At 40.6% G+C, this 43,598-nt stretch carries 37 protein-coding genes and 1 rRNA gene (1 of these 38 only partly in view); 13 read left to right on the top strand and 25 right to left on the bottom strand.

The features are described from left to right. The 3 genes from IR083_RS10855 to IR083_RS10865 all read right to left on the bottom strand — a co-directional run. Positions 1 to 63 carry the beginning of a hypothetical protein gene (locus IR083_RS10855; RefSeq protein WP_242052404.1) on the bottom strand. 1,800 nt of this gene lie to the left of the window's left edge, so only the first 63 of its 1,863 coding nucleotides appear in the window; it begins with the start codon at positions 61 to 63; its stop codon lies off the left edge, out of view. A gap of 666 nt (positions 64 to 729) precedes the next feature. Continuing rightward, the gene (locus IR083_RS10860; protein WP_194224345.1) at positions 730 to 1,827 is read right to left on the bottom strand and encodes a glycosyltransferase family 1 protein; all 1,098 of its coding nucleotides are present in this window, start codon (positions 1,825 to 1,827) and stop codon (positions 730 to 732) included. Between the two features lie 88 nt (positions 1,828 to 1,915). After that, positions 1,916 to 2,527: a hypothetical protein gene (locus IR083_RS10865; protein ID WP_194224346.1), complete on the bottom strand. Its 612-nt coding sequence runs from the start codon at positions 2,525 to 2,527 to the stop codon at positions 1,916 to 1,918. 405 nt (positions 2,528 to 2,932) lie between these two features. Between IR083_RS10865 and IR083_RS10870 the strand changes: the two genes are divergently transcribed. Then, on the top strand, positions 2,933 to 5,146 hold the full coding sequence (locus IR083_RS10870) for a RelA/SpoT family protein (RefSeq protein ID WP_006801175.1): 2,214 nt from the start codon (positions 2,933 to 2,935) through the stop codon (positions 5,144 to 5,146). Between the two features lie 353 nt (positions 5,147 to 5,499). Here the strand turns inward: IR083_RS10870 and IR083_RS10875 are convergent, their stop codons facing one another. From IR083_RS10875 to trpB, 13 genes are all read right to left on the bottom strand, one after another. Beyond that, positions 5,500 to 7,107 (bottom strand): sulfatase-like hydrolase/transferase, encoded by a 1,608-nt coding sequence (locus IR083_RS10875; protein WP_194224347.1) that lies wholly within the window; start codon positions 7,105 to 7,107, stop codon positions 5,500 to 5,502. 55 nt (positions 7,108 to 7,162) lie between these two features. Continuing rightward, positions 7,163 to 7,714 carry a hypothetical protein gene (locus IR083_RS10880; RefSeq protein WP_194224348.1) on the bottom strand — a complete coding sequence of 184 codons (552 nt, stop codon included), beginning with the start codon at positions 7,712 to 7,714 and terminating at the stop codon, positions 7,163 to 7,165. Positions 7,715 to 7,783: 69 nt separating this feature from the next. Beyond that, positions 7,784 to 8,557, bottom strand: a complete 774-nt coding sequence (gene trpA, locus IR083_RS10885) for a tryptophan synthase subunit alpha (RefSeq protein ID WP_194224349.1) — start codon at positions 8,555 to 8,557, stop codon at positions 7,784 to 7,786. Beyond that, on the bottom strand, positions 8,554 to 9,171 hold the full coding sequence (locus IR083_RS10890) for a phosphoribosylanthranilate isomerase (protein ID WP_194224350.1): 618 nt from the start codon (positions 9,169 to 9,171) through the stop codon (positions 8,554 to 8,556). Before IR083_RS10890 ends, trpA begins: the two co-directional genes overlap by 4 nt. Next, on the bottom strand, positions 9,168 to 9,947 hold the full coding sequence (trpC, locus tag IR083_RS10895) for an indole-3-glycerol phosphate synthase TrpC (RefSeq protein WP_006801170.1): 780 nt from the start codon (positions 9,945 to 9,947) through the stop codon (positions 9,168 to 9,170). The genes IR083_RS10890 and trpC overlap by 4 nt, the downstream gene beginning before the upstream one ends. Next, complete coding sequence (locus IR083_RS10900; RefSeq protein ID WP_006801169.1) at positions 9,944 to 11,146, bottom strand: MFS transporter; 1,203 nt, start codon at positions 11,144 to 11,146, stop codon at positions 9,944 to 9,946. The genes trpC and IR083_RS10900 overlap by 4 nt, the downstream gene beginning before the upstream one ends. Further along, a complete protein-coding gene (locus tag IR083_RS10905) occupies positions 11,146 to 11,718 on the bottom strand; it encodes an NAD(P)H-dependent oxidoreductase (RefSeq protein WP_194224351.1) in 573 nt (190 codons plus the stop codon). The genes IR083_RS10900 and IR083_RS10905 overlap by 1 nt, the downstream gene beginning before the upstream one ends. A gap of 1 nt (position 11,719) precedes the next feature. Beyond that, on the bottom strand, positions 11,720 to 12,046 hold the full coding sequence (locus IR083_RS10910; protein WP_194224352.1) for a chorismate mutase: 327 nt from the start codon (positions 12,044 to 12,046) through the stop codon (positions 11,720 to 11,722). Between the two features lie 10 nt (positions 12,047 to 12,056). Continuing rightward, complete coding sequence (gene trpD, locus IR083_RS10915) at positions 12,057 to 13,055, bottom strand: anthranilate phosphoribosyltransferase (RefSeq protein WP_194224353.1); 999 nt, start codon at positions 13,053 to 13,055, stop codon at positions 12,057 to 12,059. 79 nt (positions 13,056 to 13,134) lie between these two features. Continuing rightward, the gene (locus IR083_RS10920) at positions 13,135 to 14,496 is read right to left on the bottom strand and encodes a TrpB-like pyridoxal phosphate-dependent enzyme (RefSeq protein WP_194224374.1); all 1,362 of its coding nucleotides are present in this window, start codon (positions 14,494 to 14,496) and stop codon (positions 13,135 to 13,137) included. A 98-nt stretch (positions 14,497 to 14,594) separates the two neighbouring features. Further along, the gene (locus IR083_RS10925) at positions 14,595 to 15,161 is read right to left on the bottom strand and encodes an anthranilate synthase component II (RefSeq protein ID WP_194224354.1); all 567 of its coding nucleotides are present in this window, start codon (positions 15,159 to 15,161) and stop codon (positions 14,595 to 14,597) included. Between the two features lie 104 nt (positions 15,162 to 15,265). Continuing rightward, the gene (locus tag IR083_RS10930; protein WP_410492865.1) at positions 15,266 to 16,675 is read right to left on the bottom strand and encodes an anthranilate synthase component I family protein; all 1,410 of its coding nucleotides are present in this window, start codon (positions 16,673 to 16,675) and stop codon (positions 15,266 to 15,268) included. Further along, positions 16,675 to 17,859, bottom strand: a complete 1,185-nt coding sequence (gene trpB / locus IR083_RS10935) for a tryptophan synthase subunit beta (RefSeq protein ID WP_194224356.1) — start codon at positions 17,857 to 17,859, stop codon at positions 16,675 to 16,677. The genes IR083_RS10930 and trpB overlap by 1 nt, the downstream gene beginning before the upstream one ends. 271 nt (positions 17,860 to 18,130) lie before the next feature. Here trpB and IR083_RS10940 point away from each other — a divergent pair, with 271 nt between their 5' ends. Beyond that, positions 18,131 to 19,123, top strand: a complete 993-nt coding sequence (locus tag IR083_RS10940) for a metallophosphoesterase family protein (protein ID WP_194224357.1) — start codon at positions 18,131 to 18,133, stop codon at positions 19,121 to 19,123. Positions 19,124 to 19,132: 9 nt separating this feature from the next. Here IR083_RS10940 and IR083_RS10945 read toward each other — a convergent pair whose 3' ends face one another. Both IR083_RS10945 and IR083_RS10950 read right to left on the bottom strand, forming a co-directional pair. After that, a complete protein-coding gene (locus tag IR083_RS10945) occupies positions 19,133 to 19,744 on the bottom strand; it encodes a polysaccharide deacetylase family protein (RefSeq protein WP_194224375.1) in 612 nt (203 codons plus the stop codon). 60 nt (positions 19,745 to 19,804) lie between these two features. Beyond that, complete coding sequence (locus IR083_RS10950; protein WP_194224358.1) at positions 19,805 to 23,269, bottom strand: protein O-mannosyl-transferase family; 3,465 nt, start codon at positions 23,267 to 23,269, stop codon at positions 19,805 to 19,807. A gap of 213 nt (positions 23,270 to 23,482) precedes the next feature. Here IR083_RS10950 and IR083_RS10955 point away from each other — a divergent pair, with 213 nt between their 5' ends. Next, a complete protein-coding gene (locus IR083_RS10955) occupies positions 23,483 to 24,160 on the top strand; it encodes a DUF6146 family protein (protein WP_194224359.1) in 678 nt (225 codons plus the stop codon). 78 nt (positions 24,161 to 24,238) lie between these two features. On the opposite strand, the gene IR083_RS10960 is transcribed toward IR083_RS10955, so the two are convergent. From IR083_RS10960 to recF, 3 genes are all read right to left on the bottom strand, one after another. Then, positions 24,239 to 24,694, bottom strand: coding sequence for an acyl-CoA thioesterase (locus IR083_RS10960; RefSeq protein ID WP_006801156.1), 456 nt, complete (start codon positions 24,692 to 24,694; stop codon positions 24,239 to 24,241). 201 nt (positions 24,695 to 24,895) lie between these two features. Next, complete coding sequence (locus IR083_RS10965) at positions 24,896 to 25,189, bottom strand: DUF721 domain-containing protein (RefSeq protein WP_006801155.1); 294 nt, start codon at positions 25,187 to 25,189, stop codon at positions 24,896 to 24,898. Further along, on the bottom strand, positions 25,186 to 26,292 hold the full coding sequence (gene recF / locus IR083_RS10970; RefSeq protein WP_194224360.1) for a DNA replication/repair protein RecF: 1,107 nt from the start codon (positions 26,290 to 26,292) through the stop codon (positions 25,186 to 25,188). The genes IR083_RS10965 and recF overlap by 4 nt, the downstream gene beginning before the upstream one ends. A 672-nt stretch (positions 26,293 to 26,964) precedes the next feature. Between recF and IR083_RS10975 the strand changes: the two genes are divergently transcribed. Next, positions 26,965 to 27,870, top strand: a complete 906-nt coding sequence (locus IR083_RS10975) for an ABC transporter ATP-binding protein (RefSeq protein WP_006801153.1) — start codon at positions 26,965 to 26,967, stop codon at positions 27,868 to 27,870. Between the two features lie 91 nt (positions 27,871 to 27,961). Next, on the top strand, positions 27,962 to 29,290 hold the full coding sequence (locus tag IR083_RS10980; RefSeq protein WP_194224361.1) for an ABC transporter permease: 1,329 nt from the start codon (positions 27,962 to 27,964) through the stop codon (positions 29,288 to 29,290). Positions 29,291 to 29,319: 29 nt separating this feature from the next. Here the strand turns inward: IR083_RS10980 and IR083_RS10985 are convergent, their stop codons facing one another. Together IR083_RS10985 and dnaG are read right to left on the bottom strand one after the other, a co-directional pair. Next, positions 29,320 to 29,994 carry a porin family protein gene (locus IR083_RS10985; protein ID WP_194224362.1) on the bottom strand — a complete coding sequence of 225 codons (675 nt, stop codon included), beginning with the start codon at positions 29,992 to 29,994 and terminating at the stop codon, positions 29,320 to 29,322. Between the two features lie 58 nt (positions 29,995 to 30,052). Further along, the gene (gene dnaG, locus IR083_RS10990; RefSeq protein WP_194224363.1) at positions 30,053 to 32,050 is read right to left on the bottom strand and encodes a DNA primase; all 1,998 of its coding nucleotides are present in this window, start codon (positions 32,048 to 32,050) and stop codon (positions 30,053 to 30,055) included. 169 nt (positions 32,051 to 32,219) lie between these two features. Between dnaG and IR083_RS10995 the strand changes: the two genes are divergently transcribed. From IR083_RS10995 to IR083_RS11005, 3 genes are all read left to right on the top strand, one after another. Further along, positions 32,220 to 33,830, top strand: coding sequence for a CTP synthase (locus IR083_RS10995; RefSeq protein WP_006801149.1), 1,611 nt, complete (start codon positions 32,220 to 32,222; stop codon positions 33,828 to 33,830). A gap of 122 nt (positions 33,831 to 33,952) precedes the next feature. After that, the gene (yidC, locus tag IR083_RS11000; protein ID WP_194224364.1) at positions 33,953 to 35,893 is read left to right on the top strand and encodes a membrane protein insertase YidC; all 1,941 of its coding nucleotides are present in this window, start codon (positions 33,953 to 33,955) and stop codon (positions 35,891 to 35,893) included. Positions 35,894 to 35,981: 88 nt separating this feature from the next. Continuing rightward, on the top strand, positions 35,982 to 36,860 hold the full coding sequence (locus IR083_RS11005; RefSeq protein ID WP_006801147.1) for a beta-1,6-N-acetylglucosaminyltransferase: 879 nt from the start codon (positions 35,982 to 35,984) through the stop codon (positions 36,858 to 36,860). Here IR083_RS11005 and IR083_RS11010 read toward each other — a convergent pair. After that, on the bottom strand, positions 36,840 to 37,247 hold the full coding sequence (locus IR083_RS11010) for a 2-amino-4-hydroxy-6-hydroxymethyldihydropteridine diphosphokinase (RefSeq protein ID WP_194224365.1): 408 nt from the start codon (positions 37,245 to 37,247) through the stop codon (positions 36,840 to 36,842). The two genes, IR083_RS11005 and IR083_RS11010, sit on opposite strands and share 21 nt — an antisense overlap. Before the next feature lie 391 nt (positions 37,248 to 37,638). On the opposite strand from IR083_RS11010, the gene IR083_RS11015 reads away from it, so the two are divergent. From IR083_RS11015 to IR083_RS11035, 5 genes are all read left to right on the top strand, one after another. Then, positions 37,639 to 38,958, top strand: coding sequence for a gluconate:H+ symporter (locus IR083_RS11015; protein ID WP_194224366.1), 1,320 nt, complete (start codon positions 37,639 to 37,641; stop codon positions 38,956 to 38,958). A 193-nt stretch (positions 38,959 to 39,151) separates the two neighbouring features. After that, positions 39,152 to 39,622: a RidA family protein gene (locus IR083_RS11020; protein ID WP_194224367.1), complete on the top strand. Its 471-nt coding sequence runs from the start codon at positions 39,152 to 39,154 to the stop codon at positions 39,620 to 39,622. Positions 39,623 to 39,926: 304 nt separating this feature from the next. Then, complete coding sequence (locus IR083_RS11025; RefSeq protein ID WP_194224368.1) at positions 39,927 to 41,030, top strand: D-TA family PLP-dependent enzyme; 1,104 nt, start codon at positions 39,927 to 39,929, stop codon at positions 41,028 to 41,030. Between the two features lie 98 nt (positions 41,031 to 41,128). Beyond that, a complete protein-coding gene (locus IR083_RS11030) occupies positions 41,129 to 42,211 on the top strand; it encodes a dipeptidase (protein WP_194224369.1) in 1,083 nt (360 codons plus the stop codon). Between the two features lie 131 nt (positions 42,212 to 42,342). Further along, positions 42,343 to 43,119 carry a Cof-type HAD-IIB family hydrolase gene (locus tag IR083_RS11035; RefSeq protein ID WP_006801141.1) on the top strand — a complete coding sequence of 259 codons (777 nt, stop codon included), beginning with the start codon at positions 42,343 to 42,345 and terminating at the stop codon, positions 43,117 to 43,119. A 292-nt stretch (positions 43,120 to 43,411) separates the two neighbouring features. Here the strand turns inward: IR083_RS11035 and rrf are convergent. Beyond that, positions 43,412 to 43,520 (bottom strand): 5S ribosomal RNA (gene rrf / locus IR083_RS11040). Positions 43,521 to 43,598: the final 78 nt, after the last annotated feature.

Raw genomic sequence — 43,598 nt, forward strand, 5'->3', positions numbered from 1 at the left:
ATTTGTATTTCCTGACAGAATTAGCAGGAGGAACAGAGATAAAATCGATAGTTTTGTTTTCATAACTTTCTTTAGTTTAGTTAAGTATGCATGTCATTAATATCTTATTACCGGTGAGTTGTATTATGCAGGAAAAATTCAATGCTCCAAAGTATTTATTTACCACTTTCACAAGCAATAGACAAAAAAATGAAGATAAATTTATCGAAGACAATAAACGACAAAGCGCAGGCTTCTTTGAAGACATTGAATTTTTATATATGCTTTTTTTGTTTTTTGTGGCCGGAATGGTTAATATGTGCGCATATACACACATTACGCGTGCGTATATTGTACGTGTAATGCTAAAGTATGGATATAAAAATATCAGACGAACCTGAAAGGACTCGCAAAGTTGAATGTAGGAAAAAAGATTTGAATTAACACTTAGTCTCTCTCTCTCTCTCTCTCTCTCTCTCTCTCTCTCTCTAACAAAATAGAGTTAATAGCCAAATTTTCAGAAAGAAAAGATGGCGTATAGTGTATTGTATCTTGTGAAAAATATGACATTTTTTGTCTTTATATCTAGAGAATATTTCGTAAAAGTACATTCAAAAAGAATATTAAACAAATTTTTGAACGAAAATGTTAAAAAAAACACCATTTAAGCCATAAGATTATATGGAAAGGAGACGCTACTCTATTTCTTTTAAATACAGCCTTCACAATATTATTATCCGAAAGATAAATTTATAATCTCCAGAAATCCAGATATTTCTTCGCCACTGTCACGTAATCGTGGTTCGTTTCAACAAATTGACGGCTCTTTCCCGATATCTCCGGAATATCTTTTTTGTTCAATACCAGCCATTCCAACTTATCAAACACATCGTCTTCGTGCGGATGTACGTTTACAATCGGCTGATTGGACGTGTCACCGTATAAGTCATAGATATATGGCTCTCCTCCGCCTACAACTACTTTTCCCTGAGCCATTGCCAATAATGCGTTCATCGCCGGAGTGTGCGAATATAGCTGGTCCAGCACCACATGTGCCTGTGACATCAGTTGCTGATATACATCATAGCTGACAGATTCTACCCGCGTAACGATTACTTTATCCGGATATTTGTCTTTGATTCTGTCCAATGCTTTCTCCATCACATCGGTACCTTTAAACTTCTCTCGGACCTTATTGATTCCGATAAAGAAGTTCACTTTTTCAGGTTCATCGGGTATCGGCTGAAATTCTATTTCCGCCGTGTTCATCGGTAGAGGAATATATCTCAGCTTATCGGAGAAGAAAGGTTCATACGCTTTATAATATTCATACAGGCAGGCTACAATCCCGTCCGCGTCTTTTGCCAATGCCCGGTTAAATGTTTCGAGCGGCGTGCCTATCCATTTATCGATGAACCGTTGATTGAAATCGACATTGATCGCTTTGCCATCTACAAAAAATTCAGAATAGTCGAATATCTTGTTTCCCAAGCATGCGCTTACCCAATACGAATCATCACCGAAAGCACCCATAAAGACTTTCTCATTGTTCTTTTTCAGCTTCTTATACAGGTAATTGTTGACCCGCACATTCTGGGTAGTAAAGCATGGATTTATAAGCTGCACAATGTCATAGCCTTTAAACTTCCTGAATTTACCAAGGACAGATATCATACTGGAAAGAGTATCTATCACTCCCGAACTCTTCCGGCTCAAGTCCACATCACGCGGATAATTTTTAAAGCCATCGCCATCCGAAGCTGTCAGCACCTCATGTCCTAATGAACGTAACCCTTCTGCCAAAGTCAAATGAGCACGACTGTATTCGCCTATCAAAAGAATCTTCATATAGTTTGTATTATATTTAGATGCAAAGATAGGGATTTTAGTTATGAGTTATAAATTATAGGTTATGAGTTTTCTGAAGATTTGGCAACTAGCCGGTGATTATCAGATCTTTCTTTTTGATGATAAACGTGTATTTATCATCTATATACAATACCGGGATCAGTGCATCTTCGCGCCACGTAGAACTCCGCCTGTTCAGATCCCTGTTGGTATATGCCCTTATATAAAGATCGGAACCGGTTTCATCGTTATCGATCAGTATTGTTTTTTTCCTGAAGGGAGCATTATGATTGTTCAAAATATCATCCGTAGATATATCTTTTATTTCATCTGTAATATAGTATTTGTTATGCCTGTGACTGTCTTTTACAAATGCGGCATAGGTGTATCCGTCTTTTTCCCCGATAGGTTTGGCCAGACAGATAAGGAAGGAATCGGGCCTGTTAATCGCCGTTTTCTGAATATGCTTCTTCATGGCTTTCAGCAATATAGTACCTACTACGAAGAGTAATAAATATGGGATAATGTACCACGATACCAGCTTGTCGAGGTTAAATAAGTACAATATGCCAACCAACCCGACAAAGAGTAGGCATACAGGTGGTACCATCAGTATATTTTTCCACCATAGGGTACTATTCAGATAATTCTTCTTGAAACTATAATCTTTTTCGAGTTTTGCGTAATCATTCGGTTTCATATTGTAATTGCTTTGTTTTCAGATAATAATTAATTCTATGCAAAAATAGCCTTAAGTATAGTTCCATTTTGATTTTACATCCTTTTTTTTACCGGATTGTTACATTAAATTAATTTCCTTTCACACCTCTTAAGGTCTCAGACCTTTTTATTGCTTTGGTAAGTATAACAACCAAAGAATGTTATAAACTAAAAGTATATCATTAAATACTTTCTTTTACTTATTTATTGCATGACAAAGTTAAATGCTTTGCCTGATTTTCTGTTGCTTAATGCTAACCAAATTGAGAAAAATAAAAACATACGGCAAAAAAAGACGTTATACTATCAGAAAAGAATTAATTTTACACCCGATTATCAAGAATAATGTATTATCCCTTTAAACACATATAAGCAGTACGGAGCAATGGATAATAACAATAACCCTACATATAATGCAGATGGACTGACCTATTCCAAGTTTAAGCGACTGGTGAAGGGCCTGACGGCAAACCTTACGGCCGAAGAACTGAAAAAACTTCGCTCGGTGGTGAAGAGAGCCATGTCGGAAAATGTCTATCAAAAGGATGAAAAGATAGGCAGTATAACAGATCTGACAGTAAGTACAAGTATTATACTGATGGAAGAACTGGGGCTAAAGAGCGCGTCTATAATCGCATTGATTCTTTATCGTCCTGTTGTTCATAAAATAATTACAGATGCTGAAGTAAAAAAACTTTTTGGTCAGGATATTGCCGATATCGTTACCGGGCTGATAAAGGTAAATGCACTGGAAATGAACGAGTCGGCAATAGCATCGGACAATTATATAAAATTGCTGATCTCATTAGCTGAAGATATGCGGGTAATCCTTATCAAGATTGCCAGCCGCCTCCATAAAATAAGATGTGCCGAGAAGTACAGTGAACAGTACCGGCTGAAATTAGCGGTTGAGGTGTCGTATCTGTATACCCCTCTGGCTCATAAACTCGGTCTGTACAATATAAAAACCGAACTCGAAGACCTCTACCTGAAATACACCGACCGTGAGGCTTATGATTATATCCTCGGTAAATTGAGTGAGAGTAAGGACGCACGTGATAAATACATCGCGGAATTCATTGAACCCATAGACGCCAAACTGAAAGAAACAGGGCTGAAATATGATATAAAAGGACGTGTGAAATCCATTTCCTCCATTAATAATAAGCTGAAAAAACAGAAAATAGACTTCGAATCTATTTACGACCTTTTTGCCATCCGTATCATCCTTAATTCGGAGATGGAAAAGGAAAAAGCCGAATGCTGGCAAGTATATTCCATTGTGACGGATATGTACACCCCTAATCCAAAACGACTCAAAGACTGGCTGTCCATACCGAAAAGCAATGGTTACGAATCGTTGCACACCACAGTTATGGGACCCGAATCACGCTGGGTAGAAGTGCAGATCAGGACAAAGAGGATGGATGAAATAGCCGAACGCGGACTTGCTGCCCACTGGAAATATAAGGGAGTGAAAAGCCAGTCGAAGATGGATGACTGGCTGACCAGCCTCAGGGAAATGCTGGAGAATAAGAATCTGGATTCGGGAGAGAAACTTGAGAATTTCAAATTAGATCTCTACGATGAGGAGATTTATGTATTCACGCCCAAAGGCGATTTGCACAAATTACCGTATGGGGCTACTATCCTCGATTTTGCCTTTGCCATCCACTCCCGCATAGGTTCTACCTGTGTATCGGGAAAAGTGAATGGAAAGAATGTATCTATCCGCCATAAGCTCAAGAACGGCGACCAGATAGAAATAGTTACTTCTCCTAACCAGTCGCCGAAACAGGACTGGCTGAACTTTGTCACTACCTCCAAAGCGAAAAATAAAATTCGCCAGAGCCTGAAAGAAGAGGCCAACAAACAGGTGGAGATAGCGAAGGAGATGCTCAAGCGCCGTGTAAAGAATCGTAAAATAGAAATCAACGAGTCTATAATGATGCGGATGATAAAGAAGCTCGGCTTTAAGACCATCACCGATTTTTATATAAAGATAGCGGAAGAAAGCCTCGATATAAATTCGGTGATAGACCAGTACGTAGAACTGGAGAAAAAAGAGACCGAACAACATGACAGGCATGAAGCCGTCAGCGCGGAAAATTACGTTCCCCAGAATCTGGAAATAGTAAAGGAGACGTTAAGCAAAGAGGAACTTATACTCGACAAAAACCTTACAGGTGTGGACTATAAGCTGGCCAAATGTTGTAATCCTATTTACGGGGATGACATATTCGGCTTTGTATCTTCGCAGGGAATTAAGATACACCGCAAGAACTGCCCGAATGCTCACGATATGTTTTCACGCTTCGCATACAGGGTTATCCCTGCCCGATGGTCGGGTAAATCAGGTTCTACCTATACGGTTATCTTACGTGTGATAGGAAATGACGACATTGGTATTATCAATAACCTGACATCTATAATTTCCAAGGAATCGGGTATCAATATGCGTTCTATCAGCATCGATTCCAACGATGGGCTATTTCACGGAAGTATATCGGTTATGTTGAATAATACGGATATGCTGAATGGATTGATTAAGAAACTGAGGACAGTAAAAGGAATAAAAGAAGTGAGCCGGTTGAGTTGATTTTTTGGAAAGAGAATGATATACATATTGTGGGGACGAATTTCAATTCGTCCCTACTTTTTTGAAAGAACTTTATCTATATTATTTAGCTGATAGTTCTTTGATGTATTGATTGGCTCCGCCCCCGACTTTAGCCTTGAATAGTGGGAATAAATAATGATAGAAAAAGTGTTACTTTTGTTACCTTTTGGGAAAAGCTGTAGGGGCGAATTGAATTGTAAATTGACGGAGTCAAAATCGACGAAGCCAAATATCTTTCGCCCATTGTCGATTCGGGCGAATATTTATTCGCCCCTACAAAAGACTGAAAAGATTGTTACTTTTGTTACCTTTTAACAGTTGCAGGCTGTTTACTATCTCGGTAGCAGGTCTTTATACAGGTAAGCATTTTTATCCACATGGAAGATATATTTTCCGTCTTCCACCGCTTTTTTCGCATTCTCGTCAGATACATCATAGCCCATTATTTCGGAGATGATGAATATGCTGTTCGAACTGTTTATCAGTGAAGTGTCAGGGTCTACATACCGCCTCACAATGGAATCGACAGGAACAGGGCTATTGTTGATAGTCACCAGTGGTGTATCGAACAGGTTGTGGTCCATCACCAACACTCCATGTCCTCCGCCTTCTACCAGTTCGGCATGATCGGAAAAGTAATAAAGGACAGACGAGCTGTCTTGCTTCATTATCTGATAGATAGAGCGCATCAGCCTGTCGGTATGGTGGATTGAGCGGTCATATTCTCTGGTCTTGGTTTTGCTGCCAGGCAATGCTCTTTCATCCACATCATCGTAACGCTCGCCATAGGGTACATGGCTGCCGTTGAGATGGATAACGAAGAACTGTTTTTTATCCGGCTTGTATGTTTCTTTCAGGTGGTCAAGCAATGTAAAATCTTCCCTTACGATAGCTTTCTCGTACATCGACTGAGATGCGTTTGCCGACACGAAGCCGATGTAACTGTCACTTTCGCCCAGCTTATCCTGGTTGGAGAGCCATATAGTCTCGTATCCCGCTTTATTGGCCATGTCGATAATATTGAAATTCTCGAAAAATGGCTTTATATCGTTTGGTGTGGAAAACGAAAGGATGATACGCAGGGCATCACGGGTAATGGATGCGGGAGAATATGCATTGTAGTAATCCAGAACTTTTGGTTGAGCTAAAGCCAGGCTATCGAAAAAAGGGCTGGTCTTTTCTTTGTAACCATAAAGCGAATAGTGTGACCGGGAGGCGCTTTCTCCTATGATGAAGAATATCTTTTCGGGACTTTCTTTGCTTTCGTCGAAAGTGATTCCGGCAGGCATCCGTTTCTCCAGTTTCAGGAACTGTTTCATCTGGTATCTCTCGTGCTGATATGCGATAAATGTGGAAATGTCGATGTAAACAAGCGGAAAGTTGGCTGCGATAACGGCATTGGTCCCGATTACAGGAAATGTTTCTATAAAATTCTCCCATTTCAGGGATTTTACTTTCCAGTAACCGATAGCGGGCATTATTATAACCCAGTAACCGAGTAACAGGATGACGGATATTTTTCGCGAAAATTTGCTTTCTTTCAATTCCCTCTGCGACATCAGTATAAGGAAAGTACTTGCAGCCAGACATCCCAAGGCGACGAATATGGCTTCAGACATTACACCGACCGCTTCCGAAACATTTGTCTCCAGTACGGATGCCATTGTGCCTATCGACATCTGATTGGAATATACAAAGGCAAAATAGGCATCGAACGAAACGATAATGGACAGTATGAGTGACAGCCACAGGGTATATCTGGTCTTAGCCAGAATATTGAGAACAAGGATGAACGATAATGCATTGATTAAAGCAGGCTTGCTGACTATGTACAGCGCCAGAACCGATATTGTACAGAAGTAAGCAAGACAGAGGATGGTAAACTTATATTTATAAAGAAAGTTGCCTGCCTGTTTTATATAATCAATGGATTTCGACATTCTTATCTTGAAAGAGTTGTGTTATTGCTTATTACTCAAGATACAAAGATAGTATTTAGTCAACGAGTTCAGATATATTGTCATTATTAAAATTTGCTTCATCACTGCCTTTTCCCTTTTTGAAAGGGTATAAGATAGCAGCAGCTATTCCATAAAAAATAAGCCAAAAGCTAGAGAATGACCTCAGACTTTCGGCATTATAAGAATGATATTCATTTTCAGTCAATACTTTCTCTATACTTCCATGATTATGCAATACATATTGTCCATCTATGATGTCGGGTACACCAATATATGCATTCTGGTGCAACCAAAAGCTCAAAAAACCATAAAAGAAACACAAAACGGCAAGTGTTGTAAGCCAAATGGGAGCTCGCCCAAAGATGACTTTTAGAAAATCCAAGGAAAAAAATGTTATTTCATCTTTAACTTTATTTTCTTTTATGGAATAGATTATAGCCGGGAACCATACGATAAATATAAAAATACTAAACAACCATATTTGGGGGAATCTGTCTTCGATGTCAATTCCTGCATATGATACTAAATGTATAATAAGGCTTATCAGCCACCCAATAACGGACATAAAAAAGAAAACTTTTCTCATCAGTATTATTTATTAAAGGTTGTTAGGGTGTGGGTGTAAATATATAATTTCTACGTAAAATAACGGGGGTTATTTACTTAATACTTCTTTGAGATTTTTTACAGCCTCTTTTATATTAATGCTTTCTTTCAGCAAAGTAATGAACTTACTGCCGATGATCGCCCCGCTGGCATTTGCCTGTGCTGCATCCAATGTCGCTTTGTTAGAAATGCCGAATCCGATAAGGCGCGGATTGCGCAGGTTCATGGAATTGATACGGCGGAAATAATCCTGTTTCTTTTCGTCAAAACTTTTTTGAGCGCCTGTAGTTGCAGCGGATGATACCATGTAGATAAAACTGTCGGTATGTTCATCTATCAGGCGGATGCGCTCTTCCGAAGTTTCAGGCGTGATAAGCATCACTATTTTGATATCGTATTTATCGGCAATGGGTTTGAATTCATTGATGTAATCATTGAAAGGGAGGTCGGGAATAATAGCCCCGTCTATACCGGTTTCTTTACATTGTTTGCAGAAGTTTTCAAATCCGTATTGCATAATGGGATTCAGGTAGCCCATCATAATAAGGGGGATATTCACCTCTTTGCGGATATCTATCAACTGGCTGAACAGGATTTTGAGCGTCATGCCATTCTTTAATGCTATTGTTCCGCTATCCTGAATCGTAGGGCCGTCGGCCATAGGGTCGGAGAACGGGATGCCGATTTCGATAAGGTCTATGCCGTTGGCTTCCAGTTCGCGGATAACATCGCAGGTGTCGTTCAGATTGGGAAATCCTGCTGTAAAGTATATGGATAATATGTCTTTCTGTTTCTTTTCGAATAATTGTTTGATCCTGTTCATAGTACTAATGCTTTTATAAATTGCTGTAATCGTGTTATATCTTTCAGTCCCGGCTCTGTCTCGAATTTGCTGTTGAGGTCGATTCCGTAGAACTTCGGGTGTTGTATTTTTTTTATGCTTTCAGTGTCTCCGGCGGAAATCCCTCCACTGAGGAAGAAATTGCGTTTGCCTGTATATGCATCCAGTATCTGCCAGTCGAATTTTAGTCCCGAGCCTCCATGTTGAGGAGTCTTTGTATCGAAGAGGAAATAACTGCACGCATCTTCATATACCTTTGTCTGGCCAAAGTCGGAGATGTCCGAAACATTGAAAGCCTTAATGACGGGTATCGTTTTATCCAGTTCTTTACAGAAAGCGGCAGATTCGGAGCCATGTAGCTGTACGAGGCCGAGATTGTACTTATTCACCTTCTCCATGATAAAATCAATGTCTGCATTGACGAATACACCTACACGCTGGATATGAGACGGCAATATATTTACATCGGCAAATGTCAGCCCATCGGCAAACCGTGGCGATTTATCATAGAATATCATTCCCATATAACAGACCGGAAGTTTGGACAAATCCCTTATATTACCGGGAAACTTCATCCCACAGACTTTTATCTTCATGCCAGTTGCTTTATAAAGTCTTCGAGAGCCTCGCCCGGATTACCGGTTTTCATAAAGTTCTCACCCATGAGGAATCCTTTATATCCGGCCTGCCGGAGATCAATTACTGTCTGAGGTTGTGAAATACCGCTTTCCGATATTTTGACAAACTCGCCGGGGATTTTATCTGCCAGGTTGAATGATATCTGCACATCAGTGGCGAAGGTGCCGAGGTTACGGTTGTTGACACCTACTACATCTACTTTGTCATTGATATGGCCTAACTCCTGTTCGCTGTGTATTTCAAGTAATACATCGAGACCTAACTCCTTTGCTTTTACCGCCAGTTGTTTCGTTTCCTGTACAGTCAATGCCGAAGCAATGAGAAGTATCGCGCTGGCTTCTGCCAGTCTTGCCTGATAAAGCTGATATTCATCGATCATAAAGTCTTTTCTCAGCAGAGGGGTTTGGGTTAATTCTCTTGCTTGTACCAGATCGGTGAGATTGCCTCCGAAGAAGTCCATGTCGGTGAGGACTGATATAGCACTCGCTCCGTTTTTTGAGTAAAGTGGAATAACATCGGAGATTTCAGCATCCTTAAATATCCAGTCGCGGGATGGGGAGCGGCGTTTAAATTCGGCGATGATCCCGGTCGGTGATTCTGCCAATGCACCCTTAAACGAGTTGATGCGGATATCTGCAATCTTTTTCTCCATTTCACCGATAGAAACCAGCATTTTTTGCCTGGCAACCTCTATCTTTTTGTTGGCGATTATTTTATCTAATATGTTGCTCATTTTATGTCTGTTTTACGTGGTTCAACCTTATCATATTTGAGTATCTTAATAGTCGAAGCTAATACAACTATACATATTCCGAACAGTCCTATCAATGCATAGGAATAGCGGAGGTTTGTAGCACTGGCAATATAACCGATAAGTGGCGGCCCCATGAGGAATCCGAGAAAGCTGACACTGGATACGATTGTCAGGGCAATACTTGTCGGTATCTTAGTCTTTTGTCCGGCAATGCTGTATATGGTAGGAACGATTCCGGCCGTTCCGAAACCTATAATCATAAATGCAATAATGGTAGTTATAAAATGAGGAAAAGCAACTGCAGTAAACAGACCGACAGATATAAGGATTCCTCCTGTTTGTATAACCCTTTTTCTTCCCCACTTCTGAGTTGCTTTATCTATCAGGAAACGACCCGATGCCATGGTTATCATATACGCGGCCAATCCTATTGGCGCCAGATGATTTGGAGTGCCTACCACATCGATAAGATAAAGTCCGCTCCAGTCCGACATGGCTCCTTCTGCTGCCATTCCGCAAAATGCGACTATTCCTAACAGGAAAAGGAATGTTTCGGGTTTGTCTTTTTTCTTATTGGCTGCCTGCGCTGGGTCTTTCTCTTTCTTCAGGTCTGCCTGCAAAAACGGTCTGTTAATGATTAGCGTAATAAAGACAAGTAGTCCGATTATCGCAAAATGGTAGATAGGTAATAGTTTGAGTGAGGCCATCAGTAACCCGACACTGGCACCAGTGAGTCCGGCGAAACTCCATCCTCCGTGAAAGGATGCCATAATAGGTTTGTTGTAAGTCGTTTCCAGAGTTACCGCCTGCGTATTGACTGATATATTGCAGAAGTTTCCGAAGAAACCGAAAACAATAAGGCTGATAATCAGTGCATATTCACTGGCCGAGAATCCGATAAATAGCAGGGCTACTACATATCCTATAAGAGCTATAGGCAATATCTTCTTACTTCCGACTTTCGAAATAAGCAGGCCGGAAATTGTCATTCCGCATATTTGCCCTATTGGTATCATCAGCAAGATTGTACCCCATGCTGCATCTCCCAGTCCTAATGTTGTTTTAATGTCGGGGATGCGGCTCGCCCAACTCGAGAAGCATAGTCCTGTGCAAAAATACAGGCAGAAGATTGCTATCCGTATGCGTCCTTTTGATATTGTTTGTTTGTTATCTTCCATTATTTACGAGCGATAAGCTCTATTTTGTTCAACCATTTTTCCCGCTGTTCGGGAGTCGATGTTTTTATTGTTGCCAGATAAGTAGTCCGGATATTCTTTATTCCGCAGAATGCTCCGATATCTTTCCTAATCATCTTTCCTCCAATGTCTTTTACAATCCATTTATAATAGAAGACAGGAGCGTCCATTGTACTGATTATTTCGGAAGTTTTTCCTGTAAACAGCTTTTGGGGAAACGGCGACTTTTCCTGATACTCGAATGTAAATCCCGGGAGGAAAATACGTTCTATAAACCCTTTCAGTAGAGCAGGAGGTGACGCCCACCATGTAGGGTAAATCCATACAATATGTTCTGCCCATTTTAGCTTTTCCCATGCTTCCAGCAAATCAGGCTCTAACTCTGTCCGCTTACGGTAACCATACATCAGTATAGGGTTAAAGATCATATCCGTAAGGATAATTTCTTTTACTTCATTACCTTTCTCTAAAGCGCCCTTTTTGTAGCTTTGGTGCAATCCGAAACAGAAACTTTCCTTGTCGGGATGGCCGTTAATTATCAGTACTTTTTTCATCTTAATAATATGACTGCTTTATTTCTTTATATAAAGAATCAAACTCGGCTAATTCCTCATTGATAAACGCATTTATCATAGCCCTGTACACTTTCTCTGCCACCACAGGGTTTAGTCCGGATTCTTCGGCCAGAGTTCTCACTTTGGATATTATGGAGCTTACCCTGTCTGGAGCAACAACATCCTGCGCCGATTGTTTGAACCGGGCGGCTTGTGATACAAATTTACTACGTTTTGCAATCAATCGGACCAGTTCCGCATCTATTTTATCAATGTTCATCCTTACTTCGTCGAGAGAGCAATGCCGGACTTCATTCTGTGATTTCATACCAAAACAGTTATGTATTTAACGTCAGGAACTTCAAGAATGTTTCCTTTGTTTTTCCACTCTCTAACGATTCACGTGCTTCAGCTATCGCACCTTCGAAAGAAAGTTGCGGATTTATAGTTTGTATTGCTGTTGCCGCATTCGCTATCACGGCATTTGTCTGAGCTTTGGTTGCCGCGTTGCTGATAACATTGTCGAAGATCTTTGAAGCATCTTCGGGAGTATTACCTCCATCCAGTTCCAGTTCCAGACAACGGTCAAATCCGACCTGTTCGGGAGTATAGATTTTCTCTTCAAATTTATTGATTATCTTGAAATCCCCCGTTAGTGAGATCTCATCATATCCGTCTAAACCATGTACGATAGAATAATCGACATCGGTCTGTTGGTACATGTAGGAATACAACCGCGCCATTTTCAGGTTGAAAACGCCCAATACCGTTCTTTTGGGCTTTATAGGATTTACAACAGGTCCCAGCATATTGAAGAATGTCCGTACTCCCAGTGCTTTGCGAACGGGCGCAACCACTTTCAGGGCATTGTTGAACAATGGGGCATGCATATAAGCGATATTGGTTTTATCGAGCGACTCTTCCAGCTTGCTGACATCGGCGGTGAATTTCACTCCGTGTTGTTCCATCACATTGGATGCGCCACTGACAGAGGTAGCCCCGTAGTTACCGTGCTTGGCCACCTTGTATCCTGCCCCGGCCGTAACGAAACAGGCAAGCGTGGATATATTAAAGGTATTTTTGTTGTCGCCGCCCGTACCTACAATGTCTATCGGGTTGTATGCGGCCAGTGCGTCTACATTTGCCCGCAAATCCAGCAGTGCATCTGCAAATCCGAGGAATTCGTCTACACTGATACTCCGCATAAGAAATACGCTGATAAACGCGGCAATCTGGGATTCATTATAGTTGCCTGCTGCCATATTGGTCAGTATTTCCTTTGCCTCGGTGCGGTTGAGGTACTGATGTTCGAAAAGCCTGTTGAGTATCTGTTTCATTTTGCTAGCTTTTAGCTATTAGCCAATAGCTGTTAGCTTATAATAAGAAACTAACGGCTAATGGTTAATAGCTTTATTTTCATACTAATTTTTCCAATGTATCCGTTGTTTTGGCAATTTCCTCGTCGCTCAACTCATGGTTAGATAATTCGCCATCGAAATAACGGTCATAAGAAGCCATATCGATAAGCCCATGCCCCGACAGGTTGAACAGGATTGTTCTTTGTCTGCCCTCTTCTTTTGCTTGCAATGCTTCCTGAATGGCCGCATAAATGGCATGAGAGGACTCAGGAGCCGGAATTATACCTTCCGATTTAGCAAATAATACGGCGGCCTCGAATGTATCCAGTTGCTTCACATCCACAGCCTCTATGTATCCGTCTTTTTTCAACTGGCTGACGATAGTTCCCGCCCCATGATAACGAAGTCCTCCGGCATGGATATTTGCAGGAGCAAAATTGTGGCCTAAAGTGTACATCGGCAGAAGAGGGGTATATCCTACTTCATCCCCAAAGTCGTACTCAAATTTACCACGGGTTAATTTCGGACATGACGCCGGTTCCGCCGCCACAAGACGGATATCTTTTCCTTCGGTGAGTTTATGACGCAAGAATGGAAACGTAATTCCGGAGAAGTTAGAACCGCCTCCAAAGCAGCCGATTACCACATCCGGATATTCTCCTGCCATTTCCATTTGCTTTTCCGCCTCCAGACCGATAATAGTCTGGTGAAGCGATACATGATTCAACACACTGCCTAAGGTATATCTGCAGTTTGGAGTATTTAAAGCCAGTTCTACCGCTTCGGAAATTGCAGTACCAAGACTACCCTGATAATTCGGATTTTCTGTAATAATCTTACGACCTGCTTTGGTACTCATACTTGGCGATGCTATAACCTCCGCGCCATATGTCTGCATGATCGAGCGACGGTAAGGTTTTTGGTGATAGCTTATCTTTACCATATAAACAGCCAGATCCAGACCAAAGTGATTTGCCGCATATGATAAGGCCGCGCCCCATTGCCCTGCGCCGGTTTCAGTTGTAATATTTGTTATCCCCTGCTCTTTACAGTAATATGCCTGTGCTATTGCCGAATTCAGTTTGTGCGAACCTACTGGGCTGACACTTTCATTCTTAAAATAGATATGAGCGGGAGTATCCAACGCCTTTTCCAAGCCATAGGCACGTACCAATGGTGTAGGGCGGTAATTTTTATATAATTCCCTTATTGGTTCGGGGATCTCTATCCAGCGGTCAGTATCGTTTAATTCCTGCCTGGCAAGTTCTGTCGCGAATATTGGTTCTAAGTCACTTACTTCTAACGGTTTTTTTGTTCCCGGGTGAAGTGGCGGCAGCGGCTTGTTTTTCATATCCGCTACAATATTATACCAGCTCCTTGGAATGTCATTTTCGCTTAAAAGGATTTTCTTGTTCATGATATGTTTCAGTTAGCAGTCGACAGTCAACAATTAGCAGTATCGGTTAAATAATTAACTCGTTTACTCGTATCTTGTTTACTTGTCAACTTAATTTATAATTAGTTGTTTAAAAAATTCCTTACTATTATTTCTCCTGCGGGCGTCAGTACCGATTCAGGATGGAATTGGACTCCATGTATATCATATTCTTTATGTCGGAGCGCCATTATCTGTCCGTTATTATCTACGGCCGTAACTTCTATACAGCCGGGTAAGCCTTCCTTGTCGACAATCCATGAATGGTAGCGGCCTACTTCCAATTCTCTGTCCAGTCCTTCGAATAAATAGTCGGGTTTTATCACCTCTATTTTCGTAGCAACCCCATGATAAACATCTTCCAGATTGGACAGCTTCGCACCAAAGGCTTCTCCTATTGCCTGATGTCCCAGGCAAACACCAAGTATAGGTTTCTTTCCCGCATATTCTTTTATCAGAGGCAGAAGCAATCCGGCTTCGGATGGGATGCCGGGCCCGGGAGAAAGAATTATCTTGTCATACTTTACAATATCTTCCAAAGCAATTCTATCGTTTCTATATACATCCACATCAGTAAAACCTAATTCTTTAACCAAATGAACGAGGTTGTATGTGAATGAGTCGTAGTTGTCGAAAATCAATATTTTCATATTTTAAAGCTTTTAGCTATTAGCCGTTAGCTGATAGCTTTTTTACTATAATCATTGTTTATTCCTTGTAGCTAATAGCTAACGGCTATCAGCTAATGGCTACATTAATTCCTTAATTCTACTGCTGCTTTCACAGCTTTGGCCAGTGCTCCCAGTTTATTTTTCACTTCCATGACCTCTGTTTCAGGATTTGATTTGGAAACGATTCCTCCTCCTGCCTGATAATAAAGCGTACTGTTACGGCTAAGGAAAGTACGGATAGTAATGGCCTGATTGAGGTCGCCATTGAATCCGATATACCCGATACAGCCGCCATAGACTCCACGCATTTGCTTCTCTATGTCGCGTATCAGTTGCATGGCTCTTACCTTAGGTGCACCGGAAAGAGTTCCTGCGGGGAAAGTGTCTGCAAAAACAGAAATGTTATTCCTGTCATTGTCTACTATACCGCTCACACGTGAAACCAAATGGATAACGTGTGAATAGAATTGTACATTCTTATAGAAATCCACTTTCACATCGTGGCAATTGCGGCTGAGGTCGTTGCGGGCAAGGTCGACAAGCATGACATGTTCGGCATTTTCCTTTTCGTCTTTCAGCAGGTTTTCTGATAATATACGGTCCTTTTCATCGTCACCAGTGCGGAAATAAGTCCCTGCGATGGGGTCTATATATGCTTTCCCTTTTGTTATTTTACAATGTGTCTCGGGTGAAGAACCGAAGATACGGAAAGAACCGAAATCGAAGTAAAATAAGTATGGGGAAGGATTAATGGAACGCAAGGAACGGTATACTTTAAAGTCATCTCCTGCAAATTTCTGCGTGAAGCAACGTGAAAGGACAATCTGGAACACATCCCCCCGTTTGCAATGGGCTATTCCTTTCCGTATCATTTCCTGATGTTGCTCATCACTGATCATGGATTGCTCGGTACCGATGGCCTCAAAGTTATATGAGGCTATATTATTATTCATTACAATGGCTTCTAACTCAAGCGTCTTTTCTTCTGTTCCTTCAACAACATTCTCAACGATGGTCAATTCATTTTTCAGATGATTGATGACGAGGATAAAGCGATACAGAATATAGTAAAACTCAGGAATATCGGCATTGTCTAATTTATTATTAATAGGGTCAACGGCCTCAAAATACCGGATTGCGTCGTATGATGTATAACCGAAGAATCCGTTTATATTTGTCTTGTTTTCACCCTGCACATCGAACTGGCCTATAAAATCGTGGAATTTATCCGTTAGTTTTTGTCCTTCTGATAAAGTTTCCTCTTTTGTCGTATTATCAGGGTATGTATAAGTTATTTCATTATTGTCTACCTTGAAGCGGGCGATAGGACTAATCCCAATGAATGAAAAACTGTTTTCTCCACCATGATAATCGGAACTTTCGAGTAAAGCCGATTCGGGATATATATCTCTAACCTTTAGATATATGCCGACAGGTGTCTGCATGTCTGCAAGGAGGTTTTTAGTTTTGACGTTTATCTTGTAGTGCATGATTAAAGACTTTTATAATTTATATACGTTTCCATATCCTTATCGCCACGTCCTGAGAGACAAAGCACAACAACATCTTCCGCTTTGAATTTCATTTTATCCAAAGCACCCAATGCGTGAGCGGATTCTATAGCCGGAATGATTCCTTCCAGCCTTGTCAGTTCGAATGCAGCCTGCATCGCTTCATCGTCCGTTACGGCTAATACTTCCGAACGTCCTGTCTGTGCCAAATGTGCATGTATAGGACCGATACCCGGATAATCAAGTCCGGCGGAAATGGAATAAGGCTCTTCGATCTGCCCGTCTTCCGATTGCATTATCAGCGTTTTGCAACCATGTATGATACCTAGCTTTCCTAAATGGATAGTAGCAGCCGATTCACCCGAATCTATGCCTTTACCTGCAGCCTCGGCAAGTACGATTCTCACATCCGGTTCATCTATGAAATGGTAGATTGTCCCTGCGGCATTGCTACCGCCACCCACACATGCCATTACATAGTCAGGTGTCTCGCGGCCTTCCTTTTCAAGTAATTGTTTGCGAATTTCCTCACTGATAACAGATTGCAGTCGTGCAACCATATCAGGGTAAGGATGAGGGCCGATAGTAGAACCTATCACATAGTATGTATCGGAAGGATTGGAGCACCAGTCGCGGATGGCTTCATTTGTAGCATCTTTCAGAGTCATGTTGCCACTGGTTACAGGAACTACTTTTGCTCCCAGCATCTCCATTTTTTGTACATTCAATTTTTGGCGTTCCACATCTGTAGCCCCCATATACACAATGCATTCCAGATTCATCAGCGCACATACTGTTGCAGTGGCTACACCATGTTGTCCGGCACCCGTTTCCGCAATGATACGGGTTTTGCCCATACGTTTCGCAATCAGGATTTGTCCTATCGCATTGTTTATTTTATGGGAACCTGTGTGATTAAGGTCTTCCCGTTTCAGGTATATTTTACAGCCATGTTTTTCGGAGAGTCTTTTCGCTAGGAAAAGGGGAGAAGGACGACCGGCGTAGTCTTTGAGCAAATCTTCATATTCTTTCCGAAAAGATGGATCATCTATAATATCTAAATATGAATTCTTTAATGTTTCCACATTGTCGTAAAGTATTTCAGGGATATAAGCTCCTCCGAAATCTCCATAAAAACCATTTGAGTCAACTGTAAATTTTTTCATTGTATATTTTGTTTTATTTTTCTTGTCATAAAAAAAGCCTATCGTGAGTTACGACAGGCTTTGTATCTTTATAAATTTTCATTTTAATACATACCGGATTAGCTCACGACTTTTTGAGTTGAGAGTGCCACCACCAATATGCATTTGTTGATTGAAAATTCATTCTACTTTCTTTTTGTTTTTGCAAAGATATAAAAAAAATGAAACGAACAAATAATCATTTATATTTTTTATCTTAGATGATTATTTAAAACTTCAAAAAACGGAAACCATGCGCTATTTAATTATTGCCCAATTATTTCTTTTTTCATTATTTATCCAATCCCAGAGTATACCGTTAAAATTTAATCAAAACGGAAATTTTAAGATAATACAGTTTACCGACATTCATTATCAAAAAAACAATCCGGCTTCTGCTGTTGCCATTGAGCTGATAAATGAAGTATTGGATACAGAGAAGCCTGACCTGGTTGTTTTCACAGGAGATATTATTTATGCAAAACCTGTAACAGAGGGACTTGATGATATTTTCAACCCTGTTATTGAAAGAAAGATACCGTGGGCATATATTTTCGGAAATCACGATGATGAACATGGAATGTCCCGGGCAGAACTAATGGATTATACTGTGAATAAACCTTTCTGTCTGGCCCAAGCCGGAGATAAATCGTTGAAGGGTGTAGGCAATTATGTACTGGAAGTAAAGTCCTCGTATGAAAACAAGAATAGTGCAATCCTCTATTTCTTCGATTCAGGTGCGTATACTCCGATAAAAGGCTTAGGTACTTACGATTGGTTTGCCTTTAACCAGATAGAATGGTATAGTAATCAAAGTGCCGCATATACAAAAGAGAACGGAGGAGCTCCTTATCCTGCACTGGCCTTTTTCCATATTCCACTAGCTGAATATCCTCAGATGAAGGCTGAAAAATATGATCAGTTAATAGGGAGTAAAGAAGAAAAAGAATGCAATGGCAAGTTAAATACGGGTATGTTTGCAGCCATGCGTCAGGCAGGGGATGTAATGGGAACATTTGTAGGTCACGACCATGATAATGATTACATCGGTAATTACCATGATATATATCTTGCATATGGCCGTTTCTCAGGAGGAAATACGGAGTACAATAATCTTGGAAAGAACGGATGCCGGGTGATAGAATTAAAGGAAGGTAAACGGGAGTTTTCTACTTATATCCGTCTGTTGGGTGGAGAAAAGTTATATCCTGTAGAATATCCGGCAACCTTTACCACAACGAAATAACAACCAGATTTATAGCAACTTGAAGGTATAGCCTTGCTCTTTCAGCCATTCTATGCTACGGGGCAGGGCATATTTCATATTCTTCTCGGCTTTTAATGAATCGTGGAATACTATTATAGAGCCGTCGCGGGTGTACCTTTTCACATTCTCCAATACCTTCTCAGGAGTCATCAACTTACTGTAATCCCGTGTTACGACATCCCACATAACGATTTTGTAGTATCTTCGTAAAGTGAAGAACTGCGGTATCCTCATATGTCCGTGAGGCGGGCGGAACAGGTCTGATTCAATATATTCCGATGCCAGCTTCGTATTTTTCAGATATCTCTTCGAGAACGTTCTGATCCCCTGGATATGGTTGAATGTATGGTTGCCTACCCGGTGGCCACGGCCTAGTACCATCTTATAAATATCCGGATACTTCCTTACATTATCGCCAACACAGAAAAAAGTAGCCTTGATGTTGTATTTATCCAACAAGTCGAGTACCCACGGTGTGATTTCGGGTATTGGCCCGTCGTCAAACGTGAGATATATTGTCTTTTCACCTTCAACAGGTTTTCTCCAAAATGCTCCGGGAAAGAGCATACGGTATATAAATGGCGGTTGTTCTATAAACATGACGAACATATAGATAAAGGATTTTCGGGGTATTCCCGAAAATCCTTTATCTACCTTATTTTATTTGCTATAATATTTTTGTAAAAGCTCAGGTTTATATTTCTGCATCATTCCTCCGATACGTTCGATCTTAGCCTCCGCATCTTTGCGAAGGGCTGTATCGCTTTCGGTCATATACAAACCTCTCATCAAGATACGCATCAGATAGTCGAGCGGATGGCTTCTGTCACTAAAGCTAACCCGATTGCTCATGAACAGTTCAGCGTTGGCCATTACTTTTTCCAGATATGCTTCATATTTAGCCTTATCGTAACGTTGATATGTATCCAATATCTGGATTTCAGTGTTCACCAAGTCTCTGATCTCGGAGGTACAATTAATCATAAGGCTCTGCTTCATACTAGCGTACCATTGCAGGCTACCATCGACCCGGTACAGAATTTCATCAATTACTTTCTGTGCTTTTTCCGGTTGCCCGAGTTCATAATATGCATCGGCGAATGAAACAGATTCTCCTCCACGAGGAACTGTATTAGCCGGAATTGCTTCCATACATCTATCCAAAGCCTGTAAAGCTTTGTCTTTCTTTCCTTCCATCAACAGGGCTGTAACCAAACGGTCAAACATCAGACGGAATGTACGGCACATGCGCAGGTTGTTTTCATCCAGATATACTTTCGGATTTTCGATGCCTCCCCATTTGTATTTGTTTACCATATTGTCAAACATCACTTCGGTATTTACCCCCGTGCTGTCTACAACTCCCGGTGTGATGCGGTAATTGATACCTTCGAGCATCGACTGGGTGGTAAGCCTTAATGGAGGTTCGCCAATGGTTACGGCATAATAGATAGGACGCTTCCAGTCATCCTTATTAATATTATACAACATGTCTATGATCATCATTTCCTGACGATATATGCCACCTTTATTATCGCCAAGATTGAATATAAATTCAGGTTTTGGTCTTGTTCCCAATGCATTCCAGTCTACTTTCGATTCATCGATTGGCATTCTGAAAGTGCTTGAAGGAACTATTATCCCATTCTCAACATACGGATTGCGCGGAGCGTAGTTATCCATCGTTTTCAGAATGTTCAGAACTTCGCTCACTTCCATTGTGTCTTTGAATGCCTGAGTATCATAATAGTCTGCGTAATTGACTCTTCCCGCCCATGCTGATGACTCTTTCGTATTTTGTAAGTCACGGGCCAACAGACGTTCTATATCACGTTTAGTGAATACATAAGCCGATTGTCCTTTATCCCCATGATAGCGGTCTTCTTCCCATTCTATCGGTAGTGGAGATGAATCATAAGCCTGACGGCGCATTTGATCCACATACCAGTCGGTTTGCAGGTAACTTAAGTTACATACACGCACATCGGTGCGGAATCCTTCTACTTCCTGAGCATACCACAGCGGGAATGTATCGTTATCTCCCATCGAAAACAGAATACTGTTCGGTTCGCAACCACGCAGGTAATTCATCCCGAAGTCACGCATTGTGTATCTGTCCGAACGGTCATGATCGTCCCAGTTCTGTCCCGCCATTTGTATAGGAACCAATACGGTAACTACAGTTGCTATGGCGGCGGCAGGAGTTTCCGGTAATACTTTCTTCAACAGACGCCAGAGAAATGCGACCCCGAATCCTATCCAGATACAGAACGCATAGAACGAGCCTGCATATGCATAGTCACGCTCCCGCGGTTCGATCGGTTGCTGGTTGAGGTATATGATAATGGCGATACCGGTCATAAAGAACAGCATGAATGTAACCAGGAATTGCTGCTCTCCCTTTTTCCCTCTTGTCAATTGGAATGCTATACCCAGAATCCCGAGTATAAGAGGCAGCATATAGTATTTGTTATGTCCTTTGTTTTCTGCTATATCAGGAGGCAGATTGCCTTGAGGACCACGTCCGAGCAATTCATCCACAAAGCTGATTCCTGTTATCCAGTTTCCGTTACTAGGACCTCCGTGTCCTTGAATGTCATTCTGACGTCCGGAGAAGTTCCACATGAAATAGCGGAAGTACATAAAATCCAGCTGGTAATCGAAGAAGAATTTCAGGTTCTCGAACATTGTCGGAGGTACGGAAGTATCTTTTATGTCCGCCCATATCTGATAGCCGAGCAGATGCCTGTCTTCGGTAGAATACATGCGGGGCAGCAACATTGTATTGGTATAACCATAAGTAGGGATAGTACCTGTTACCACATACTCGTCCTTTTGGTCTGGTGATTTTTTCACAACCTTATCAAAACTTTGTTTTTCACTCACAGGTGGTTCGAGGCGGCCATTGGCGTCTCTTTTTTCGGAAGAAGCATATGTCTTGCCATAAAACAATGGTCTGTCTCCATATTGTTCACGGTTGAGGTAACTGGCCAATGTGAATACATTTTCCGGAGAGTTCTGATCCATCGGAGTATTGGCAATGGAGCGTATAGGAATAAGTGCAAACGACGAATATCCTATCAGGATTACCATCAGGCAAAGTATCGTCGTATTCAGAAATCTGAAATTGACTTTCTTGTAAAGAACAAAGAATGCTATAAGTCCGCCAAACAATACTATCCATAGCAGAATATTATCCCCGATAAAAGTAACGCCACTCAGAGCCATACAGATTATAAATGCCACTTTGGCTCTCCCCAGGCTGCCTTTGGCCGAAAGGGTCTCATAAAGTCCCCATATAATAGATATTACTATCAATAGTATATATGTAAGAGCTCCTGTGTTGTAAGAGAATCCGAATCCGTTTACGAATAGTTTTTCAAACCAACCACCTACTTTGGTAAAGCCCGGAATGATACCATACATCAGTATTACAACCAGAAACAGGGAGCCCGCCAAAGCTATTAATGTACCTTTAAGACTTACATTTTTCGATTTCTTAAAGTAATATACCAGTACAATGGCAGGGATACACAGCAGGTTGAGCAAATGGACACCGATAGACAATCCCATGGCATAAGCTATAATTACCAGCCATTTGTCAGACCCTTCCTTGTCCGCTCTGTTTTCCCACTTCAGTATCAGCCAGAAAACCAGCGCGGTAAACATAGATGAATAGGCGTAAACTTCTCCTTCCACAGCCGAAAACCAGAATGTATCGGTAAACGTATATGTCAGAGCCCCGATAAGACCGCAACCGATGATAGCGATAAGCTGTCCTAAAGACATTTCCTGTTCGTTGTCCGTGTATATTAGTTTTTTAGCAAGGTGGGTTATTGTCCAGAAAAGGAACAGGATAGTAGCAGCACTTAGCAATGCCGACATACTGTTTACCATCATTGCCACCTGTGATGTATCAGAAGCGAACAATGTAAAAAACTTACCTGTAAGCATAAAGAAAGGTGCCCCAGGAGGATGTCCTACCTCTAATTTAAAGGCTGACGTGATAAACTCGCCACAGTCCCAAAAACTGGCTGTAGGTTCGATGGTCATTAAATAAACAATAGCGGCTACAGCAAAACTGAACCAACCAAAGACGTTGTTTATCAGGTTATATCTCTTCATAGTTGAAACTGGTATATGATAATAATCGTTTATTAAACGGTTGTTTTTTATACATTTGGGTGCAAAGATAGTTAAAACACTGAAAGTATTGATTAGGCGTGCTTTGTTTTTGTTTGTCAAATTAAAAAACTTCTTAAAAAAAGGATAAGTTGCATAAGATGGGATATGGATTACTTTCATTATATTTGATAAATAATAATAAACCCAGTTTTTATGAAAAAGCATTTATTGGTAATATTAATGCTGGCTTCTTTAGGTTGTTTTGGACAACAAGACATAGCTGTTTCTGTAAAAATGAAAACGGTAGACGTATTATCATCTTCTAATAAAGTGCCGGATTTTACGCATTTATCTCATGCAAAGATCTTACCAGTAGGATACGCTGAAACGAAAAGGACAAAAGTCAAAAATCTTCCCAAGCCTGTATTTGTTATTGATGGTCTGGTAATAGATCGTGATAGCGTTTGCAGAGTAGATCCAAATACAATCAAATCTATATCTATAATAAAAAAGGAACAGGCTGGTATAGCTGGTTTGCTTTTTAAGGATTATATAATAATCACAACCAACTTTAATAAAAAAGAAACTTTGGAAGGCTTAAAAGAATATGAGGTTATTGTTTTCGATGCAGGTTACGAGGCATTCTTAGCCATACAAAAGCCAATAGAGTTTTATTCTCCATTTACACTAAAGGCGAGAAATGCAGTTATGACTTCGGAATGGAATACCCGGTGTAGCCTTCCGTCTATTTATGATTCTCGTATTTATGAGAGTAAGGTAGATTATAATTCAGAAATCGAGTATAATATGGAGGTCGAGTATAAGTTATATATGTTCTTTAAATATATGGAGAAGGAATATAATATTTCGCTAGCAGGAACAATGCTATAAATAAACGTTGAATTACATTAGTCGTTTTTCGAGACTCGGCATAATCAAAATTTATTGATACACCCTCGTTTATTTTCATTATTCGGACAGCACTCTTTCTTCTTCCAGTCCTTCATGCTCCGATATAATCTTTCGCCAAGTATCAGGAATAGGCATCGACGCCTGTGTGTGCGCATCGTATGTTACGAAAACAGATTTGCAACGGCATTTCACTTCTCCGTTTTTTACATTCCTTATTTGCTGGAGGAATACTCCGCTTTTATCTCCCAGTTTGGTGACTTTCGAGTCTACAACTATATTTTCCCTGTAGTATACAGGGGAAAGGAAATCGACTTCGATATGAGCGACCACAATCAGGCCGTCTGTCCAGCTGATATCGGATTTTCCTTTTACTGTCTCGAAATATGTAGTCTTGCCGAGGTCGAAATAACTGAAATACACATTGTTATTGATATGCCCTAAAGCATCTATGTCACTAAAGCGGATTTGAATAGGAAGTGTTTCTTTAAACGTTTCGGGTTTTATTTCTTTCATTTTAGAGTTTGTTTAAATTTTATAGCTGAACTTTTTTATAATTATTTTGAGATGTATTTTTTGATTTTTCCCTTGCGGATTTAGCGGGCTAAATCAAAAGGAAAAAGTAAAAAAGGCGCTCAAAAGAATATAAAAAAGCAGCTAAGATTTATTTAAGAGCCTTTAGAGAAATTTTCGCTAAAATTTAAACAGGCTCTTGATTTATCTGAATATGATATCATTTACTACATGCATACCCGCATGTTCATTCAATTTAGTTATAAGCCTGTCTTTTGCCATCATTAATTCGGAACGGAGAACGGATGAACTCAAAGACACATAAAGAACACCGTTTCGCAGGTAAATGTTTGTCGTATATGAATTAATCATCTTGCCAAGCAATCTCGGCCAGCCTGTAACAGCCCTGCTTTCGGCTAATTTTCTCTTTATAAATTGATTTTCCTCAAAATACTGCCTTAGCACTTCCCCTATACTTTCCGTATTCCGTTTTCTCATAGCGCAATATTCTTTTGGATTACTTCGCCTTTTTCTACTTCATACAGATGATAGTTGCTGTTTGTGCGTGAGAGTATTTCATCCAGATGCTCACGATTAGTGTCGGTTACGAATATCTGCCCGAAATCTTTGTCCAGTACCAGTTTAATAATCTGCTCCACCCGGGACGAATCCAGTTTGTCGAAAATATCATCCAGCAATAATACAGGAGTAGTCTCAGTGGCTTTGTGCAGGAAGTCGAACTGCGCCAGCTTCAATGCCACTACATACGTTTTATTCTGTCCCTGCGAACCAACACGCTTAATAGAATAGCCGTCCATCTGCATATCCAGATCATCTTTATGTATGCCGGCAGTTGTATAACCTAAAATTTTATCCCTCTGCCTTCTTGATTTAAGCAATTCCGGGAAATCGGGATTTTCGAAATGGGATTCGTATTTCAGCTCCACCTTCTCGTTCGAAGAACAGATAAAATCATAAAACTTCTGGAATGTAGGAATAAATTTATCGATAAAATCCTTCCTCTTCCTATAGATAATCTTTCCCTCATTGGCCAGTTGCTCGTCCCAAAGGTCGAGAAGGGTGTCATCGACCGGGGCATCCACTTTCAGCAACGCATTTCTCTGTTGCAGAGCCTTGTTGTACCGGATAAGCGAGTACAGATATTCTTTATCGAATTGCGAGAGGAACAAATCCATAAACTTGCGTCGCTCGTCACTACCTCCGTTTATCAGTTCGGTATCGGAAGGCGAAACCATTACCAGCGGCAATAAACCGATATGGTCCGATAACCGCTCGTACTCTTTCTTGTTCCGCTTGAATTGCTTTTTTTGTTTTCTGCGCAGACTGCAAAAGAATTCTTCCTGTTTATCTCCGATTTCATACCAGCCTTGTATAACAGCAAATTCTGCATCGTGCAGTATATTCTGAGAGTCGATAGGGTTGTTGTGGCTTTTGCTGAACGACAGATAGTAGATCGCATCCAACAGATTGGTTTTTCCCATACCGTTACTTCCCAGGAAACAATTTATCTTGGGCGACAGAGTAAGCTCGGCTTGCTCTATATTCTTATAGTTAAGTATGGATAAACGCTCTAATATCATGCATGCAAAAAATAATGGTTTTGCAAAAGTACAATTTTTTGCCGGAGGAGACAGCTTTTAAAGATAAGTAATTAGGGCAAACACACGAAAATTACTCTTTTTAAAAAAGTTTATCTATATAGTGAGCTAATCGCTGTTAGCCTATCGTTCTTTGAAGTATTGGAATAAGTAAGTGATGAGTTAGCCTCTGCGTTTTCGCGTAAAAATACTCTTAACTGAAACATGTGTTACCTTTGTTACCTTTTTGAAATAGGTACGAGTAGACAAGGCATGAGGTACGAGTTGTTAACCGTTAACTGAAAAAGGTGCTATTTTGGTAAAGACTGTAGGGGCGAATGTTTATTCGCCCGATACTCATTGTGGGCGAATGTTTATTCGCCCCTACAAAGCCATAAAACTGTTACCTTTGTTACCTTTTAACCAAACATAGTTAAAAGACATAAAAATAACAAGATGAAAGCAGTGAAAAAAGTGTCAGATGTGTCAGGTTTTAACAATACATGGTTAACTGATGTGAAAAACAATGAATGATTATAGTTACCAATTTCCCTTTACTCTAAATTCGTAACTATATATTCGCATATCTCTTTATTTTTTTATTCTTTTGTGATTTTATAGAATATTCACCGACTAACAAGGTAGAGTAATTTAAGCAAATTAATATAGATCAGAATGATGTATCTTGAAACGCAGGATATCGTAAAACAGTACGGAGACTATACCGCCCTTAACGGAGTAAGTGTGCAGGTACCCAAAGGCTGTATTTATGGATTACTGGGGCCGAATGGGGCCGGCAAATCGTCTCTTATCCGCATAATAAACAGAATAACAGCTCCCGATCAGGGAAAAGTCTTTATCAATGGCAGGGAATCTGTTGCCGATGACATTTTTAATATAGGTTACCTCCCCGAAGAAAGAGGCCTGTATAAGAAGATGAAAGTAGGGGAGCATATTATTTTCCTCGCCCGCCTGAGAGGTCTGTCTGTTGAAGATGCGCACGAGAAAACCCAGCATTGGCTTCGCAAGTTCGATATTCTGTCATGGGAAAACAAAAAGGTAGAAGAGTTATCGAAAGGGATGCAGCAAAAAATACAGTTCATTGCCACTGTAATACACGAACCTGAATTGTATATCCTTGACGAACCTTTCAGCGGATTCGACCCGGTAAACGCAGAGTTGCTTAAAAATGAACTTCTCGAACTGAAAGCAAAGGGTAAGACAATTATCCTGTCCACCCATAATATGGAATCGGTGGAAGCGCTTTGTGACGAGATTTCCCTGATCAATAAATCGAAGGTTGTTTTGCAGGGTAATGTGAAAGAGATACGTGCGCAATATAGAAAACACATTTTCAAGCTCAATGTATCAGGCGATAGCTTCGATCTGGAATCTGTCCATTTTACCATATTGTCACAGTCTGTTGATAAAAGCTCAGTGGAAGTACGCATTCAGCGGAATGATGATGCGTCCAACTCCGATCTGCTACAGGAAGTTGCCCGGAAATATGAGATTATTTCTTTTGAGGAAGAATTGCCTTCCATGAATGATATTTTTATTCAAGCAGTAAGCAATAGATGAAGTTTAACAATATATTATCAAATCTAACCTGCGATTGTTGTTTTACAACAAAAGTAATAAACAGGTCTGCGACCTTCTCAAAACGAGCCGAATGAAAGCATTGAAATTAATTATAGCAAGAGAATTCTCTTCCAGGGTAAAGACAAAGGCTTTTATCCTGACCACATTATTGACCCCCTTCCTTTTTGCCGCAGTTGTTGCATTACCTACTATATTGATGATGCTCAGTGACAATGATGATATAAAGAAGGTTTATGTAATAGATAATACAGGATTGTATTCCGGCTTGTTGGAATCGTCCAAAAACTATGAATTTGTACAGGTATCCGCCGCTGACAGTACGGCGACAGGTAAGGAAAAGGGTACAGCGTTGTTGCAAATAAACGGAGATTTGAATCAGAATCCCAACGCGGTTACATTCTTCTCGGAAAAACAACAACCTCCCCGCGAGCTGACTGCATACATAAACGATGTATTGACCGAAGCGGTAAGGAATAAAAAAATTGACGATTTTACCTCAGAGAGTAATCTTGAACCACAAGTAGTAACTAATTTGCAGGAAATACTGAAATCTAAAGATAAAATTCATATCTCTACTATCCGCTGGGATGAAACAGGGAAAGAAACGGAAACTCTCGGCGAAATAGCTACTGTTGCCGGAATGGCTCTCACCTTCTGTATGTTTTTCTTTATCATGATGTACGGTTCTATGGTGATGCAGAGTGTGGTAGAGGAAAAAAGCAACCGTATAATCGAAGTGATTATTTCTTCGGTTAAACCTTTCGACCTGATGATGGGTAAAATAATAGGAGTCGGGCTTGTGGGGCTTCTTCAACTGGTTGTATGGCTTGTTATAGGCGGAGGTGTAATGATTGCTATTCAGATGATCTTCGGTATCAACATGGATATGAGTGCTTCTGTGGACACGCAACAGGCAATGGCATTAATGAAAAGCAGCAATGTTGAGATGGCTTCTTTCCTTAACGGCTTTTTCAGCATCAACTGGGTACAGGTTGCAATATGTCTTGTCCTTTATTTTACAGGGGGATATCTCCTGTTCGCATCCTTGTTCGCCATGTTCGGTTCGGGTGCGAATGATTCGCAGGAGGCCCAGCAACTTATCATGCCTGTTATGATTATACTGATGGTAGCGTTTTATACAGGCTTCGCGGCCGCCCGCAATCCGGAAGGGGCTATGGCATTCTGGTGTTCATTGATACCATTCACGTCGCCTGTGGTAATGATGGTCCGCGCTCCGTTCGAGATACCTTTGTGGGAACTGGCATTGTCTGTTGCATTATTGTTTGCCACATCAGTCCTGATGGTAAAACTGGCAGCTAAAATATACCGTGTCGGAATACTGATGTATGGCAAGAAGGTTTCTTTTATGGAAATGCTGAAATGGCTGAAGTATAAATAATCTCCAGATGGCAACAGAAATATGCTACTTTATATCTTTACCCCCAACGAGAGATAGACACTATTGTTTCTCACTTTGAGATTGTCATTTAGCATATCTCTTTTCCATATTCGGGTAAAGCCCGTATCGGAGCCGATAATGAAAACGAATCTCGATAATTCGGCCTGTAATTCTATTCCCAGTCCTACATCGGGTCTGTTCCATAGCCCGTCACCGGCAAAAGTATTGCCTTTATTACTTTGGGGAGTGCCGTCGAGCGTGGTCAATGTTGTCTTTCCCGCGACTCCGTAAGCGACATACGGCCCCATGGCAAAGCCGAAATGGGTATTGTTGGGGAAGTTGAACTTATATGTGAAATAGATGGGTAGCTGGATATACATCGCCTCCATTTTTGCCTCCATATTTCCTGCCGTTGTAGATAGCCTATTCACTTTCGCTCCTTTGGTGGTAAAGCTAAGTCCTGTCTGTAAGTAAACATCATTACCCAGGGTAATATCGGCAATACCACCGAAGTTATATCCGAACCTGACTTTTCCGCTCTTGAACCCGTATTCATTTTTCCAGGCCGAAACATTGGAGAGGTTCATTCCTCCTCTTATCTGAAAGGTGATATACTTTTGTTTTTCTACAAAGAATTGTGCATTTGCATTGCTGCTTATCAGTATTATGATCGAAATAATCAGTAGTCTCAAAGATGTTTTCATAGGAATTCTTTTTCATTTATATAGTAACGATATAGTGCCTGTGTTATTATTCGTGCAATTACCACCTCAGGATGATCCGTTCTCCGAGAGCCTTTGCCAGTGCTTTTTTCACTTCTTCCAGTTCTTTTATCTGCTGCATCAGTTCTATGGCTGTATCCCAGTTTCCTTCTTTTTGCTTAACAGCCATTTCATCTTTTATCTCCTTTATCCTCTTGGTTATGTATGCATTCTTCAACTCTGTGACTATGCGCGGAACATCTTTCCCTAAATGCTTTTCTTCGGCAAGCGGGGTGTCTTCTTTCTTTGCATTTTCTCCGAATTGTTTGATATGCAGTTTGCTTAACTGATACCTGTCGCTAACCAGTTCGGCTGCTATCTTGCTAACCTGCGCATCGGTGTGTGCCAAAAAATAGCGGGCAGGAATAAACGTTTCATCTACCGATCGTTCTATCGCTTCTTCCAGCATCAGTGTATATAGAGGATTGGTAAACCAGAAGCCATCGCGCTGAAGATCGAATTTCACCCAGTCTATTACAGTAGTAGGCATGTCGCCCGTAACGGGATTTTCATCCCCTCCCTCCAGCATTATCTCCATACCGAAGCGAACTATATAGTAAAGGATAGCCAGTTCGAATTTGTCTATCGGAGTTTTCTTAACTACAGCTTTGCTGTGTATTATCGGCTGCGACAAGTCATTATGGACAGCCCGCATTTCTTCTTCCATTTTTTGCGGGGCTGTTTTTTCCAGATAGGCCAGCCGCTTCTTGGTCACTTCCTGTACCAGAATACGCTCATCTACATCCAGCAGGATACTGCAATCTTTGATGTAGACTGTGCGTATAATATTGTCGGGTATAATGGAGATACTGTTTACTATATCGGAAATAAGGGCGGCGCGTTTGATGGGATCATTACCGGCTTCTTCCAGCAATAGCTTTGTCTTGAAACGCATGAAATCGACCTCGTTGGCTTTGATATAGTTGGTCAGCGATTCCGCATTTTGTTTCTTGGCAAAGGAATCCGGGTCTTCCCCGTCGGGCAGTAGTATAACTTTGATATTCATACCGTCTTCGAGGAGCAGGTCTATCCCCCGTAATGCTGCTTTTATTCCCGCGGCGTCACCATCATAAATAACCGTGACATTGTCCGTAAAGCGGTGAATCAGCCGTATTTGCCCGTTTGTCAATGCTGTCCCCGAAGATGCGACAACGTTTTCTATTCCTGCCTGATGCATGGAAATAACATCGGTATAGCCTTCCACCAGATAACAGCAGTCGGCCTTGGTTATGGCCTGCTTAGCGAAGAAAATGCCGTATAGTTCATTTCCTTTATGGTATATCTCACTTTCGGGTGAATTGACATATTTACCTGTATTCTCAGCTTTTTTAAGTATACGTCCGCCAAATGCAATTACTTTGCCCGATAGCGTGTGTACAGGGAACATGACACGGCCACGAAAACGATCGATCAGTTGGTTGTTATGCTCGCTTTTTATAGCTAGTCCTGTTTTTACGAGGTAATCTTCTTTATATCCGTTTTTTAATGCTTCTTGAGAAAAGGCATCTCTCTGTTCGAGACTATAGCCTAACTGAAACTTTTCTATAATATCTTCTCTGAAACCACGCTCTTTGAAGTAGCTTAATCCGATGGATTTACCTTCGAGATGGTTGTGGAGAGTGTTGACGAAATAGTCCCGCGCATAATCGTTGAGGATAAAGAGGCTTTCACGTTCGTTATATGCTTGCTTTTGCTCATCGGTGAATTCGCGTTCCTGTATTTCTATATTATATTTCTTAGCCAGATATTTTAATGCTTCGTAATACGAGAGTTGCTCGTGCTTCATTATGAAGTGAACGGCCGTACCACCTTCGCCGCAGGCAAAGCATTTGCAAATGTTCTTGGCAGGGGAAACGTAAAACGATGGCGTTTTATCTGTATGGAAAGGGCATAAGCCCACAAAGTTTATCCCCCTTCGTTTGAGGGTGACAAACTGCGACACTACATCAACGATTTGAGCAGCGTCCATTATACGGTCTATTGTACCTTGGTCTATCATGATTTTTTACTGCTACGAAAGTAATAAAAATATCCCGATCAAGATATTTAATTTATGTGAATAGGAATCTTAATGGTTACTGTTAGACAAAAATTAAACAATGTATCTAAATATTTTTTGTACTTTTGTGCTTTCTTTTTAGAGTCTAAAAAATATAAAACGAAAAGTCGTGGCTAATACGAAGTATATATTTGTAACAGGAGGAGTTATATCTTCCTTAGGTAAAGGTATTATAGCCTCCTCGTTAGGTAAACTACTACAGGCAAGGGGTTATAAAGTGACAATCCAGAAACTGGACCCATACATCAACATCGATCCCGGAACTCTGAATCCATATGAACATGGAGAATGCTATGTGACTGTTGATGGCCACGAAGCAGACCTGGACCTTGGTCACTATGAACGTTTCCTTAATCAGCCTACACATAAGGACAACAATATCACCACAGGACGTATCTATCAGAATGTGATAAACAAAGAACGGAAAGGTGATTATCTCGGAAAAACGGTGCAGATCGTGCCTCACATCACAGATGAGATAAAGCGTAACATCAAAATGCTGGGCACAAGATATGACTACGATTTTGTAATTACCGAAATCGGAGGCACAGTAGGCGACATAGAGTCGCTGCCTTTCATTGAGAGTGTACGTCAGCTACGTTGGGAGTTAGGCAAAAACTGCCTGTGCGTACATCTTACCTATGTGCCGTATATTGCAGCGGCAAAAGAGGTGAAAACAAAGCCTACACAGCATTCTGTGAAGCAGTTGCAGTCGGAAGGAGTGCAGCCCGATATGCTGGTTCTCCGTACCGAGCATCCGTTGAATAAAGACATACTGAAAAAGGTGGCATTGTTCTGTAATGTAGAAGTAGATGCCGTTGTACAATCAGTAGATGTGCCTACAATATATGAAGTGCCATTGAATATGCAGGCGCAGAACATGGACGAAATCGTGTTGCGTAAACTGGGTATGCCTATCGGTGATAAACCGGTAATGCAGCCTTGGCGCGATTTCCTTGATAAGAAAAAACATGCCAAAGAGACGGTTCGTATCGCACTGGTCGGTAAATATGTCGAACTGCCGGATGCATACAAATCTATCAATGAATCGTTGTTGCAGGCAGCGATATACAATGATCGCAAGCTTGATTTGCATTTTATACTCTCTGACAAATTGACCGCAGACAATGTGGAAAAGATGCTTGGTTCCATGGATGGCATAGTTGTTGCTCCGGGATTTGGGCAGCGCGGTGTGGACGGGAAAATTCAGGCGTTGAAATATGCCCGTGAACACGATGTACCTACATTCGGCATCTGTCTGGGTATGCAATGTATGGTTATCGAATTTGCCCGCAATGTACTGGGACTTGAGGATGCTAACTCAACGGAGATGAATCCTCATACACCATTTAAAGTTATTGACCTGATGGAAGAACAAAAGAATATCACAAATATGGGTGGGACAATGCGTCTGGGAGCCTATAAGTGTGAGTTGGAAAAAGGTTCGCAGGTGTATAAAGCATATGGAAAGAAGCTGGTAGAGGAGCGTCATCGCCATCGTTTCGAATTCAACGGTGATTATAAGGAAGATTTCGAAAAGAATGGAATGAAGTGTACCGGAACAAATCCGGACATGGGACTGGTAGAGGTTGTGGAAATTCCCGGAAAGAAATGGTACCTGGGTGTACAGTTCCATCCTGAATACAACAGCACGGTAGTATCGCCTAACCCTTTGTTCATCAGCTTTATAAAAGCAGTAATTGACAATAAGAAAAAATAAGATTGAACGTTTTAAATAGCGGAAGCAGAAGCAAAATTTATTTTGATTATGCCGGGTCATGCAAAACGCCCAATAGAAATTGAAAGGAAAAATCGCAAATATTAAATTTATAAAAACTATAAATGGATAAGAATACGATTATCGGGTTTGTACTCATCGCTGCCGTAATCATTGGATTTACGTTACTGAGCAGACCTTCGGCGGAAGAACTTGCTAAGCAGAAAGAACAATATCGGAGAGACTCGATAGAATATGCGCAGACTAAAGAGCGGGAAAAAGAACTAAACAACCTGAAAGATACTGCAGCGGAAGTAAAGAATGAAAATCCGGTGGATGATTTCTTCGCGGCTCCCGTTCAGGAAGCAGATTCTGTTCTTGCAGTAATGGATTCAGTACAAATGGGTTCGCAGCAGGCAGAACAACTGATAACACTGGAAAACAGTAAGCTGAAAGTTGTTTTCTCTACTAAAGGGGGGAAGATGGTAAGTGCACAGTTGAAAGAATATTCCCGGTATGATGGAGATTCTTTGTACCTGTTCAATAACGATGCCGAATTTTCGCTTCAGTTGACCAATAAGCAAAATAAGGTACTTCATACCAATAATCTGATATTTACGCCAATCAAGGCAGAGGGAGACAATTCTCTTATCATGCGTTTTTCATATGCAGCAAACCAACATGTCGATTTTATCTATAAACTGGCAGAAGACGATTATATGCTGAAATATGATGTCAATCTGGTCGGGTTGCAACCGATGCTGGACAGGAACAAATCGGATGTGATAGAATTATACTGGGCGCAGAAGATGCGCAGACAGGAGAAAAGCGTGAAAAACGAACAGCGCTATTCGCACATCTATTATAAATATGTAGGGGGTGATGTAAAAGAACTAAGCAGTGATAAAAGTGAACAACTGGAGGTGAAAGAACCTGCTAAATGGATTGCTTTCAAGAATCAGTTCTTTGCTCCGATACTGATTGCGGACGAGAAGATCGAAACAGCCCTTCTTGATTCTAAAGTTTTAGTTACTGATGAAAACAGCGAATACCTGAAAACAGTTGAAGCGACAATATATGCTCCGGCAACGGTAGATATGAATGCCGGAACCATAAGCGCCGGATTCACATACTATCTGGGACCTATGTCATTCACTTTGCTAAAAGGGTATGACAGCCATATAGACGATGTAAACAAACAACTCGATCTGGATAAGCTTGTACCACTGGGATGGACACTGTTCCGCTGGGTGAATCAATATTTTGTGATTCCGATCTTTAACTTGTTGAGAGGTACAGGAATGTCGATGGGTATTGTTATCCTGTTGCTTACTATAATTGTAAAACTGGTAATATCTCCACTCACATTCAAGTCATTCATGTCGTCGGCTAAGATGCGTGTATTACGCCCTCAGGTAGAGGAACTGGCTGCTAAATATCCGAAGCAGGAACAGGCTATGGAAAAACAACAGGCGACAATGGCTCTCTATAATAAGGCGGGGGTAAACCCGATGAGCGGGTGTATTCCGTTACTGTTGCAGATGCCGATATTGATTGCACTCTTCTCATTCTTCCCGAATGCGATAGAGCTTCGCGGGCAAAGCTTCCTTTGGGCTACCGATCTTTCCACATATGATGCTATCATTGAATGGAAAAACCATATTCCATTGATCGGTACACATATCAGTTTGTTCTGTATTCTGATGACGGTAACGAATATCATTTATACGAAATTCAATATGGAAATGACCAATACCGGACAGCAACAAATGCCGGGGATGAAGTGGATGATGTATCTGATGCCGTTGATTTTCCTTTTCATGTTGAATGATTACCCGTCGGGGCTTACATATTATTATTTCCTCTCGCTTTTGGTAACGATTTTATTAACAATCGGATTCCGGTATATAATAGATGAAGATAAGGTGTTGGCCAAGCTGGAAGCTAATAAAGCAAAACCGAAAAAGAAATCGGGTTTTATGGCTCGTTTAGCAGAGGCTCAGAAACTTCAGCAACAACAATTGAACGAAAAGAATAAGTCTAACAGTACCAAGAGAAAAAGGTAAGTCAGACACCAAAACATATAGAAGAAAAGGTTATTTCGGTTGAAGTAACCTTTTTTTATTTACTTTTGTGTGAATCCTATTGTTGAATATGAAGATTTGCTATCTTATATTAGCTCATAATAATTTCAGACATTTAGACCGTTTGATAAATGCCCTGGATGGCACGGATTGTACCTTTTTTATTCATTTAGATAAGAAGGTAGTGCAGAAGTATTTTCCGCAATATAATAATGTGGAAGTAATTCCGGAGCGCACTGATATCAACTGGGGTGGATTTAATATGGTGGAAGCTACTCTGGCTCTGATGAAGCGAGGCCTGGAATATTCTCCCGGTGCAGATTATTATGTATTGATTAGTGGAGTAGATTATCCTATCCGGTCGAAGGAGTTCCTTTATCAACAGTTGGAAAAGGGAAAAGAATATATAGATATTGCTCCTGTACCGGTTCCGTTTAAGCCAATAGAGCGTTATGGATATTACTATTTTGATTACGATCGCCGTAACCTGAAGCATTACAACCCTAAGTTTCTGGCGGAAGTATTACTTAAAAAGCTAAAAATAAAAAGGAAAGCACCGTTCAGGGTGTATGCCGGTACGCAATGGTTTGCCCTTACCCGCGAATGTGTGCAATATATTTTGACGACAGTAAGAGAGGATAAGCGATATACAGACTTCTTCCGCCATACATTAGTGCCGGACGAAGCCTTTTTTCAGACAATTATCGGAAACTCGCCGTTTCTGCAAAATACAGCCGCAAGCCTTACTTATACAGACTGGGAGGTTGCTGTTCCTCCGGCCACAATAGAAGAACGTCATATTGACTTTCTGGAAAACCATATCGAGTTCAATGATGAATACGGACAACGGTTCCCTTATTTTGCACGGAAGTTTAATGACGGCAGTGAAAAATTGCTGGAGGAAATACAAAACAGGTTATGGGGATCATCATTTATCCAAACTGGCTAACAGGTCTGCAATATAGCTTCGGGTGAAATCTTCCGGCTTCAATACGCTATTGTTCCATATTACAAGGTCGATATCTATTTTCACGATTCCGTTTTTTTTATCGGCCCCATTTCTCCCCATATCCTTTTCTATAGATTTCAATAAGCGGACGACTTCATCCATGTCCCTGTCTGTGTAGATAACAGCAAGCTGGTTCAGAAAATCGTTTCTGTAGATAGTGCCATAGGGCATGGTAACAGAAGTGTCTGAATAAGATATATCTGTAAATATATTATTCAGAAACTGATGACACAGGCTTAAATTTGATTCTCTGTCTTCGTTTGTACCGATACTGAGCAATGCTTTATTCATAACCGATGCAAATATACATTCAATTTCTTTAATCATATAAATATTTACTGCAATAACTTTTATATTTCATTCGACTACTATGGCAAACCCAAAATTATCCTAATTTGTAGCATCAATCAAAAGAGATATAAGCATTCATTAATTGTGCGTGACATGGAATAATTCAACGTTTTAAGTAGCGAGAGCAGAAGCAAAATGAATTTTGCTTCTGCCGAGTCACGAAAAACGACTAATGTAATTGAACGTTTCCATATATCAGCCAAAACATTTTAACGATTACCTACCTCTTAATACGTAAATATTAATTAACATCTGATTGCTTGATTTATTAAAGATATTGTCTACATTTGACATGTTGAAAAAACACATTTGAACCCATTCAGAACTACAATATAGTCTGAACCTCAAATACATAAAACCTTGAGTAATGTCTTTTATCATTATCATCCTAAGTCTGGCACTATTAATTGTGCTGATTTCATATTTCAAAGTTAATGCATTTCTATCATTCCTGATAGTATCCATTCTTGCCGGAGTAGCATTAGGCATTCCATTAGAAAGCCTTCTTGTGTCGGTAAACAATGGCATAGGAACTATAATGAAAGACCTTACCCTGATTATCGTATTAGGCGCAATGCTGGGTAAACTTGTCGCAGAGAGTGGAGCCGCGCAAAAAATAGCTGATGTAATGGTCGCTGCTTTCGGCACGAAGCATATTCAATGGGGACTGATGATCACAGGTTTTATTGTGGGTATTCCTCTTTTCTACGGAATCGGGTTTGTACTCCTTGTCCCACTCATTTTTTCGATAGTGTATAAATACAAGCTGCCTGCTGTATATATTGGTTTACCAATGCTGGCAGCATTGTCCGTCACACACGGATTTCTTCCGCCCCACCCTTCGCCTGTAGCATTAGTATCGATATTTAAAGCTGATATCGGGATGACTTTAATTTATGGCCTAGCCGTAGCCATTCCGGCAATCATTCTCGCAGGGCCTGTTTTTTCCAAGACACTAAAGAATATAAAATCCGGACCTGTAACCCTATTCGAGCAGAAAGAGACTACCGGAAATTTTAGAACACCGGGTAAAGCTAACAGTTTTATCAGTGCAACACTACCTGTATTCCTATTGATATTAGTAACGGTTATACCACTATGCTTCCCAAATATGAGTGCGGAAATAAAATCTTTTGTATCCTTTATCGGTGCTCCCTCACTAGTTATGTTGTTAGCGGTCATTGCAGCCACATACACTTTAGGTATCAGGCAGGGCAGAAGCATCAAAGAAGTAATGGATATATATGGCGATGCAGTGAAAGATATTGCTATGATACTGCTTATTATTGCCGGAGCAGGTATATTCAAACAGATTATGGAAGATAGTGGTGTGAGTACCGAACTGGCCAATAGTCTGGAACAATTACCTGTTCACCCGCTTATTCTGGGGTGGCTGATCGCAGCCATTATCAGGGGATGTGTCGGTTCTGCTACAGTAGCCGCCCTTACTGCTGCGGGGGTAATTATGCCGTTGGTTATCCAATCGGGAGTGAACCCGAATCTGATGGTATTGTCGTTGGGCGCAGGCAGTTTAATGTTTTCGCATGTGAATGATGCCGGATTCTGGATGTTCAAAGAATATTTCAACCTGAGTTTGAAAGATACGCTACGGTCATGGTCAGTAATGGAAGCCATTGTATCCATTGCCGGATTGATAGGTGTATTATTACTAAGTTTTATCATATAAGTAACAGAAAGTATTTAATGACATATTTTCAAATTATAACTACCTTTAGTAGTTGTACTTATCAAAACAACGTTTAAAGCAGTGAGAGCAGAGTCAAGTGTACTTGAACTATGCCGAATCGCGATAAACGACTAATGAATTGAATAAAAAGGTCTGCGACCTTAAAAAATATCAATAATTAAAAGAATAAATTATGAGTACTTACAATGCTGACGAACAATTTGAAAAATCAGGCCTGACACTTCCTCCGGCTCCGGCTCCCAAAGGAGTATACAAGCCTTGCATCATAGATGGAAAATATCTCTATCTGTCGGGACATGGCCCTGTACAGGATGACAAATCACTAATTATCGGACGGATAGGCAGAGAGCTTAGCCAGGAAGAAGGGAAACTGGCTGCACGCCAGGTAGGACTAACAATGTTATCTACGATCAAAACCAACCTTGGCAGCCTGAATAAGGTGAAACGGGTGATAAAAGTATTGGGAATGGTAAATTGCACTCCCGACTTTGAGCATCATCCATATATCATCAACGGATGTAGTGAACTCTTTGCTTCGGTATGGGGTGAAGAGAATGGGATAGGAACCAGAAGCGCTGTGGGGTTCGGTTCTTTACCGGATAATATTCCTGTTGAGATAGAGGCCTTGTTTGAATTATACTGATATATTTTTATCTATCTGATTTAGCCGATAGCCGTTATCTTTTAGCCGATAGCTCTTTGATAGAATTTATTGAAGGTTTAAAGATTGAAAAAGTAACAAATATAATAAAGCCTGCAAAGGTGTTACTTTTGTTACCTTTTGCGACTTGGTATCTTTTCGAGAGACTTTTTAACCACGGAGAACCAACGGTCGGCGGAGCCAAAAAGGAGTTTCACGGAGTTTGTAAAGAAAAAGTGACAGTACGAAAAAAGTAGAAAAATGTGTAAACTTTGTCAGGTTTTAACAATTTACATTTTAATAAATTATGGCCGATTGGTATAAAATAAACAACATAGAACAGATTGATTCCCCTGCCCTTGTGGTATATCCGGAACGGATTCAGGAGAATATAGACCTGGCAATACAAATAGCCGGAGGCACAGATAAACTCCGGCCTCACGTAAAAACGCATAAGATGAGGGAAGTTTGTGCCATGATGCTGAAATCGGGTATCACCAAATATAAATGTGCTACTATTGCCGAGGCGGAAATGTTGGCATTGGTGAATGCACCAGATGTATTGTTAGCATATCAGCCGGTAGGCCCCAAAATCGAACGTCTTATAGAATTGATAAAAGCATATCCCGATACACGGTTTTCCTGCCTTGTCGATAATGAAGAAAACGCTAAAGCCATCTCTGATTTATGCAGGGAAAACAATATCACACTGAATATCTTTATTGACCTTAACATAGGTATGGACAGAACAGGGATCAAGCCTGAGAAAGCTATAGATCTGGTCCAAGCTATTATAGATTTGCCCCGGATTCATATTGCAGGGTTACATGGCTATGACGGGCATATACATGATGAAGATACAGAGATACGATGCAAAAAAAGTGATATTTCATTTGCTTTAGCAGAAAAGGCCTATAAGGAAATTAAGCCCCTACTACCCCATCCTATCGCTCTGGTTATGGGGGGAACGCCAACATTCCCTATACATATACACCGTGAGAATTGCGAGTGTAGTCCGGGTACGTTTGTATTCTGGGACTGGGGATACAAACATATGCTTGAAGACTTGCCTTTCAAATATGCTGCAGTAGTTATCAGCAGGGTGATTTCGATTATTGACTCAACACATATATGTATCGATTTAGGGCATAAATCTGTTGCGGCCGAAAATCCACTACCGAGAGTTCATTTTCTGAATGCAAGTGAAGCTACACCTGTTGCCCAAAGCGAAGAGCATTTAGTATTAAATGTACCTGACAGTAATATATATCGTATCGGAACTGTCTTATACGGAATTCCGGTTCATATATGTCCTACTGTTGCTTTATACGACAAGGCATATGTGGTAGACCATAATGAGAAAATAGACGAGTGGAAAATAATAGCAAGAAACCGTTATATAAATTATTAAGGTCTCAGACCTTTTTATTATCCAGATTAATGGTAACAACTAATAGTTATCTAATTAAAATACATCATTAAATACATTCTGACTTAAATCTTAATAAAATGTCTAAACTATTTTTTGTAGATGCACATCTCGACCTTAGCATGAATGCTCTGGAATGGAACAGGGATTTACGCTGGCCGGTGGAAGAAATTAATATGAGCGAAGCTGGTATGACCGACAAGCCTGACAGATCAAGAGCGACAACAACATTACCCGAACTGAGGAAAGGAAATATCGGTCTGGTCGTAGCCACACAGATAGGGCGTGTTATAGAAAAGAACGGTTCTCTACCCGGTGCAGGCTGGCACTCTCCGGAACAGGCCTGGGCACAGACTCAAGGACAGTTAGCCTGGTACAAAGCCATGGAGGAAGAAGGGCAGATGGTGATGATAAGAGATAAAGAATCCCTGGAAAAACATCTGGATCTATGGATGAATGACGAACCGGACGACAATAAACCGATAGGTTATATTTTAAGCCTTGAAGGAGCAGATTCAATCGTAAATGTAAGCTATGTAGAAAGAGCCTACAACTACGGGCTGAGAGCTATTGGTCCGGCTCATTACGGTCCCGGAAGATATGCGAATGGCACAGATTCTTCAGGTCGTCTCAACCAAATGGGAATAGACTTATTGAAAGAAATGGACCGTTTGGGCATGATTCTCGATGCAACACACCTTAACGATGATGCATTCTGGCATGCACTAGAAATATATAAAGGAAATATTTGGGCTAGCCACAACAATTGCCGGGCATTTGTGAATCACAACCGCCAGTTTAGTGATGAGATGATTAAAGCGCTGATCGAACGCAGAGCTGTTATCGGAATAGCGCTGGATGCATGGATGATGGTTCCCAACTGGGTTCGTGGTGTCTCCACACCTGAGGGAATGAACTGCAATCTGGAAATAATGATAAATAATATAGACCGTGTTTGTCAGATAGCGGGAAATACTGATCACGCAGCAGTAGGAAGCGATCTCGATGGCGCTTTTGGCACGGAACAATGCCCGTATGATCTGAAAACAATTGCCGACTTACAGAAAATTCCACAGATGTTGAAAAACAGAGGATATAGTGATGACGATATTGAGAAAATAGCGTCTGGAAACTGGATTCGCTTTATGAAGAAAGCTCTGTAAAACATACAGAGAACGATAATCTATAAAAGACCTGAAAATTGAGATTCAGGTCTTTCATTATTAGACAGACAGGATATCCTGCTTATATTTTGTACTTTTGTCTAAGTTATCTAACACAATTAATTCACTTCATGATAAAAGCAATATTTTTTGACATAGACGGTACATTAGTAAGTTTCAAAACCCACCGCATGCCTGAGTCTACAGTCAAGGCAATTGAGGAGATCCGTAAAAAAGGGATAAAAGTATTCGTAGCCACGGGGCGACATTTTTCAGCAATCAACAATTTAGGAGATGTGTCCTTTGATGGTTATATTACAATGAATGGCTGTTATTGCCTTGCCGGGAAAGACAAGGTTATATTTAAACAAAGCATTCCTCAATCTGACATTGAAACTTTCATCGATTATCTGGAAAATATAGATCCATTTCCTTGTCTATTTGTTGAAGAGAATAAGCTATCTGTAAATATGGTGAATACAGATGTTCAATATTTATTCAAGCTCCTGAATTTTATAGAAATACCGACCAAACCATTAGAATACTACAGAGATAAAGAAGTATTCCAACTTACCGCATTCTTTACAAAAGAACAAGAAGAACAAGTCATGCAATCTTTACCTAACGGTAGTGCTATGCGTTGGTATCCCACATTTGCGGATGTAATATCAACAGGTATTGATAAGGGTGTAGGAATTGATCGGATCGGTGAATATTTTGGTTTTACAGCCAGCGAAACAATCGCTTTTGGCGATGGCGGCAATGATGTAGAAATGATTCGTCATGCCGGAATCGGAATAGTGATGGGAAATGCCGACGAATCCGTAAAAAGTATCGCAGATTATGTAACTGATTCTGTTGATAATGATGGTATATTAAAAGCATTGCAACACTTCGATATTATCTAAAAGTAAAACTCCATTGCATAAAAGACTAAGATTCTAAAAAGTGTATATTCTGGTTTCTATTTTATCTATACCCAGAATAAGCACTCATGTTGGTAGATTCTTGTTCTTTGAAATATTTCTTATTTTACGTTATTCTGCAAATTATATAGGGGATAATTAAATATTTGGTATATCCTGTCTAAATGATTTCTCATGGCGCTATCAGTATGTATCTAGATGCGGTATGCCCATTGCCTCACATACCCAAACAAAAAAAGTCCCTCACTACTATAGTGAAGGACTTCTCTTCTTAAAACGGCGGTAACCTACTCTCCCACTTGCGCAGTACCATCGGCACGACCGGGCTTAACTTCTCTGTTCGGAATGGGAAGAGGTGGAGCCCCGGTGTTATAACCACCTGAATGCTTTTTATAGTGGATAGTTGATAGTGGACAATGTTTTATATGTAACTGTCAACTCTCAATTTTCAACTATATTGA

Source organism: Dysgonomonas sp. GY75 (assembly GCF_015234155.1).
In the GTDB taxonomy this organism is placed as follows: domain Bacteria; phylum Bacteroidota; class Bacteroidia; order Bacteroidales; family Dysgonomonadaceae; genus Dysgonomonas; species Dysgonomonas gadei.

Coding starts and splice junctions, on each gene's coding strand:
- IR083_RS10860 (WP_194224345.1), bottom strand. CDS start 1,827: ATGAAGATTCTTTTGATAGGCGAATACAGTCGTGCTCATTTGACTTTG.
- IR083_RS10865 (WP_194224346.1), bottom strand. CDS start 2,527: ATGAAACCGAATGATTACGCAAAACTCGAAAAAGATTATAGTTTCAAG.
- IR083_RS10870 (WP_006801175.1), top strand. CDS start 2,933: ATGGATAATAACAATAACCCTACATATAATGCAGATGGACTGACCTAT.
- IR083_RS10875 (WP_194224347.1), bottom strand. CDS start 7,107: ATGTCGAAATCCATTGATTATATAAAACAGGCAGGCAACTTTCTTTAT.
- IR083_RS10880 (WP_194224348.1), bottom strand. CDS start 7,714: ATGAGAAAAGTTTTCTTTTTTATGTCCGTTATTGGGTGGCTGATAAGC.
- trpA (WP_194224349.1), bottom strand. CDS start 8,557: ATGAACAGGATCAAACAATTATTCGAAAAGAAACAGAAAGACATATTA.
- IR083_RS10890 (WP_194224350.1), bottom strand. CDS start 9,171: ATGAAGATAAAAGTCTGTGGGATGAAGTTTCCCGGTAATATAAGGGAT.
- trpC (WP_006801170.1), bottom strand. CDS start 9,947: ATGAGCAACATATTAGATAAAATAATCGCCAACAAAAAGATAGAGGTT.
- IR083_RS10900 (WP_006801169.1), bottom strand. CDS start 11,146: ATGGAAGATAACAAACAAACAATATCAAAAGGACGCATACGGATAGCA.
- IR083_RS10905 (WP_194224351.1), bottom strand. CDS start 11,718: ATGAAAAAAGTACTGATAATTAACGGCCATCCCGACAAGGAAAGTTTC.
- IR083_RS10910 (WP_194224352.1), bottom strand. CDS start 12,046: ATGAAATCACAGAATGAAGTCCGGCATTGCTCTCTCGACGAAGTAAGG.
- trpD (WP_194224353.1), bottom strand. CDS start 13,055: ATGAAACAGATACTCAACAGGCTTTTCGAACATCAGTACCTCAACCGC.
- IR083_RS10925 (WP_194224354.1), bottom strand. CDS start 15,161: ATGAAAATATTGATTTTCGACAACTACGACTCATTCACATACAACCTC.
- trpB (WP_194224356.1), bottom strand. CDS start 17,859: ATGAAAAAATTTACAGTTGACTCAAATGGTTTTTATGGAGATTTCGGA.
- IR083_RS10940 (WP_194224357.1), top strand. CDS start 18,131: ATGCGCTATTTAATTATTGCCCAATTATTTCTTTTTTCATTATTTATC.
- IR083_RS10945 (WP_194224375.1), bottom strand. CDS start 19,744: ATGTTTATAGAACAACCGCCATTTATATACCGTATGCTCTTTCCCGGA.
- IR083_RS10950 (WP_194224358.1), bottom strand. CDS start 23,269: ATGAAGAGATATAACCTGATAAACAACGTCTTTGGTTGGTTCAGTTTT.
- IR083_RS10955 (WP_194224359.1), top strand. CDS start 23,483: ATGAAAAAGCATTTATTGGTAATATTAATGCTGGCTTCTTTAGGTTGT.
- IR083_RS10960 (WP_006801156.1), bottom strand. CDS start 24,694: ATGAAAGAAATAAAACCCGAAACGTTTAAAGAAACACTTCCTATTCAA.
- IR083_RS10965 (WP_006801155.1), bottom strand. CDS start 25,189: ATGAGAAAACGGAATACGGAAAGTATAGGGGAAGTGCTAAGGCAGTAT.
- recF (WP_194224360.1), bottom strand. CDS start 26,292: ATGATATTAGAGCGTTTATCCATACTTAACTATAAGAATATAGAGCAA.
- IR083_RS10975 (WP_006801153.1), top strand. CDS start 26,965: ATGATGTATCTTGAAACGCAGGATATCGTAAAACAGTACGGAGACTAT.
- IR083_RS10980 (WP_194224361.1), top strand. CDS start 27,962: ATGAAAGCATTGAAATTAATTATAGCAAGAGAATTCTCTTCCAGGGTA.
- IR083_RS10985 (WP_194224362.1), bottom strand. CDS start 29,994: ATGAAAACATCTTTGAGACTACTGATTATTTCGATCATAATACTGATA.
- dnaG (WP_194224363.1), bottom strand. CDS start 32,050: ATGATAGACCAAGGTACAATAGACCGTATAATGGACGCTGCTCAAATC.
- yidC (WP_194224364.1), top strand. CDS start 33,953: ATGGATAAGAATACGATTATCGGGTTTGTACTCATCGCTGCCGTAATC.
- IR083_RS11005 (WP_006801147.1), top strand. CDS start 35,982: ATGAAGATTTGCTATCTTATATTAGCTCATAATAATTTCAGACATTTA.
- IR083_RS11010 (WP_194224365.1), bottom strand. CDS start 37,247: ATGATTAAAGAAATTGAATGTATATTTGCATCGGTTATGAATAAAGCA.
- IR083_RS11015 (WP_194224366.1), top strand. CDS start 37,639: ATGTCTTTTATCATTATCATCCTAAGTCTGGCACTATTAATTGTGCTG.
- IR083_RS11020 (WP_194224367.1), top strand. CDS start 39,152: ATGAGTACTTACAATGCTGACGAACAATTTGAAAAATCAGGCCTGACA.
- IR083_RS11025 (WP_194224368.1), top strand. CDS start 39,927: ATGGCCGATTGGTATAAAATAAACAACATAGAACAGATTGATTCCCCT.
- IR083_RS11030 (WP_194224369.1), top strand. CDS start 41,129: ATGTCTAAACTATTTTTTGTAGATGCACATCTCGACCTTAGCATGAAT.
- IR083_RS11035 (WP_006801141.1), top strand. CDS start 42,343: ATGATAAAAGCAATATTTTTTGACATAGACGGTACATTAGTAAGTTTC.